This is a genomic window from Carboxylicivirga sp. M1479, assembly GCF_007097485.1.
Classification (GTDB): Bacteria; Bacteroidota; Bacteroidia; order Bacteroidales; family Marinilabiliaceae; genus Carboxylicivirga.
The window spans coordinates 1-57671 of record NZ_VKDE01000029.1; the positions used below are offsets into that span (position 1 = coordinate 1).

Below are 57671 nucleotides of genomic sequence, written 5' to 3' on the forward strand. Positions count from 1 at the left end.
TATGAAACTTAGATTTTATCTATCTGTTTATTAAAGTTAATGCAGCAGATGGAGCTTTTTGCCTAAGTTAAAAATCACGTTTGACTCCTAATTGGTTTTCTCATATTTAGGTATTCCACAAACTAACGATCTGTTTAAATATATTTTCTTTTATCAAATGGAACTCACAAATAAATTTAATCATCCTCTTGTGTGTCAATTTGGATAAATTGACATGGTCGTTTCATGTGGATTGGATTAGGATTCGTTTGTACCAATTAACAAAGCTAATCTTCTCAAAAGTTGCCTATTTTCGGTATAATTCCATTTTATCCATTAACAGATTAACCATGTCAGTTATATCTTGCTGCAAGGCAGTCACATTAATCGCAACTGGCGAACCATATATTAGCCATTTTATTACAAAACACAGATGTAAAAATGGATTAGAATTTTGCCTGATGAATGCCTTTGGCTTATCCATTTTAAGCACAATCATATTGCTTTCATCATTCGCCTTAATCTTTTTTATTGCTGACCACTTTATCTTACCTGCAGCCATAATACCTGAATTATCAATGATTCCTTCTTCATTTATTATTAGGCCAGGTTTACCTTTATACAACATTAGAAACAATCTTACTATAATTGGTAAGCACATTAATATTAAGGCAGCTCCACAAATATAAAGGCCTATTGGATTAGGCATGGTTCCTTTTGCCTTAAACGCTTGCGCTGCTTCAATAAAATCAATGCCGCTCCATAAAAAGTACGAGAAGCCTAATAATGCTATTATTACATTCTTTCGCATTAATGCAATCTCTGTTGTTTCTGACTTCACCTTGTATTAATTACTTAAAGTTATATTCATCAACCTTTTATCCTTCAGACTATCTTCAATCGCTTCAAAATTCTTTAACGCAGTGGCACTCCACAATTTGAACAAGAATAAGGATTCTTAACATTTCCCGGTCTCTTTTTACAATTTGGACATTGCCAACTCCACGCCATAGCCAAAACCAATATAGGTATTATCATAAAAAGCACTTTTTCAATTTGTTGCGCTGTAAAACCAAAAAGCAATGTGTTTGGTTGAAAAGTCAAATAGGCAAAAACGCAAACCAGAGGCATAAGTAATATATTAATGACTTTCAACCTCATTTTTCTATTTCTAAATTCTCTTTTAATCTCTGTATCCATCCTAACGCTTCTGTCTTTATTTATTAACTCATCACAAGCATTGGACCATTCAAAAATGCAAGGTTAATCCAATTCCATTGTCGGTCATCGATAAATTAAGCTCTTTATTATCCCAAAATGAACCCGCTGACCTGTCGGCATTAAAGGTATCGACAGCCTGCCTCACTTGTTTGTTAAATTTTTGGCTCAATGGTATAGACACAACTATTAACCCGGCGCCAATGCCAGCCATGGCCCAGTTAGGGTCACCATTTCCAATGGCCGCTCCAATGGGCCAGCCAACCATAAAACCACCAGCAAATCCAAGTATTGAAGTCAAGGTATTGGTCGATTGTGCGGCTTTTATTTGCTCGTATGCCAATTCATTTGTTTCCATTGACTTTACCAGCTGACTCATGTTTAATCGATTGGCACCTTGATAAAATTGATATCCTCCAAACACTTTTTTAATGGTTATGGAATCGTTGGATGCTTGCCCCAATGCGCACGTTAACGCTAACGTTAGCATGGTAATGATAATGCTTGCTTTTTTCATATGATTATAATTTACTTTCATTTGCCATATGGAACTCTCAAGTAAATTTTATCATCCCACTGTGTGAAAATTTGGATAATCAAATTTACATGGTCGTTTCATGTGTTTAAAATTTGTATTTATTCGCCATATAGAACTCGCCAAAATAAGTCATACTCCTGTGTAATAAGCTATTCTCATAGCTCGTTTCATCAGTTATTAAATAAATAATCGCCTGCCATTACTAACAAAATCTTTATACATAAAATACCCCACATATACTATCCAAACCAAAGGCATTAATACAGTATATAAAGGTCGATATGGGCTAAATTTAAGGTATGGATTATCTGATAATACTAATTCTGGTGGTGATGTAATCCAATCCACCAATCCACTATATAGCTTAATAACTAAGAACATTAAAATAAATGCTCTTGAGTAATAAACAAACTTGCTAAAATGAACACCATTATTCATAAACATTTGCACTATAAATATCAATACAAATGGTATTCCTCCATAAAGAGAGTCAGGAGACCAACCTGTATACGGCAACAGGTTCTCATAAATAACATCTCTGTAATAGTTCCATGCTACTGCAGTAAAAACCATTATTACAGATGATAAAAGTATCGAAATTATTATATCCTTTGGAACTTCCTTAAACATGTCAATATCAATTTTCATTAATTTTTTATTTTTACAATTTGCTTGCTTAAATACTCTTCACAGCAGGCGCAGAGATGAAGCCAAAGTGAAATACCAAGTAGCAAAAATTGAATTAATATTATCTTTTCAACTTTAAGCCACTTATAAATCATAAACACATTCTAAAACAAATAGAATGTTCATATATCAATTTGGTCTTGGTATGCTTTATGAAATCTTTCAGTGCTGCACTACCTCAGGCTTCTTTATGGGTCATTCCTTGCTATTAGTAAATTATTGAGACTTATTTTCTTTCAATTTCTCTGTCAATAATCCATGTAAGTTATTATGGCTGCTTTTTAACGAGTTGGTTGAAATTCCTATTGGTGAACCATATTTTTTATAATTAGCTTTTAAACTCTTTCTTTTAAAGGAATTTTCGGCGCGATCAATATAGTCTTGAGGATTTTTAACCATGAGCATAAGGAAGCTCTGATTCATTACTTTTTTGACTTTGATTTCTTCAATATCTGACCATAACACAAGACCTAATGAAACTCCACTTGAATTATCAATTATTCCTTCGTTATTTATAACTAGCCCTGCCTTTCTATCTAAGAATTTTTGCAATATGGTAATCAATGCGAATCCAAAAACTATAATCGAAATAGAACCAAGGGAATAAAGCAATATTGGATTACCTAAAATTGGGATATCGATAGTTTGAGCCTTTACTATATATCCGATACCCAAGGCTACAAAAACGATACAACCAAGCAGCAGTATACCCAGCTTCATCTTACTCAATGCTATTTCAATTTGTTCGTTATTATTCATAGTTATTTTGTTTTATTTTTTTTCATTTTAAAAGCCAAATGCAAATCTTACACTCCTTATAAAATAAATAGAATGTCAAAAAACAAAGGTTTGGCGGTTGCTGCAGAAGCTACAATCTTTCCAAATAATCACGAACACTCAATACTCTATACTAGTGTAAAGGAATTAACCTATCTAACTTTCCAAATTGAGCAGAACCAAATGCTTTAAACTAGCATGTGAGACATGGCTTTTAAAGCTCATCAATAAGCATTACAACCCGAAAGCCTACTCTTGGGTCTGGCAATTGGAAATCCTGAGATTTATTAACAACACATTCGTCAATGGTGTTATCCCAGCTACCACCTTTAATAATGCCCGACTCTGTTAGTTCTGCCACATTTCCAATGATATCGTATACACCCATTTTATTTGCCTTGTATGAGCCTACTACACACGTTGTCATCCCGCCATCTGAACTATAATCATATTTATTATCTCCAGATACTTTGTTCTCAAATTTGATGTTTGTATTTGAACAACTTGAACCTGGCTCATAGGCAAAGTTCCCATACCACGGTAAATTGTGGCCAGGCAATACAGCGGCCATTTTATTCCATTCCTGTTCTGTAGCCAGACGAAACGTTACCTTCTTATATTTTCTTTTTTCTTTTGAATTGTAGCTATCGCTCAACCATGCACAATACGCTTTAGCAGCTTCAAGACTAACATTAACAACAGGGTAATTATTAAATCCAGGATGCCAAAAATATTTCTCAACGAATGGCCCATTAAAACTATGAGGAAACTTTTTCATCCATTGAGTTGTGTCAGGGTAGCTACTGTTATATTCGGCCAATCTATCCGTGGCTTTTAAGTATTCCAGATATTCTCTGAATTCCTTATTTGTTACCTCATAAGTGCCAGCATAAAATCGATGAGACACCTCTTTGAATCTGTCTTCTTTTTTATTCTTCTTAGGTTTAGATGCACTAAATACCAATAAAGCCATAAGACTAAAAACGATTAAATTCATTTTTTTCATTTCCATCATGAGTTTTTTTTGAGGTATATAGTTGATGTTTTGGTAGTGTTGGCTAGCTGATATACAAATATGGGCGATTTCGGCTTTATACTTATCAATTAGAGACAAACATAAACCGAGTACAACAATTGATTTTACATCAATCTAGCCCATTTTGCATATACAGCCTTACAAGCTGCCATTCTTCATTAATACTTGTCCATCAAATTTTAACATTAAAGCATCCCAATCAAAAGGTGTTTGCAAATAGAATTCAGCATTACCACCAATGGGGTCAAAATGCTTTAAAACCAATTCTTTTTCAGTAGGATAGTTATATTCTTCGTAATACTTATTCTCTATAAATAAATTTTCTAAATATTCTATCAAATCATTATCAAGTCTGCCAATATCATCTGCATATCGGATGCCATGGATGCAGTACTTTCCATTTGCTTTAAGCACTTTCCCATTCAATGGTGTTTCTACAATCATATAAACTTCAATTCCATTTAAGAAATCATCAGTTATTTTAAATTTTGTTTCGTCTCCCAATTCAATATCGTTATCAGAGTTCATAAAATATTGCAAATCATTTCGAGCCTGACAATCATTTGTATATTTTTTACGCAACCCCTCGTAGAGGACTTCAACAATACTTTGATAATGATTAAAAGCGGCTTTACGAGCTTTGATTGGAGATGAATCATGAAACTCTTTACTTGTGTTCACATAAGCATCTGATAAATCAACACCATTTATCAAATTATTAAGTTTATTACCAATTTTTCTTCTCCAAAATTTTGATTCTACGATATAATATAATTTAGAGCTCATTAATTATCAATTTTACACACTAACTTAACAATACCCATTTCTTTCCATTTTCCTTTTCTAGCTTCTGGCCGACTACGAAGGTTCGCTTTCAAATTAGCTTTTTCGGAAAAAGCTCTTTTATTCCATATTTTTTCCTTTACAGTACCGTCAGTATAATGGTAACATAATTTTGCATAACCTAACTCAATAAACTGTCTCTTAAACTCTTCAACATCGTTAGGGATTATTTCAATTGGTAATTTTTCACTTGTTGTATAGATTACTTTTTCTTGAACAATATCAGCAGCCACAATCTGTTTTTGTAACGATTCGTTACCGTTTTTTGAATCAACTTTTATTGACAGGTTTTCCAATACACTTTTCACAATATTTTCATTATAATCATTAGAAAGGTCTTCAATTAAATAAGAAAGGATTTTTGAAACTCCATCATCTGACTTAAGTTCATCTAATAATGTCAAGGCAATTTTTTTATCTGTTATTTGCTCTAGTCTATCATTACAGAATTCTTTAAGTACATCTTTACTAAAATTATCTTTAGTAATTAGTTCTAAAAATACATTCCCATTTTCATTGTTTTCATGAAAATCTATTTCAAATACTTTTATTGGTTCATCTGTACCTGTAGGTTCATCATAATAGATCTCTAGATTATCTCCAATAAAAATTCCATAATCAAGTTTAAGCAACCTCATATAGCTAGTCAATTGCTCAATATATTTTGGCAATGAAATTTGGCTTGATTTTTTTAATTCAACAACAATAACATTTTCTTCATTATTATTTATTACGATGTCAGGAATAACTGTATTTACAGCTCCTACCCTAATAGGATGTTTTGATATTATTTCCTTACGATATCGAGACCAACCTAATTTCTCAAAGATATTTTCAATCTCATTTTGAAAAAATTCTTCTGAAGTGTTCTTTTCTTTATGCTTATTTATTAGAAAACTTATTTCATTCCATTTATCCATATATCATATCTTTTTGTTGTCGTTGTACGATTTTGCATTTGGTTCCTTGTTTCTAAATTACATAACGCACCGCCCTTTACATTTCACAAATGGTCATAACGTTTCAACTACCATTTTATACAATCCACCTTAAATACTTTACACTTTAAAAGTATCGATTATTACTATAAGTTGGCGTGAGTAAAGTAGCTAGCAGTAAATTTATTTACATAGTTTTTTTGCCAATTAAATTCAATAGCCTATATTCGCATTCCGTTACTCATGCGTTTACAAGCGTAAGTTGGGTACAAAACAGGGGTAAATAAAAAACAGCATAGGACAGATATCTTTACTACTTGCCAGTAATTAAGCAAGTGTGCGTTCTTTGACATGCTGATCCTACAATCCGAACTCATAAGGTAGTTTTATAGAAGTAAAACCTGTTACTATTTGTTTCTACCTTCATGCATAACAATATCATCACAAAACACTGTATCATAGCTGTAGTCACACTTAAGCTGAACTAAGCGGAGAATTCCTGTTACTCAGCGGAGAGTTTCCTGCATACAGAAGATGCTGCGCAACCCTAAGCGGAAGATTTCTATTGCCAAGCGGAGAATTTCCAGCGTTAAGCGGAGGATTTCCAGCTTGGGAAAATGTCCGCTGACAGCAGGAAAACCACCGCTGATTAATGGAAACCATCCGCTGACAGACAATTATCATCCACTATCAAATGAAATCATTCACTTCGTATAATAACTACTATGTGCCATTTGTACATAGATATATTTAAACAAAACAAACAATTACATTAACTAAATCAATCATTATGAGCAAAAACGACAGATTATTTAACGTTCCTGATGCCACCTTACAACAACATGGCACTAGCGTTGCCACTGTTTTACCAAATGACCTTGAAAAATTTAAATTCTTCGATTCGACATTTCTAGATAGCTATCCCGACACCATCAAAGCGGCTATAGAGGAAGTAAAAGCCATTAAAACCGACATGGTAATAATTGATGAAATGACGGAAAAAACCCAGGCTGTTTATGACAGTGCTGCTGCCTGTAACAGAGCCTACCGCACCATCACCTTTTTTGTTTTAAAAGCGTTTAGCGACAACAAAGCAGTACAAAATCAATTTGGTGCTAACGACATTGGTAAACTGCGCAAGGACAATACCCGCCTGGTTGTTTTTATGGGCGACCTGATTAAGGTGGTAAATAAATATCGGGTCGAACTGATTACTGCTGGCTGTAGCGAGGTTGTTATTGATAGCTTACAGCAGTTGCACACCAAGCTAAGTGAAGCAAAAACGGCACAGGAGCTGTTTAAAAAAGAGCGCGGACTCATCACACAAGATCGTGTTAAAAAGCTTAATGATTTGTATGAGTTATTGGTTCCCATCAGTGAAATGGCACAAATCATATTCGCTGATGATGAGGCACGCATGGCACGTTACCTGTTGCCTCGCCCCAAATCATCGACCAATAGCGCAGATGATTTAATTGTATCGTAAATTCTTGGTTTTGGTAAATACGAATCCCTGCTGGCTTTATGCTGGTGGGGATTTTTTGTTTTTTGTACTTCGCATTACGGGAATACCACAATTGAAATTTGGTTGGAATAGGTCTAGATTAATCCATGAATCATGAACTTTAAAGATGGTTCGGCAGTATCACAAAGATTAAATTGATGTAAAATTTTACCGCTGAGTTAAAGGAGGGCAGAGAGTTTATGCTCAAACAAACCAAAGCCACCACTCGAAAAAGCGTTTCGAACTATTGAAAGTAAGTAATAAGAGTGGATATTGCGAATTGAAAATCGTGAATTCATTAATGATAAAAACACATATGAACAAATGGCGGCCTTGACGAAGGAAAAAGGAAGCCTGTAGCAATAAATCCATCTCTGCTGCGCAGCAATCACCTCTTTCAATAAAGTTTTTGAAATCCTTTTTTGAAAAAGGATGGAAATCGCCTGATAAGGCAAGTATTTTTATTCTGCTCTAGCCGCAGGGGCTTATCCGTTTTCTCCTTGATGAGAAAAGGATACAAAAGAATATTGATATGATTTTTGTTCCACTCGTAAGAATTCAAACAAGTTTGGTTCTTAACTCGCTAATCACAAAAATTCAAGGCTGCTTTTAATCTTGTCTTCTTTTTTTTCTAAAGCCTAAGTGCAACCGAGCGATCTTCGAACAAGTGCAGCTTCTCGGTTTTACTAAGGCTTTTTTCAAAACGAAACAAATATTAAAAGAGGCCACTATGCATAGCGCATAACTCTCCATCCACCACTCGAAACAGCGTTTCGAACTATTGAAAGCTAGTGATAAGAGTGGATATTGCAGAAGGGCGGCCTTGACGAAGGAAAGGGGAAGCCTGACGCAATAAATCCATCTCTGATGCGTAGCAATCACCTCTTTCAATAAAGTTTATTGCTCCTCGTTTTTTCTAAAAAAAAATGAGAAATCCGCCTGATAATCAAGGTACAATTAACCAATAGAGAACTCACAAGCATTAAAATAAAATCCCCAACTATCATAGTAGGGGATTATATTCCATCAGTCAATTAACGCTAAACTCATTCCAATCATTTGTTTTCAAACACCAACTCATCTCCCTTCACATCAATTATTATATTGGTTTGAGCATTTACATCTCCTGCCAGTATTTTTTTCGACAACTCGTTTAACACCTTTCGCTGAATAATGCGCTTTATAGGCCGTGCTCCATATTGCGGTTCAAAACCTGCATTTGCTAAATACGACACAGCTGCATCCGACACACTAAGTAGCATGTCTTTTTTAGCCAATAGTTTCACCAAAGCATCAAGTTGTATTTTAACAATATCTTTCACCTCGTCCCTGTTTAATGGGGTAAACATCACCAACTCATCAATGCGGTTTAGAAACTCAGGACGAATTGTGCTCTTCAACAAAGCTAGCACTTCATCCTTGGTTTCCTCAACCACCATCATGCGCCTACCCATATCAATACCTTCAAGCTTATCCTGAATAATATGTGCTCCCATGTTCGATGTCATGATGATGATGGTGTTTCTGAAATCAGCCACACGGCCTTTGTTATCAGTCAAACGCCCTTCGTCCAGTACTTGCAATAATATATTAAAGGTATCAGGGTGTGCTTTCTCAATCTCATCTAACAAAATTACTGAATAGGGCTTGCGACGCACCGCCTCGGTTAACTGCCCCCCTTCGTCGTATCCCACGTATCCCGGAGGTGCTCCCACCAAACGGCTTACCGCATGTCGTTCCTGATACTCACTCATATCAATGCGCGTTAAGGCATTTTCATCGTTAAACAAGTAATCGGCCAATGTCTTTGCCAGTTCTGTTTTACCCACACCTGTAGTTCCTAAAAATAAAAATGATCCAATAGGCTTTCTGCTGTCTTGCAAGTCTGCTCGTGAGCGTCGCACCGCGTCCGACACCACCTCAATGGCTTCATTTTGTCCAACCACGCGCTTGTGTAACTCATCTTCAAGCTTCAGTAATTTTTCACGATCACTTTGCATCATTTTCGAAACAGGTATGCCCGTCCACCTTGCCACCACATCGGCTATATCTTCTGCATTCACCTCTTCTTTAATCAAGGCATTATGCTCATTTCTTTCTAAATCGCCTTGCAACTGAAGCAACAAACCTTCCTGCTCCTTAATTTTACCGTAGCGCAATTCGGCTACTGTTCCAAAGTCACCCTCACGCTCGGCCTTATCAGCTCTCTGCTTATCTTCCTCAATAGAGGCCTTTACCGACTGGATATTATCAACCAGATCTTTTTCAAGTTTCCACTTGGCAAAAATACTCTCACGCTTCTCTTTTAAATCGGCTAACTCTTTTTTAAGCGTGGATATTTTATTCTTATCCCTTTCGCGTTTGATGGCTTCCAACTCTATTTCACCTTGCATAATCTTGCGGTCGAACACATCAAGTTCTTCTGGTTTTGAATTTATCTCCATGCGCAACTTAGCCGACGCTTCATCCATTAAATCGATGGCTTTATCAGGTAAAAACCGATCACTTATATAACGCTGCGATAACTCTACTGCGGCCAGTATAGCACTATCTTTAATACGTACCTTATGATGGCTTTCATACTTTTCTTTGATACCACGCAAAATAGAAATAGCACTCTCACGATCAGGCTCATCCACCATAACCTTTTGAAACCGACGTTCCAAAGCTTTATCCTTCTCAAAATACTTTTGATATTCATCAAGGGTAGTAGCACCAATGGCCCGTAGTTCACCACGCGCCAAGGCTGGCTTAAGAATATTGGCAGCATCCATGGCCCCCTCTCCTCCACCAGCTCCAACAAGCGTATGAATCTCATCGATAAACAACACCACCTTACCGTCTTCCGACACCACCTCTTTAACAACTGATTTTAATCGCTCTTCAAACTCTCCCTTGTATTTCGCGCCCGCTATAAGAGCACTAATATCCAAAGAATAAATAATTTTATCCTTCAAGTTTTCGGGCACATCACCTTTCACTAAACGATGCGCTAAGCCCTCGGCAATAGCTGTTTTTCCTGTTCCCGGCTCGCCTATCAGCATGGGATTATTTTTTGTTCGGCGTGATAATATTTGAAGTATACGACGAATCTCCCCATCGCGACCTATAACCGGATCAAGTCGTCCATCATTAGCTAGTTTATTTAGATTTCTGGCATATTTATCCAAGGAATTATAAGTATCCTCCTGCGATTGCGAACTAACATTTTTGCCTTTTCTCAACTCATTAACTGCAGCCGAAAGTTCGTTTTGACTTATTCCATTATCTTTCATTAAACGAGCAACATCATCGCTAGCCTTAAGCATAGCAATAAGTAAATGTTCGATTGAAACATACTCATCCTTCATTTTTTTAGCGATGGACATTGCATTATTTAATGTTTTCCCAGCTTCTTTCGAAAGCATTTGTTCTCCACCCTGTACTTTAGCAAAACTTTGAATAATACTGTCTAATGTTTTTTGGAACAACTCAGTATTCACACCCAGTTTGCTCAAAATAAAGGGCAACACATTTTCATCCACTTCAAAAATACCCTTTAGTATATGGGCATTTTCTATTTGCTGATGCTCATAAGCATGCGCAATTTGCTGGGCTTGCTGAATGGCATCTTGCGATTTAATTGTATAGTTATTAAAGTTCATTTTTGTTTCGTTGAATGTTTGTAATGTATTTATCCAAAACCTCGTTCTACAAGGCTCGTTTTTCAGAACTCTTGAACGCCTCATTCCAAAAAAATCAATTCGTGTACCACATTTGCAATCAAGCCAATTTGACACTAAAAAACTCTAAATCAATGTCTTTTTGTCGCACCCCTATTGAAATATCATGTAATTATGTCAATTATTTCATTTCTCGTTTAAATTTTTGATATCCTTTTTTTAAGATGAAAACCGCCAGTTAGGCAATTAACTAACGTTCTTTAATCATCCATTAGTGGCTTTTACCACAAACCTAACAACAGAATGATGTAAAACACTACCACAGAGTTAAAAAAGAACACAGAGTTTATTCTCATACGAACCACTTCTCCACTCGAAAGGATAGTTTAGAATTATTGAAAGAGAGTAATAAAAGCTGATGTTGTTATCTTCTGCTCAAGCCGAAGTGACTTATCCTTTTTCTCCTTGATGAGAAAAGGATACAAAAGAATCAAGGCTACTTTTGATCTTGTCTTCTTTTTTTTCTAAAGCCTAAGTGCAACCGAGCGATCTTCGAACAAGTTCTCAACTTCTCGGTTTTACTATGGCTTTTTTCAAAACGAAACCAATATTAAAAGAGGCCACTATACATGACGCATAAAAAAAACAATCATAATTAGTCAAACCAAGATCCTTAATACAATACTCATCACCCACCACTCGAAACAAGGTTTCGAACTATTGAAAGCCAGTGATAAGAGTGGATATTGCAGAATGGCGGCCTTGACGAAGGAAAGGGGAAGCCTGTAGCAATAAATCCATCTCTGGTGCGTAGCAATCACCTCTTTCAATAAAGTTTTTTGCTCCTCGTTTTTTCTAAAAAAATGAGGAATCCGCCTGATAAGGTTAGTATCTTTTTTGTGCTCAAGCCGCACAGGCTTCTACTTTTGATTCATGAGTGTTGTTTTATAATGTATTCACGATTTACGCTACGCTCCAATTGCCTTCAGTCGCAAAAGTAGACAAAAGGTCCGCTGACGGCAGCACTCGATGACCTTTCTAATTTTATTCACTGAATTAAAAGAACTCACCCTAATAAAAAAATCGGGCTCAAACAGCTTTTAATTCTACGCTCATTTCAATTGAAAGGTGCCCATCTGCGTTGCTGAGGTCAGGAAGCTAAGAACTCAAAGCAAACGGACTTTTCCCCACTCGAAACAAGTTTTCGAACATTGAAAGTAAGTGATAAGAGTGGATATTGCGGAATGGCGGCCTTGACGAAGGAAAGGGGAAGCCTGTAGCAATAAATCCATCTCTGGTGCGTAGCAATCACCTCTTTCAATAAAGTTTTTTGCTCCTCGTTTTTTCTAAAAAAATGAGGAATCCGCCTGATAAGGTTAGTATCTTTTTTGTGCTCAAGCCGCACAGGCTTCTACTTTTGCCTACAGTCGCAAAAGTAGACAAAAGGTCCGCTGACGGCAGCACTCGATGACCTTTCTAATTTTATTCACTGAATTAAAAGAACTCACCCGAATAAAAAAATCGGGCTCAAACAGCTTTTAATTCTACGCTCATTTCAATTGAAAGGTGCCCATCTGCGTTGCTGAGGTCAGGAAGCTAGGAACTCAAAGCAAACGGACTTTTCCCCACTCGAAACGATAGTTTCGAACTATTGAAAGTAAGTGATAAGAGTGGATATTGCAGAAGGGCGGCCTTGACGAAGGAAAGGGGAAGTCTGTAGCAATAAATCCATCTCTGGTGCGTAGCAATCACCTCTTTCAATAAAGTTTTTTGCTCCTCGTTTTTTCTGAAAAAATGAGGAATCCGCCTGATAAGGCAATTAATTATCTTTCTTTAATCAACCTTTAGTGACTTTTACCACAAACCTAACAACAGAGTGATGTAAAACACTACCGCAGAGTTAAAGAAGAACACAGAGTTTATTCTCATACGAACAACTTCCCCACTCGAAACAAGGTTTCGAACTATTGAAAGTAAGTGATAGATACGGCTATTATTGAAAAGCGGCAAATACCCTAGAAAATAACAAAATGCCTCTACACTTGTTATATTCATGATTCACCCAAAACCATTGTTATGCAAAAGATCTTCTATTTAGTTCTTATCTTGATATCAGCATTCACCTGTTCGTGCTTTAATAAAAAATCAAAACCCCAGGTTATCAGCGAGGGTCAAGTACTTTTTGACAATTACTGTGTAGGTTGCCACAACGCCACTAAATCGCCTTTCACCAATCGAAAGTGGCTATTCGGCGATGATAAAAAAGAAATTATCAAAAGCATTCAACACGGTCGTGTATCCTATGGTATGCCTGCTTTTAGCGATGGTTTAAGCATTCAACAAATTGACTTACTGGCCGATTATATTCTCTCCCTCAAAGAAGAAGAAAAAGACAATAGCACATCACTTATTAGCGAGGTGCAAATTATTGAAAGCGAAGTACAAACCTTTAGAATAGATACCGTTGTGACTGGCTTAGATGTACCGTGGGGAATGGCATTCCTACCCTCTGGCGACATACTCATTTCGGAGCGCAGTGGTGAGCTTTTGATCCATTCAAAAAACGGACAGCTTAGTAAGATCATCAACCCACCCAAGGTATTGGCCAAAGGTCAGGGAGGATTACTTGATTTAAAACTACACCCCCAATACAATACTAACGGATGGCTATACATCGCGTACTCATCGCCCAACAAGCACAAAAGTAATCTGGCCAATACCGCTATTATGCGGGCTCGCTTAAAAGGCAATCAACTAGTGGATGAAGAAGTTATTTTTAAAGCTTCACCCGAAACTGATAAGCGTCACCATTACGGTTGTAAGCTGGAGTTTGATAAGGATGGTTATCTCTATTTTTCGGTGGGCGACCGTGGTAATCGCGATGAGCACCCACAGGCACTGGATAACGACTGCGGCAAGATTCACCGCATTCACGACGACGGAAGCATCCCCAACGACAATCCATTTGTATCAAGCAAGGGCGCCAAGGCATCAATCTATTCCTATGGGCATCGTAACCCTCAAGGGGTATGCATGCATCCGGTAACAGGTCGTATATGGACTGATGAGCACGGTCCAAAAGGAGGAGATGAAATTAACCTGATTGAAGCAGGCAAAAACTATGGATGGCCACTTATTTCCTTTGGCATTAATTACAATGGCACCACCTTTACCAGCGACACGGCCATGGTGGGCATGGAACAACCAATTACCTATTGGGTACCAAGCATTGCGCCCTGTGGTATGACATTCGTAAAAGGCGATCGTTATCCTGCCTGGAAACACAATATCTTAACAGGTTCATTACGTTTTAAATACCTCCATCGTGTGGTATTAGATGGCGAAAAAGTAATTCATCAGGAAAAACTACTGGAAGACATCGGTCGCCTCAGAAATGTTGAAATGGGACCCGATGGCTACATTTATATCGCCATTGAAAAACCAGGTAAGATACTCCGACTAATGCCATTATAAGCATTTGCACCTATGCGCATAGTACTAACAGTTGTGGCTCTGCTATTGAGCACCATTGGCTTTTCGCAAGGCCAATCTTATGAGAAGCCTGACACACTGAATTCGACACAGATAATGTTGGATGAAGTAAGTATTAATGCGCCCATTCGTTTAGGAGCCTTGCAACAATGGAGCGGTAGCTTCTCCCTTATCGACTCCCTAAAGATGGAGCTGGGCAATAGTTACCAAATAAGCAATCAGCTGAATTCACTACCTGGTGTATTAATGCAACAAGGCACCTTCAACACAAGCCGCATAACCATTAGGGGTATTGGTTCGCGCACACCTTATAATAGTAATCGCATTAAGGTATACTGGGGCGATATCCCTCTAACAGATGGCGATGGAGTTAGCTCAATCGAAGATATAGGCTTCAACGATATTCACTCCATCATGGTACTTAAGGGTCCTTCTTCAGCTTTGTACGGAGCAGGATTGGGCGGTGTCATTCTCATCAATCCATGGACCATTCAAAACAATGGCTATAAGCACAGCCTGCAGAGTGAGGTAGGCAGCTATGGCACTTTTTCAAATCTAATAAGTACAAGCCTAAAAGGTAAAAAGGGACACACTTGGTTAAATGTCAATCACCTGCAAACAGATGGCTACAGAGACAACAGTGAATACAAGCGCTACAACATTACCTTAAAAGGCAAATATCAGCTTGGCAAAAGCTACCTCCATTATTTGTATAACTACCGCCACCTCTATGGTCAAATTCCCAGTTCGCTCGACAGCACTGATTTTTACAAGCAGCCAACAAAAGCAGCTGACTCATGGGCTGCCATTGAAGGTTACGAAAAATCCAATCGTCATATTCTTAATGTCGGTCTCAGTTCAATGTTGAGTCCATCCGTATCCCACACCATCAATATTTTCGGCATCACCACCTCATTGGATGAGCTTCGTCCGTTTAACCGGCTCGACGAATCAAAAAGATCGCTGGGACTGAGGGACAAGTTAACTTATCAATCCAAATTGTTTAACATCGATGGTGGTATCGAAGCCATGCTCGAAAACAATGCTCTCTCTCTGTTTGGCGTAAAAGAGCACAGCAAGGGAGAACGACTGAGTGAAAATAAGATACAACGCAATTATTTTAATGTTTTTGGATTAATCAACTACCTTCCAAACTCCCGGCTAAGCCTTCAAACTGGCTTTAACCTAAACCTTACCAATTATAGTAATACCAACTATTTTACCACTCAAAAAACAACGCACCATTACCCACTTGTCTTCTCCCCACGAGCAGGTGCCAGCTATCAGATCTTTAATCACTCAAATATTTATGCCGCACTGGGCCATGGCTTTTCACCACCATCAGTCGAGGAAGCTCAAATGCCAGATGGCTCTTTTAATCCGGACATCAAGCCTGAAGAGGGCTATCATATTGATGTGGGATACCGCTTTGTATCGAAGAATAATAACACATCAGCAGAAATAACCACCTATTGGATGAAAATGAACAACCTATTGGTGACAAAGCGTGAAAGTGAAGAGGTATTCTATGGTGTTAATGCCGGAGCAACAAGCCATCAAGGCATTGAGGCCCGTCTCAATCATCGTGTATTCATCAATGCTAATACACTTACATTTAATGCCTCTTATACACAATCGCTTAATACTTTTGATGATTTTACTGATGATGGGGTCAACTATCAGAACAATCACTTGCCCGGCATTCCCGAATACTCACTTTTTATTCAAACGATATTCACCACAAGGTCTAACACACTGCAAGTAAACTATCGACACAACGGAATGCAGTACCTTAACGATAGTAATAGTAAACGATACAAAGCATTTGGTGTACTCAATGCCAAATTAAACCACACCGTTAAATGGAACGCATTGAAAGCAAACATTTATTTGGGAGCCAACAATCTATTAAATCAGCACTATGCCTCCATGCTTTTGATTAACGCACCGTCCTTTGGTAATAAACCGGCTCGCTATTACTACCCTGGTTTGCCGTTTAATATGTATGGAGGATTGAGTATCTGCATTTGAGAGTTACAGCTCGCAACATCTTTGTATAGACATAAAACAATCAAGTATAAAGATTAACAACACACCGCCCACCCAAACACCCACACAATTCACGACAAATTTCTTTAATCAATTACTGATTTTTTTCTTTATAATTCTTTTACAACCAACATTTTACACTACCAATTAGTCAATTCACCTTACAGATAGCATATTAACTGTAAGTAATTGGCTCTATTTTTATTCATTCTAAATACAAATACCTTTTAACATATATGACAATTCCATTACTTCGCTACATTTGTGATCCTACGTATATGGCAGACATTGATTACATAGAGCACGAGGGCGTTGTAACAGAGGTAACAACGCAACTGGTAAAGGTCAGAATCGTTAACGAATCTGCATGCGCATCGTGCCATGCAAGTGGTTCGTGTACAGCGGCTGATTTGCAAGATAAACTCATTGATGTGTATCAATCTGAAAGCGATTTTAAACCAGGACAAAAAGTAATGTTACTGGGCAAAAAATCATTGGCTCCCAAAGCCGTTCTGCTGGCCTACGTATATCCCATCCTTTTGATTTTAGCAGTGTTAATTGCTACTTTTTACATTCTCGATAATGAATTATTAGCAGGCGGGCTTGCATTAGCGGCTTTGGTTCCTTATTACGCTATTATCTATTCTCTAAAGGATAAATTAAAACGAACTTTTTCATTTTCAATAAAACATCAAATCAACTAATATGAGTGTTGTTCTGATAACTATAATCTCGTTAGGTGTGTTAGGGGCTTTAGCTGCTATCATACTTTATTTTGTAGCACAGAAGTTTAAAGTATTTGAAGATCCACGAATTGACCAGGTTGAGGAAGCTTTACCTGCTGCCAATTGTGGTGGTTGTGGTTTTCCTGGTTGTCGTGCTTTTGCCGAAGCTATGGTTAAGTCCGATGATATTTCAGACTTAAACTGTCCGGTTGGAGGTGCCGAAACAATGAGTGCTGCTGCTGCCATTTTAGGCAAAGAAGTAAGTGCTGCCGCTCCAATGGTTGCAGTTGTTCGTTGTAACGGAACTTGTGAAAACCGTCCGCGAGTAACGGAATATGATGGCGCTACATCGTGTACCATTGCCTCATCGTTATATGGAGGCGATACGGGTTGTTCCAATGGCTGTTTAGGTCTTGGCGAATGTGTTGATGCTTGTGATTTCAATGCCATGTACATGGATGAAGAAACTGGCTTACCTGTTATTAAAGAAGATAACTGTGTTTCGTGTGGGGCTTGTGTTGATGCCTGTCCGAAAAACATTATTGAGCTTCGTAAGAAAGGTCCTAAGAGCCGTCGCATTTTTGTATCGTGTGTTAATACCGACAAAGGAGCGCCAGCTAAAAAGGCTTGTTCTGCAGCTTGTATCGCGTGTAAAAAGTGTCAAAAGATTTGTCCTTTTGATGCCATTACAGTGGAAAACAACTTGGCCTACATCGATTACGACAAGTGTAAATTATGCCGTAAATGTGTCGCTGAGTGTCCAACCAATGCTATTCACATGGTAAACTTCCCACCTCCTAAGCCAAAGGTTGAAAAACCAGTAGAGGAAAAAGCGGAATAGCAAATGTACGCCGCAGCTCAACAACCGAAATTTAAAACTCGGTTTTTAGAAATTAGAATATTATTAAAAACATTATAAAAGGAGGACCAATCGTGTTAAAAACATTCTCATTAGGAGGGGTTCATCCGGCAGAAAACAAATTCTCAGCCGGCCAAAAGATTGAGATCTTGCCAGTTCCCGAACAAGTTTCGGTTCCTATTGCTCAGCATATCGGAGCACCTTCTGAGCCAATTGTTAAAAAAGGCGACGAAGTTAAGGTAGGTCAATTAATTGCTAAGTCAACTGGTTTTGTATCAGCCAATATCCATTCGCCTGTATCGGGCAAAGTTTTCAAAATTGATAACGTACTCGATGCAAGCGGTTATAAAAAACAAGCCATCATCATCAAAACCGAAGGTGATGAATGGGATGAAAGCATTGATCGTTCAGAAGAATTAGTAAAAGAAATAACAGCATCGCCAGAGGAAATAGTTAAAAAAGTGGGTGAAGCAGGTATTGTAGGACTAGGTGGTGCTACTTTCCCGGCTCATGTGAAACTATCGGTTCCTCCGGGTAAAACATGTGATGTACTAATTCTGAATGGTGTTGAGTGTGAGCCATATCTTACTGCCGATCATCAACTAATGATGGAAAAAGGCGACGAGATAATGGTAGGCACGCAAATACTTATGAAGGCGCTCAAAGTAGAGAAAGCCATCATCGGTATCGAAAATAATAAGCCCGATGCCATTAAGCACATGACTGATTTAGCATCGAATTATGCAGGCATTACCATACAGGCTTTAAAAGTACAATACCCTCAAGGAGGAGAAAAGCAGTTAATTGATGCTTGTATTGGTCGTCAGATTCCATCTGGTAAATTACCAATTGAAGTAGGTGCTGTTGTCCAGAATGTGGGTACTACCCTTGCCGTTTATGAAGCCATTCAAAAGAACAAACCGTTGTTTGAACGTGTGGTTACTGTAACGGGTAAGTCGGTTTCTAAACCTTCGAACTTTATGGCTCGTGTGGGTACACCTCTTAATCAGCTTATTGATGCTGCAGGTGGTTTGCCCGAAGATACCGGTAAGGTAATTGGTGGTGGTCCGATGATGGGTAAAGCTCTTTCTTCAACCGATGTACCAATCACAAAAGGCAGTTCTGGTATTTTAATTATGCCAAACGAAATTGCTAAACGCGCTAAGGTGGAGCCTTGCATTCGCTGTTCTAAATGTGTGACGGTATGTCCAATGGGATTATCTCCTTATTTATTAAGCACAGTTTCTGACAAAGGCATTTGGGACCGGGCAGAAGAAGAAAAGATCATGGACTGTATTGAATGTGGCTCTTGTAGCTTCACATGCCCTGCCAGTCGTCCTTTATTGGACTATATTCGATTGGGTAAAGGTAATGTGGGTCGCATTATGCGCAGCCGCACCAAGTAGCTATTTGCTAACAGCCATTAGCTTTTTGCATTAACAAAAGTGAAATACGAAAAATAATAAAAATGAATAGGTTAACCGTATCACCATCCCCGCATGTGCACAGTGGCGACTCTGTGAAGAAAAACATGTATGGGGTGATCATAGCCCTTCTTCCGGCACTGGCAGCCTCACTGTACTATTTCGGCCTTGGTGCTGTTATTGTTACATTAACGGCAGTTGTTTCGTGTGTTGTTTTCGAATGGGCCATTCAAAAATATCTGCTAAAAAACGAATCGACCATATTGGATGGTTCAGCAGCATTAACAGGACTGCTACTGGCGTTTAACATGCCAAGTAATTTACCCATCTGGATAATTATTATCGGTAGCTTAGTGGCTATTGGTATTGGTAAAATGTCTTTTGGTGGCTTGGGTAACAATCCATTTAACCCAGCCTTGGTTGGTCGAGTATTTTTGCTCATTTCATTCCCGGTACAAATGACTTTGTGGCCAAAACCTATTGAGTCGCAAATGCATTACCTGGATGCCGAAACAGGTGCCACTCCCCTTTCTGTAATGAAAGAAGGTTTAGCCAATGGAGAGACTGTAAGCACACTTATGAGCAAGATTCCATCGTACACCGAACTCTTTATGGGTAACATGGGTGGTTCAGCAGGAGAAATCGCTGCAATCGCTTTATTAGTGGGACTTATCTTCATGTTGATTCGTAAAATTATTACGTGGCACATACCAGTTGCAGTAATTGGTTCAATCGCTATTTTCACTGGCATACTTAATCTGGTTAGTCCAGAACAATACGCAGGGCCATTATTTCATTTATTAACAGGTGGTGTTATGTTGGGAGCCATATTTATGGCGACCGACTATGTTAGCTCCCCAATGGCAAATAAAGGCATGCTTATTTATGGTGTTGGCATTGGCATAATAACGGTGGTAATTCGCGTTTTTGGAGCTTATCCAGAAGGTGTTTCTTTCGCCATCTTAATTATGAACGGCTTCGTTCCATTAATTGACAAATATGTGAAACCAAAGCGCTTTGGCGAAGTTGTAAAACCAGCTAAGGCCTAATGCAGGAAAATTAAAAATCATGGCAAAAACAGAATCGACGCTTAAAAATATGGTTTTAACCCTGCTCGTTATCACATGTGTGGCAGGGGCTTCGTTAGGCTTTATGTTTGAGCTTACCAAAGGACCAATTGCAGCGGCTAAAGCAGCCAAGCAACAGGCAGCAATTAAAGAAGTTGTTCCGGGTTTTGACAACAACCCAGGTGAAGAAATGTACCTACTTACATCTAAAGAGGGGTTAGAGTTAAAACTTTTCCCGGCTAAAAAAGGTGGAAACCTAATTGGTGTGGCCATTGAATCACAAACAAACAAGGGATTTAGCGGCAACATTAAAATTATGATTGGCCTAAAGCCAGATGGCAGCATCATTAACTACCAGGTACTGGAGCACAAAGAAACTCCTGGACTAGGTACTAAAATGGCCGACTGGTTTAAAACAAACAAAGGCAATCAGAGTATTATAGGGAAACACCCGAAAAGCAACAATTTAACAGTTAGCAAAGATGGCGGAGAAGTAGATGCCATTACTGCAGCCACTATTAGCTCTCGTGCTTTTCTGGATGCTGTTCGTGTTGCTTACGAAACATATACTGAAAACCAAAGCAACCAAGACGTTGCGTCTAATACCTCAGTTGAGGAAGGAGGTAAAAAATGAGTCAGTGGAATAATTTTTCAAAAGGATTTTTTAAAGAGAATGCTGTATTCACATTACTCTTAGGAATGTGCCCCACACTGGGTGTAACGTCATCGGCCATTGATGGATTAGGAATGGGCTTAGCCACCACATTTGTATTGGTTATGTCTAACCTGGTTGTGGCTCTTATCAAGGATTTTATTCCGGATAAAGTACGTATTCCCTCATTTATTGTGGTGATCGCTACGTTTGTAACCATTGTGGAGATGACCATGCAAGCCTACGTGCCTGCCCTATTTGATTCATTGGGTCTGTTTATTCCTTTAATTGTGGTGAACTGCCTTGTATTGGGTAGAGCCGAAGCCTTTGCTTCAAAAAACAATTTAGGTTCATCCATTGTAGATGGATTAGGTATGGGACTGGGGTTTTCAATGGCATTAACCATGTTAGGTTCTATTCGTGAATTATTGGGTAGTGGTAAACTGTTTGGAGCCATTATTTACCCTGAAGATTATGGTATGTTAGTATTCGTGCTTGCACCAGGCGCCTTTATTGCCTTGGGGTATCTTATCGCATTTATTAACCAGGTTAAAAAAGAAGCATAAGTTATGGAATATGTATTAATTGTCATCTCGGCTATCTTTGTCAATAACATTGTACTGAGCCAGTTTTTAGGTATTTGTCCGTTCCTTGGTGTTTCTAAGAAAATATCGACCGGTATAGGAATGACAGGTGCCGTTACCTTTGTAATGGTAATTGCCACTATCGTTACCTTTTTCTTGCAGAAAGCCGTATTAGATCCATTTGGAGTAGGTTATCTGCAAACGATTTCATTTATTTTGGTAATCGCTTCTTTAGTTCAGTTGGTTGAAATCATTTTAAAGAAGGTGAGTCCTCCCCTTTATCAGGCATTGGGGGTATTCTTACCACTAATTACCACTAACTGTGCAATTTTGGGTGTTGCCATTATGACTATCCAGAAAGATTTTAACATTGTTGAATCGGTGGTATTTGCCATTGCTAATGCCATTGGTTTTGGCTTGGCTTTAATAACCTTTGCTGGTATTCGTGAGCAATTAGACTTGATGGATATACCAAAGGGTATGAAAGGAACACCAATTGCATTGGTTGTAGCTGGTTTATTAGCCTTGGCTTTTATGGGTTTTGCCGGTATCGTTTAAAAAACAATACTTACTATATAAGGAAGAGAAGTTCATTGCGAGCTTCTCTTTTTTTTATTTCAATACTTTAGGTATTCGGAAACTGAAACGTGTGCCTTTATCCCTTTTCGATTCTACATGAATAAAACCACCTAAGAGTTCAACATATGCTTTGGTAATGGCTAGGCCCAGACCTGTTCCTCCTTTTTTAACATCGGAATCTTTCGCTTGCCAAAAACGGTCAAAAATCAGATCCAAATCATCGGCATCAATACCAATGCCTGAATCTTGCACATAAAACTCCAATAACTTCTTATCTATTTCAGCATATCCGAAAACCACCTTGCCTGCCGAGGTAAACTTGACCGCATTAGAGATGAGATTCGTTAGTACCTGGCGTAATTTCACTTCATCGCTATAAATCTCGTATTCACTTTCTTCCCCATTTTCAAAAATCAGTTCAATTCCCTTAGAATGCGCTGTATCTATAAAAAAGCTTTTTAGATCAGTTCCCGTTTTTACCAAATCGAAATAACCTGATCGTACATCAATTTGTCCCGATTCAATTTTAGAAATATCAATAATATCGTTGATAATATTCAAAAGTTGACTAGAGCTTTGATGTATAAGCTTTACGTATTCCCGTCTGTCATCAGGTGTTAAACCATCGAATTGGAGGAGCTCAGAAAAACCCACAATACCATTCATGGGTGTTCTTATTTCATGCGATAAATTCGCCAGAAAGGCCGATTTTAAACGATCGCTTTCTTCTGCATTTTGCTTGGCCTGCCTCAGCTCCCGCTCCATGGAAATATGCTCACTCACACTTTTGGCAAGTTTTAAATTTTTATATCCCATTGCTGACAATTCGATTGTCAGCACATTTAATAAGTTTAATATTTTCTCAAAGTGTTCAGGCGCAATTTTTATTAAATCTTTAAAGTCCCCAATTATGTCTTTATCATTTAGCCCCAAACTGCGTGTGTAATTTAATAAATGATCCACATCCAAGTCATCAGGACGAACTTGACCAATTAACCAATTACCGATGTGATGACCATCAACTATAATAGGTGATGCCGCATCAATAAAGCCACACGACAAGCAAGGGCTTGATACAGGTTTTAATATTCTTTTTGCTTCGTTACCTAGTACCTTACTACTTTCCATACACATGCGTTGCCCCTCAAGGGTTGAGCGAACCATTGTGCAAACATTATTCGAAAACGAAACTCGTGTGATTGGTTTCCCCTCAGTATCGGTTATCATGGATGATATGCCGGTAGCAAATGAAAAAGCATCCTGCATTTTTTGTAATTGTCCCAACTCAAAAACCGATAGCAAGGTTAATTCACTTGCATCATTAATTGGATTAACAATAGCATCTATTTCTTCTTTCAGGTGCTTTTGGTTATCGAGTAACAAACTAATTGTTTGTTTACGCTCACTCACATCACGCAACACAGCAATCACAAAAGTATCATCGTCTTTTTTAAAACGATTTAAACTTATTTCAGCATCAAATTCACTACCATCAAAACGGCGAATTCGCCAATCGAAACTTTGTGGAAATCCTTTCTCCGCCTCACTAAAATACACCTTTGAATAGATTGGCGATTTACCATCGGGCTGCACGGTTGCGGATAATTCAACAGTACTTTTTCCTGCTAAGTCCTCAATTGAACAATGCATCTCATCCAAAGCTTTAACATTAGCTTCAATGCAAATACCATTTTGAAAAACACAAATTCCATCATTAGCGGCATCAAATAAAATTCGATACTTGTTACGGCTATCAATAATCTGTCGTTCGTTACGAACTCGCACCAGGTAATTGGCAAAGGTTCGTGCTAATAATTTAAGGTTTAATATCTCACTTTCTGTCCAATGCTTTTGCATGTGCACATGATCAAGACCGATAAAACCTAATGGCTTTTCTCCCTCACTAAATGGAATCATTAAGATGGACTGAATACCTTCTTTTGCAAACTCATCTCGTTCTTCGTAAGCATTCTCTGGCAGTTCATTAATGTCATTCAAACAAACATGCTCCATATTCAACAACTTCTCCTTTAAATAAGGGAATGAGCTGGTAGGTAAATTTTGCAACTCATCAATGTAAGGTATAACATCATTAGCGCACCATTCATTGATATTGCTTTTATATTTTAAATCGCTTGAATATTGAAAAACATAACTACGATCACAAGAAAAATACTCTCCAACCTTTGCTAATGCTTCATTAATGATTTGCGGTATTTCTTCGACATTAACATTGGTATTGTAGGCCAATAGTTGATCTAGCATTTCGCGGTAAGCAATCATTTTATCGAGCTTAAGTAAGCTCTCCTTCGCTTCACTATTATCACGAAAAACAACAAGAACAAGGTCTCTTTTGCCATCATTTACCAATTGAACATAGGCAGATAACCAAGAATACTTCCTCAACCTTACCGGCCAATCTTTAACCACTTCTTGCTCCTGCTTTAAGGTATTGAAAAAATCAATTGCAGCACTTTCATTGAAAACATCGGCACGTGAGCAAAAATTACGTAAAGTGTATGTCTGTGATTTATTTAGATTAAAAAATGTATGGGCTTTATCATTTACGAAAGCAACCTCATAATCAGGCTTTTCAAAAGCCACCATCGGCTCTATTGCCGTATTAACTAATAAATTTATATCGTATTGATGGCTTGCCATAACTATTTCAAAAGAACTGTCAAAGTATTAAATATATCAACCATTAACAAACCATACAGCACTTTGCCTTGGGATTAGTTGATTAAAATACACTTACAAAACTTTAAAAACACTATTTAATTGCAATCCTCGAAGCTTTAAACGATAACTTCCTACACTTTAATTGGCCGTTTTATACAACTGTATGGTATCATTTAATTCATTCATATGTTCCGAAAATGAATTGAATGTCTCATTGATCTTTTCTACCGTCACATTTAAACTTGAAACAGCTGTCATTAATTGAGTGCCTTCTGCCAAATTAGCCTGAGAAGCATATTCGATAGTAGCAAAGGCCTCTTGAAACGATTTGTTCTGACCCAGGTTTTCAGAGAATTGCGTTGCAATCAATCGATTGAGTTCTTCGGTGTGTTTAAGCTCATCATTAAGCGAGTTAAAAATAGTTTCAACCTCCCCAACCGACGAAGCAATATTAACTGATAACTTACGTACTTCGGTTGCCACCACCGAAAAGCTCTGCCCATGAACACCCGCTTTAGCAGCCTCAATACCAGCATTAAGTGCCAGTAAATTAGTTTGAATAGCAATTTCTTTGATTAGCAAAACGATTCGATTAATCTCTTCGGCATGGTTTCCAAGCTTACTTACTGTTCCTGAAAAACCATCGATACTTTTAGATGTATTCTCTAAATTAGACGTAGTGGCTCGCAATGAACTTTTGCTACTAACTACCTTTTCTTGAATAGTTTTAGAGTGATCATTAGCATTATAAACTGATGATGTAACCTGATCGAGTGTTGCATTTAAGGTTTCGATAGAGCCATCAACCGCATTATTCTCACCTGAGATATTACTAGCCGTATCTGTAATTACATTTATCTCGTTAACAAACTCATTTAAACGCATAATGGCCAAATTAAACCCTTGGGCTATTTCACCTACAGCATCGTTGCTTTCTATATCCAATTTATTTGAAATATCGCGATTAGATATTTTCGTTGCTACAACGGACATCTTGAGCAATTGCTTTATTAATATCACCTTAACAAACCAAAAGCTTACAACTCCCACGGTAATACCTGCCAAAATACATCCTATTAAAAAATAAGGAAATAAGCCTTCTTTCCAGTCAACAAATATGTTGGCATATACTGGAAAAATAAAACCCATTGCGATACCAAAGCTCATCATGTAGACGAAGAGTTTGCGTAAAATACTTTTGTTACTTTTCATAGATTTGAAATTGCTTTTTAAACTTAAGCATTTCAATACAATTCTTTTCTATCTGTTTGATAAAATTCTATTCTTGTATAGTAAATTGTTAGTTCTGATTCGTACATCTCAGAACTGAGATGAATTATCTTATGGCGGAAAACGCTAAATTTCATTACACTTGCTTATCGCTTATCTACTTGTCTCTATCTTGCCATTTCTTTACTCCATATATGAATTTTATGGGAATGGAAAATTCCCCCTCAATATCGTGAACCATTCGCCCACCGCAACACTCCTCCCATCTTGTTTTAAAAGTACCGTTTAAGTGCTCCTCTCCGATATAATTAATTTCAAAACTACTGTCCTCGGTATTTGAGCCCAAATACCTATAAAAACTATCAGGGTTATCAGGATTATTTGTAGACACATAATACTCAACATTAATGCCGGCCTTACCTTTCCATGGATCTGAAAAATAATAGTTCGCATATTCTAGGTAAAAACAAGTATCAACAGGTGAATAAAACTTAATTTCAAGCGTTTCTCTTGTTTCTGGATTATGCAATCCAATACCATAAGCTGTTAAACCCCGTCCATTATCACTTGTCATTAATTGATGAAGTCTATGATCACTTAATTCAAATCTCATGCTCTCTATTGCACCGGCATAAGAGTTTTCGGTATTCACCTCAATAAAATATTCACCTTTATATGGACTAATTGTGTCAGGTTCAATCAGGTTTTTCATATATAAACTCTTCTGCCCTTTGTTTTTGAACTGATCCTTGTCTTTTGTACATGCAGCTACAATTATTAGAAAGCTAATAAGACTTATAAAAGCAATATTTTTCATGTGTTTGTATTTTGATTTCTATTGCCACATGTTACTCGCCAAAAAACATTCATGATCCTGTGTGAAAAGCTATTCTCATGGCTCGTTTCATACAACAGTAATTGATTGATTACAAGATAATAACTAATATTAAAGAATAACTATTTATAAGAGCATATTCTACAAACACCTAATCATCACTATTGTGCAATTTACATTACTATTACTTGTAGAGTTTATTGATCTACTCAAAAACCCTTAATAAAACTTAAAACTGTTCATTATCGCACAAGCTTCTGTTCATTTAAGCACGCCTATACCTAAATGAAAGTCATGCCAAACACGCCTGATAGCTATCCAACTGACAATTAAACTATTTGGAATACTACTTGATAACTGCTACTCGTTAAGAATTTAAAGATTTAGCCATGAAAAAGGTCAGTTATGTAGTAATGTTATTAATGCTTACAGTAGGCATTATGGCGCAGGAAGAAGAAATGAAGCAGAAATTCATTGAAGAAACACGTGTTGAAGCCCCAGTATTTATTGGCGAAACAAACTTGAATGATGCAGACCGTCAAAACTTTTCAAGTCATTTACAAGAAGAATTAACTTACCTCTCTGAACTGGATTATCTTGGCAAAGAAGGCATTGTTGCTATTGATTTTGTGATAGAAACTGATGGGTCGGTTACTAACGTAATGGTGAGTAATTCGGTATCGAAAACAATTGACGAAGCAGTTCTAAAAGCAGTCACAAACAGCAGTAATATGTGGAAAGCTGGCAAAATAAACGGACAAGAAAATGCAATGGATAAAACCATTTACGTAAAATTTGATATACCGGGTAATGCGAGCCACAATGAACAAGCCAGGGAGAACCTGAATCTTGCTATTAAACAAGTTTCAGACATCGATAAACTTGAAAACAAGGATATTGATGCTGCAGCCAAAACAAAAAAGACTGCACGTAAAGCAAAAAGTGCGCAAACATATCTTGAATATGCAGAACAATACAAGCCCAATGACTTATCAATTACCTATTGGCAAGCTCGCGTATACGAACTTCAAGGTAATAATGATCAGAAAGAACAAAAGCTTGATCAATACCTTGAACTCGCTAGACATCATGACCTAGAAAAGTCACTCGAACAAGATATTCTAATGGCTGTGATTAGTTTTAAATAATACGATTTGTTTTTAAGCAACAGAATGGCTGTTTGACACATAGTTGAACAGCCTTTTTTTTACCAGTCTAATAAAATTATGCTCATATTAACTTCTAAACCTAGCGATTGCTTAGCATCATTCACTTATATGAAAGAATTTATTGATTCATCCATTCTTTAAAAGCCGATGCTTTAGCACGGCTAATCATTATTTTATCATTCAGTTTATTCGTCAATTTCACCACAAGTTTACCGCTGAAATAACTTTCAAAGGTATCTATGGCATCTACATTAACAATGGTTTGACGATTACTTCGGAAGAACATCTCGGGATTTAGCTCCTCTTCTAACTTATCCAGCGATTGTGTTAACACGTGTTGGCGGCCATCGTATGCCACAGCAAATGTAACACGGGCATCAAAATAGAAATAGGCGATATCTTCCACTCGAAGCTTAAAAAATGATTCGCGCTTAGATATTAAAAATCGTTTTCGATAGCCCCCTTGCGTTTTGGCAATTGAACGAGCTAAGGCTTGATAATCTATTGCTGTTTCAATTTTGGGCTCGTCAGCCTCATTATTACGCCCAATTACTTCAATGGCTTTCTCAAACTTTCCAATGGCTCTTTCTAATTCCTCAGTTTTAATGGGCTTTAGCAAATAATCAATACTATTAAGATTAAAGGCTTTGAGGGCAAATTCGTTATAAGCTGTGGTAAAAATAATGCCACTCTCATCAACCCTCACTTGATCAAATATGGAAAAGCAATTACCATCTGCCAATTCTATATCCAGGAATATTATTTGTGGGTGCTTATTACTATTCAGGTATTCAACGGTTTCAGACACACTTTGCAGCATGGCTTTAAGCTGCCATTTTGGCCTCAACTCTTGAATCATATCTCGCAACATTTCACCGCTATGAATCTCGTCCTCAACAATAATAAAATCTATATCCATGGCTTATATTTCTGAATTCTTGTTTAAAATTTGGCTTGTTCAATTAAAGGTAACTCTACCTTAAACTCATCTTTGGTATGACTGATTTTTATTTTCTTATCAGTTAATATTTGATAGCGTTCTTTGAGATTACTTAAACCAGTATTGGTTGAATAAGTAGTATCCTTAGGGTTAATCGAATTCCAAACAACCAAAAAATCGTTTTCGGTATACACCTTTATTTTTAATGGCGATGCTTTTGTCGCCACGTTATGTTTCACGGCATTCTCAACCAACAACTGCAAACTCAAAGGAGGCAGATGCCACCCATAGTACTTTTCTGCAATGTCAGCCTCAGAAACCAAGCCATCCCTTAAGCGCTCTTTGTGTAAGGAACCAAAAGCTTTCATAAAGTTAATCTCTTCCGATAGTTTAATAGAGGTGTGCTTATTACTTTGTAAGACATAACGGTATACGTCAGAAAAATTATTAGCAAAACGAATGGCAGCCTCCTTATCTTGTCGAATAATGGCGATTAAGGTACTTAAGTTATTGAACAGAAAATGCGGATTAATCTGATCTTGCAAGGCCCTGTAGTCCTGCTTCAATTTATCTTGCTGCAAGCGTTCATTTTCAATCATTATCACACTTAGACTTTGATGGTAATTGTATGAAAATAGTAAGACCACATAAATGGTAACAAACAGAATAGCAATGACAATACTGACATTATAAGCCGCTTCAGTTATTGACTTCCCCGCTTCACTCTCAATCCAAGGCTTAAAATAATGGGATAACCAAACAGCCAAAATGAACCAAATGATAGAAAAACACACTAAAAATAATACCCGAGGACGCGTATGAGAATGCCATGGATGTTTGCATGCTATCATCTTGTTAAAGGCAAAAATACCCTCACTAATAAAAAACATGAGCCAAACGGTAAAGGCAAAACCTCTCCAATTGGCTGGTTCTTCCACAAACAGTGTAAACGTGATGATCATGTAAAAGACAACTCCCATCATGAACTCAAAAAGAAACCGTGTTTTGTAATTAACAAACAGAATTGGCTTTCCTTTTAAGAATCTATCATTATAACAAGTGTCAAATTTCTTCATCATACCGCTTTCATTTATCCCCAATAACAATTTATAAAGATAGTGACTCGCCCCAACTTATTAAAACGAGCCACCATCTGCCGGAAACACTAAAGTTGGTTAAGGTCGGTTGTATCCATTACTTTCAGTGCCCCTATTCCTTTTAGATAAGCTATTTTTGCTACTTCATAACCAGCCAAGGCATTCAGTAAATCAGCATTGGCACTTAACCACGATGCTTGAGCATTTAAAACATCGGTTGTTGTATTAAGTCCTGCATCAAAGCTTGCTGTTACCTCATCGAGTGATTCGATTGCTTCATCTTTATTTTTATTGGCTAAAAGAATTGCTTCGTAGGCTTCATTCACCCGTATCATATATTGCTGCACTTCTAGCTGCACAAAGTCCTTGGTTTCATCCAACTGTAATTGAGCTTGTTGCACTCGCAATTGCGCGGCTTCCTTTTTGTGCTTCTTTTCGCGCCAATGCACTATTGGGATCGAAAGCTGCGCCGAAGCTTGCGTAAGGGTTTGCCCATCAACCAGATTGGGTATTTCCATGTATCCGTAACTAAGCTGTGCCCCTAATTGCGGTTTATACATACTCAAAGAACTCTTTTTCTGCAGCTCTGAAATACTTACCTGTCCATCCAACATTTTTAACTCATTACGATTCACTAATGCCTGCTGAACACCGTTTTCCATAATCATTAATTTTGGTTCGAGCAGTAAGGTATCAACAAGCTCCACATCGCTATTGAGATCTATTCCAATAATCTGACATAAATTCATTTTCATAATGCGATAGGCATTTTCCGCTTTCATTAAATTTAGCTGAGCTTCATTTTTTTGTACCGTCACAATTAATTGCTCACTCTTAGGTGTTAGGCCCAAATCATACATATCTTTCATTTGCAGCTCCAAGGAATCCAACATCTCGTAGTATTTATACGCGACCTTTAATTGCTCCTTAAAGGCAACCAGATGCCAATAGGCGTTGTCGGTATTGTATACCACGTCATCGGTTTGAAGCTGGTAGGCCTGTCCAGCCATTTCTACACCTTTGTCAGCCATTTGATTGGCATAACGAATTTGTCCTCCCATATAAATGGGTACTTGCATTGCTACCTGACCGTTGTAATACTGCAATTTTTCAGTACCAATATCCATACCTGGAAATCCCACAGTGTGATCAGTAGGGTTACCTCCCGCATCCATAACTGGCAATTGAAAACCTGGAATAGAAATTTCGTCCATACTTGGCAAGTAGGTTAACGATGCAGTACCATCAATATTAGGTAAGTAAGCTGTTCGTGCTTCTTTGCGTTGTGCCTCGGCCTCGTAATGCTTTAGTTTAGCTGATTTTAATGACTTGTTATAATCCAAAGCCATCTGACGGCTTTGATTAAGCGTTATCTTCTGCTGAGCGAAACTACCCATGCTTATCAATAAGCCAATGAATAATATAAAATTTTTCATCTGTTTAAGTTTATTTTCATCTGTCAGATGGAACTCTCAAGTAAATTTCATCATCCGCCTGTGTATCAATTTGGATAATTAAATTTACATGGTTATTTCATCTGTTTATATTTTGCTTTCATTTGCCATGTGAAACTTACCAACATGTTTATCCTTCTCTGTGAGAGTGTTTCACTCATGGCTCGTTTCAGAATGTCTTAATTATCACCAATGCTGTTTGTTATTTTTCAAGGGGAGCCGACAACTCTGTTGTTAAAAGTCAATCGGCTCCACTCTACTAACTAATTATGAATAAACATTATTCTTCAATACTTTTTTGATCGTCATCAACATGCAACACCTTTGTATTTACCTTGTACATAACTGCATACAATACTGGAATAACGATAAGTGTAATTACGGAACCAACTAAAAGCCCGAACATAATTGCGATAGCCATGGTATTAAACATTGGGTCGAAAGCCAATGGTAGCATACCCAGTATGGTTGTTAACGACGCCATCATAACAGGTCGTACCCTCGACAAGGTAGCATCAATAATGGCCTGCAAAGCTTCCTTGCCTCCGGCTATCTGAAGGTTAATTTCATCGAGCAAAACCACGGCATTTTTAATCATCATTCCCATTAATCCTAATGTTCCTATGATAGAGAAAAATGTGAAATAGGTGCCTGTTAATAAAAAGCCTAGAATAACGCCAATAAAGGCCAAAGGCATGATTGCAAATATGATGATCGGTTGACGGAAATTATTAAATAAACCGATGACAATAATAATCATTAACAAGGCCGCCAAAGGTAGTTTCTCTCCCAGTCCGGCATTGGCTTCATTACTACTTTTGTATTCGCCCAACCACTCTAAAGTATAACCTTCAGGTAAAGGAATGGCTTCAATATCTGCCTGCAAAGCTGCAAACAACTCTGGTGGTGCCACACCCATTATTGGGTCACATTGTGCTGTAATGGCGCGTTGATTATCATAGTGACGAATCATACTACTTTCCCACCTCACATCAATTGAATCAACCAGCTGGCTTAAAGCTACACTCTGCGGCAACCCAGACCATACAGGAATGGAAGCCAATTGATTAATATCCTGCTCTATGGTTTTATCAAGCTTTAGCATTACTGGCAACTGGTAATCGCCATCGTAAAATAAACCAACAGGCATACCACTGGAGGCAATGGCCAAAGCATTTGCTACATTAGCACGGCTAACCATTAACTCGCGTGCCCTGTCCTGTGAGTATACGGGTGCTAATACCTTTATTTTGTTTTTCCAGTTATGCGTTACAAATGCAGCTGTAGGCTCATTACGCATTACTTCGTTAGCTTGCTCGGCCAACTGACGTAGCACCTTTTCATCCTTACCGGTAAATTTGGCTTCTATTTTAAAATCACCACCAATGGCAATGTACGTTCTGGCTCTGGCAAAGGCTTCGGGGTAATTATTGTTCACATACTCCTGAAGTTGAGAAATGGTTTCATCCAGTCGTTCCTTATCCTCAACTGTAATAATTAGCTCCCCATAACTTAGGCTTAATCCATTCATCGGACGCATTAGTGTATAACGTGCCGGCGTACTACCCAAACCAGTTACCACTGAAGCCATGTTATCCCAAGTCGATATGGTTTGCTGAATTTCATCCAAATCCTTTTCAACCTGACTGATGTCTTTACCCTCGGGCAATCGATACTCTAGAATAAATTGATCGTACTCAGCGCCTGGAAAGAAGTTTTGCTTAACAAAACCAAAGGACCAAAACGAAAGAACCAACACAATGACCGTAGCAATAACAAATAATGATTTATGCCACAGTGCAAACTTCACAAGCTTACCAAAAAACCGGTAAAAACGGCCACCATATGGATCGTGCTCTCCATCACCACTTTTGCCATCGCGCTTTTTATAAAAATACTGCGCGTGAAACGGCGTTTGAATCATGGCTAGCACCCAACTGATAAACAATGAAATAGCTAAGACATAAAACAGTGGACGAAGAAACTCACCTGCTCCAGTACTATTAAAAGCTAAAGGCATAAAAGCCAGAATTGCAACCAAGGTGGCTCCCAATAAGGGCATTGCCGATTTCTTAGCCGTATTTACAAAGGCCTTTCGTCGATCCATCCCTTTATCCAAATCAATTAAAATACCATCGGCAATTACAATGGCATTATCAACCAACATACCCATGGCGATGATGATAGCAGCTAAAGACACACGGTGCAGCTCTATATCGAAACCAGCCATGATAATAAAAGTAGCTAATATAGTAAAAACCAAACCACTAGCTATTAATAAACCAGCACGTATACCCATGGCCAATAAAAGCACTACAATCACAATTACAATCGACTCCACCAGGTTAATCATAAAGTTATCGATGGACTCATTCACATTCTCGTGCTGATAAAACACTTTGTGACATTCAATACCAATTGGTAATTGATTCTGCAATTCGCCTAAACGCTTTTCAACAGCTTCACCAAGCACAACAACATTGCCCCCTTTTTCCATTGATAAGGCCAGACTTATGGCTTCCTTACCATTGTATTTTAATTTCTGTAAAGCAGGTTGATAGAATTCTCGTTCTACTTTGGCAATTTGTCCAAGACGATATCGTCCGCCATTGGGCAGTTTCACCTCAAAGTTTCGAATCTCATCCAAACTTTGAAACTTATTACCTATGCTGATGCGAATACGCTCACTCCCCGACACAAAACTGCCCGGATTAACGATGTTTCCCTGGTCGTTAAACGACTGAAATATTAGCATTGGATTAATACCAAGAGAAGCAAAATACTCATTGTCAAAACTAATATTGACTACCTCAGTACGTTTTCCAAACACTTCAATGCGCTTCACTCCATCCACCAACATCAACTCCTGTTTCAGGTAATCAACATAGCTCTGAAATTCGTGGTAACTATAACCATCATTCGAAACAGCAATAAAAATACCCGATACATCGCCGAAGTCATCATTTATAATTGGATCGCCGGCATTTGCAGGTAAACTGCCTTTTACATCGCTAATTTTACGACGCAAATGATCCCACAACTGTGGCATCTCATCTGTTTTAACACCTGATTTAATATTGATGGTAATTTCCGATAAACCTGCTGTTGAACGCGACTCCAGGAAATCAATATTCTCCAAACGTTGGATCGCTTTTTCCAACACATCAGTTACTTCCTCTTCCACTTCTTGTGCCGATGCACCCGGATATTGTGTAATAACAACGGCTGCCTTAACTGGTATTTCAGGATCTTCAAGCTTTCCCATTGAGTTAAAGGAGTAAAATCCTCCTAACAAAAGGGCAATAAAAATGAAGCTCAAAAATGCTTTTTGAGATAAAATCTTGTCTAACATGTTATTTGAACTTATAAAAGGTTAGTATCCTTTAATAAACGAACTGACTGTGATTCTGTAAGGCTATAAACACCTGCTGTTACAACCAACTCAGTGCCTTCCAAGCCCGAAGAAAGTGATACCAAACCATTGTTTTCTATCTTACTTACGACCACTTTTTTTCTGGCAACAGTGGATGTTACCGGGCTATAAACCCATACATATGGTGTTTGATCTTTGTAAAAAACCGACTCAACCGGCACCATTACAACTTGCTGATTATCACTCGCCAACTGTATTCGCACTTTGGATGACATACCTAGTTTCAATTCATTCTTTGCCGAATTATTAACCACTAGGCGTACATCATACATATCATTGCCGTTTGCTTTTTCATTAACCGATAACACTTCAGCTGGCACTTGGTAGGCATTGGCATTGGGCACATCGATAGAAATTGCCGCAAAATTTTTAGCTTTGTTTACTTTACTTTCGGGCAAACTAAATACTACCTCTAAATGACTAACATCCAGTAGCGAAAAAATTGGCTGACCAGGTGCTACATTTTCAAAATTACTAATCTTCTTTCGGTAAATATAACCTTCAAACGGCGCTTTCAACTCGGTATCTGCCAAGGCATTTTGAGCTGCTTCGTAAGCACTTTGTGCCGATAAAAAGCCAGCTTCCAATTTTTCCAATGTGTTAATTGGAAGTTTGTTCTTTTTATACAACTCCTGATAACGCGTATACTCCCCATTAATCTGCTGGTATTGAGCCTTAGCAGATTGTAAACGTATTTTATAATCGCGAGGGTCGATGCGTGCTATAACCTGCCCTTTTGAAACATAATCTCCCTCATCGACCAAGACATTAAACACCTGACCGCCCACTTTAAAGGCAACACTTACTTCTTTCTTTTCTTTAATTTGTCCATGAAAAACCAATTCCTCGGCTTTCTGTGTTTTACTTAAACGCTCAACCTTAACAAAGCGTTTTGTTTTGGCTGTGGCCTCATTGTCATTTGAATTGCAACTAATCAAACTAACACTTAGTATTAGTAGGGCTAGTAACATTTTAATCGAGTGCTTTTTCATGATTGAATCCTCTTTGTAATCTTTTTCCTTTGATGAATAGTTATTTCTACTGACAAAAGTATAGGATTAAAAAGCCGAGGACTTTGGGAACTGCATGAAGCTGCAATATTATTGCTCAAAACGGAAAGAAAATTGTTTAAACGACATGCCATCATCAAACAAAAATGGCCTTAACTCGCATGAATTAAGGCCATCTCAATGATTCGTATATTGTTATTTTGCAAAACGCATTCGGTAACGAGCTGACACTTTTCCCTCTGCTATTTTATTTAATTTGCCCTTAATTAATCTTTTGGAAATACCAGACAGATGATCAACATATAAAATTCCTTCTGTGTGATCATACTCGTGCTGAATAACTCGTGCATTATAACCTGTAAAAGTGCGTTTATGCTTTTTAAAGTTTCTATCGACGTATTCTATTTCAATGGCCCAGGGGCGTTCAACTTCTCCATTTATATCTGGTAGACTTAAACAGCCTTCATTTTCGGCCCATACCTCTTCCGATTCTCCTATTATTTGAGCATTGATAAATGTCTCTTTGATGGGTTCTTCGTCTTCAAATAAATCTTCTTTATCTTCATCATTCATCCCCTCAAAAACCTGAACAGTATCAACCGTAAACAAACGTATAGCCTTATTAACCTGTGGAGCAGCTAAACCAACACCACCCGCTTCATACATTGTTTCCCACATATTATCGATCAGTGCTTCTAAGCCATCATAATCCTTCGTTATTTCGTCACACACCTTTCGCAACACCTTGGTGCCATATGCCGTAATCGCTAATGCCATTGCTCTTTTTTTTATTTTTCGATTGCAAAAATAGTCTTTTTAGGGTAAACCAAAATTGTAGCGAAAAGTTTATTATTTATTAACACTAGTAAACGACTAATCTATTCTTACTCTGACTAACATGACAGTTAACTGAAGCCAGCGCAATTAACCGAGTTTTTCTATGCAATAAATAAAACTAAGATGAGTTGATTGGTAATGGTTTGTTAAGTACTTATGGATAAAGGCGATGTTCTTTTTCGCCAACAAGCTTTCAAATCAATCTCATAACAAGAAAACAACAAGCAACTTACAACTACACAAACTATGAGAAGATGGTGTATATATGGAATTAACCATACGGAAAGACTTTAATTATTCTGAGCAATCGTAAACCAGAATTCAGCACCTTTACCTGATTCACTAATAACCCCAATTTGACCGCCATTTTTATCGGCAAACTCTTTACAAATAATTAGGCCTAGTCCCGTTCCTTTTTCCCCCTCGGTGCCATCCGTTTTTAATTTTTTATCAATATTAAATAAATGATCCTGATCAGCCTTTGCAATACCCACTCCATTATCAATTACGCTCAATTTCCATATTCCTTGCACACTAAGTAATTCGTACCTTACAGTACCTTTCGCGGGCGTAAATTTTAAGGCATTTCCTGTGAGGTTTCTAATAATGGTACTTACCATATTCCTATCGCCATAAGCGATTGCTCCGTCAGGTGTGTTATTAATCAAATTGATTGATTTTTTTTCAGCTGCCTCACGGTATAAATTACAGTTCTCTATTATTAAAGTTGATAAATCGAATTTCTTTGGTTCAAAATTAATTTTACCTCTTTGGGAACGTGACCATGTCAAGAGGTTTTCTAACAACAAATAAATATGTTTGACCGAGTTATTAATTCGTTGGACACCTTGCCGTTTATCTTCTTCATCGGCTTGTTCATAATTTTGATCAAGCATATTACTAATGGCCAATAAGCTGGAAAATGGATTTTTTAAATCGTGCGAGATAATTGAAAAGAACTTGTCTTTGGTAACATTCATCTGACGTAAATTCTCTTCAGAAACATGCAACTGCCTGTTGGTTTCTAAAATCTGTTCATTCCTGTTTTTTAATAACTTATTCATTTTAACCTTAAGCAAAAATCGATACACAAATACTATTAGTAACAATACAACTGTGATTTCGAGCAAGACAAACCATGTTGTTTGCCAAAAAGGTGTACGAATAGTAATGTGCAATTGCGCTTCGTTTTTTGACCAAACTCCATCGCCATTAGTACTGACAACTCTAAAAGTATAATTGCCAGGTTTAACATTTGCAAAGGACACATAATTGCGTTGACCAGCCTTATTCCAACGCTTATCCATTGGAGATAACTGAAAGGCATAGTTTGTTTTATCGGGATATAAATAATTTAGCCCCGAATATTCGATGGCAAAAAAACGCTGCGAATAATTTAACTCTATATGATTTGTATAACTAATGTTGGATGAAGAAACAAACTGACTATCAACTTCACTTATTCGTGACCCTATGCCCAGATCGATTGTAGATGCTTGCACTTCATCGCCAAGTACTTCGAGACGTGTAATTACAGGCTTGCCCATAAAAGAGTTCTCTTGAATTTTGGTTGGCATAAGAATATTAAAGCCATAAACACCACCAAAATACAGTCGCCCAGAATATCCTTTATGAAAGGCACCGCCATTAAATTCGTTGCTCTGTAAGCCATCACTCACATCATAATTACGCGTTTTCATTGTTTGCGGATCCAGACAGCATACTCCATGGTTAGTGCTCATCCACAAAAATCCAGCATCATCAGGCATTATACTATAAATTACCTCATTGGGCAATCCATCTTGCATCCCTAGCACTTGTATTTTTCCCGTAGTTGGATTTAAGATGTTGAGTCCCTCGTTAGTGCCAACCCAAATAAATCCTTGTTCATCTTCATACAAACTAAAAACAATATCATCGCTCAAGCAACTACCTGGCTGTCCATGTGTCGTATAATGCTTAAATGTGTTAGTTGTAGGATTAAAGCAATTTAATCCTCCCCCATAAGTTCCAATCCATAAATTCCCCTTTTCATCTTCTATAATACTGGCATATACAAAGTTATTCGATAAGGAGTTAGTATTATTAGGCTGATGAGTATAACGCATAAAGGTATTCTGCCGACGATTAAACAAATTTAATCCCTGACTCGTACCAACCCATAGCTGATCTTGACTATCTTCAAATACCACACGAACAGAATTACCCGTAATGGAGTGGGCATCATTTTCATCATGCAAATACTTTGTAAAACTGCCATTTGATGAGTTATATCGATTTAACCCTCCACCATCAGTACCAATCCAAATATTTCCATCGCTATCTTCAAACAATTCGCGAACACAATTATGTCCAAGCGAATTGGTATTCTTTGGCTGCGAACTAAAGTTGGTAAAGCGATTAGCTTTGGGGCAATAACGGCTTAAACCCTTATCATTTGTTCCTATCCATAAACAACTATCACGAGCTTCCAGTATCGACCAAATAAAGTTACTGGGCAAGCTATTGTCACTTAAAGGGTTATTTTTTATGAGGGTAAACTTATTTGCTGATGGGTGGTAAATATTAATTCCGGCTCCATAAGTTCCGAGCCAAATGTTACCACTTTCTAAATCTGAATAGATGCAGTTGAAAGCATTTTGACTAACACTCTCTTTATCTGTTGGATTATGAATACACTTTAAAACTTGCAGATCTTCATCAAAAATAAACAAACCATCGCCATGTGTCGCATACCAAACATTGCCATCCTTGTCTATTTGAAGAGCTTTACTCTTATTGATTGATAGACTATTGGTGGTGTTAAACGTTTCGATCAATTGTTTCGTATATTGTTTATTCAAATGATGCACCCATAAGCCATTTTTGGTATTGATGAATAAACGCTGCTGTTTGTCGATGGCCAATGATTCAATCTGCTTGATTTGTTTATCAATGGGAATTTCAAACACCTGATTGCGCTCTGTATCATACACCTTTATACTATTATCAGATGAAACATACACATTACTTTTAGCAATGACTGCGAACTGTACTTTTTCGACTAGTAGAGTTTTCCAATTAAGGTTCTCATCGACACAAAACAAACCATTTTCTGCGCTAACAAACAACTTAACACCATCACTTTGCAAAGAATACACCTCCCCTGTTTTAGTATATGATTTGGCTTGTAGAGTGTGTGCATTAAAAATTGTTAGTCCTCCTTTTGTGCCAACACACATCGCTGTATTAAAGGCATGCAAAGCAGTAATGGTATCATTGATAATTGAAGTCGACTGAGCAAGAGAATAATTGGTAAAAACCTCATTAACAGGATTAAAATGAGACAATCCGTTTCGTGAACCAAACCACAAACACCCCTCTTGGTCTTCAGCAATGTGTTCAATCCATTTATAACATATACTATTGGGATTCTTAACGTCGGTGCGATAAATTTTGAATTGATACCCATCATAACGATTTAAGCCATCTTCGGTACCAAACCACATAAATCCTTTGCTATCTTTTGAAATGCAGTAAACCGAGCTTAACGATAGGCCATCATTAATGGTTATACTCTGAAAACGCATGGGTATCTCTTGGCTCAAGCACATTTGCACCATCACCAACTGTAGCAATATCAGGCGTATTATATTCATCAATTATCGGGTTAGATGTATGAAAATCACAATCATACTCATTAAACCTAGTCGATAAATAGGGACTAAAATCTAAAGTAAGGGATGCTAAGCAAGATTCCAAACAAAGCACCGATAATTTCGGCATAGTTTTCTCTTAATTAATAAGTTCAGGTCATTCTGTGCGATCGTATCCTCATGTAAGGATCTTTTGTATCCTTTATAATTATTAGTCAACCCAGATACTTCCCACCATGTAAGTTCTAGCTTTACCGCTTATATGAACCCGTTTCTCATTATTTCTGCAGTACAACAAACCTTGCCTTTCTGACACCTGCAAAGCTGTTAACTCACTCTTTTTCAGTTCACGGCTCCAATATGGAATTAATGTGCAATGTGCTGAACCAGTGACTGGATCTTCTAATATAGTTGCCTGTGGAGTAAAAAACCTCGATACAAAATCATGTTTCTCTCCTGGTGCGGTAACAATTACACCTCCTGTACCCAGGTTAATTCTATCAAATAGTTCTCTATTGATTTCCAAATCACTTACCATCTCTTCAGATGGGTAAACCAATAGGTAATCACGTGCTTTAAAAACATCTGTAGGCTGATGATTTATTGCCTCTTGTATTTCGACAGGCAATTCGCTTCGCACCGCTCCCCTTGATGGCAAATCAAGCGTTAGAATATCAGCTTGACACTCCACATTTAGTTCTCCACTCAAAGTATTAAAAGTAATTATGTCAGGTTCGTAAGCCAAATGAACCTTTAAAACATATGCCGCAGCCAGTGTTGCATGTCCGCATAAATCCATTTCTAAATCAGGTGTAAACCACCGTAAATGAATTTGATCCTTTTCTCGTACGAAAAAAGCTGTTTCAGCCACCGCATTTTCCATTGCTATCTTTAATAGCAACTCATCGGGCAACCAATCTTCAAGGGGAATAACACATGCCGGATTACCACTAAAAACTTTATCGGTAAAGGCATCTATTTGGTATATGGTTAGTTTCATAGTTAAAAGGTTAGCTTTAAAAACATCAATCTTAATGAGGGTAATACCTTGTAATAGTCACAACTAATGTTGAGTAAAATAAAGCATACTTATGCACTTAAGCAATTAATTAGCTTCTTATAAAAAATCAATAAAACAAGGATACGAAAGAAATATCATATCTAAGTACTAAAAGAATTCCTACATTCGTGGTTCACACGTTAATTTATTATTATGAAGCATTTACTCCTCACCCTCGTCTGTATTGGAACATTAAGTTCCTTTTCTGCAACTGGACAACAAGCTAATTTTGAGCAAGCCAATAAATTCACAAAAAGTAATGTTGAAAAATACATTGGCTCCAGTCGTGTTAATCCAAACTGGATTGAGAACAGCCATCTATTCTGGTATAATTACAAAACATCTGATGGTAATTTTTATTGGTTGGTTGATCCTGAAAAACGAACTAAGAAGCCTTTATTTGATAACAATGACTTGGCTAGCAAAGTAACGGCAATTACACACAAACCATACAATGTCAATGATCTACCACTTAAGAAAATTGAGTTTGAGAAAAATAGCAAATCCACTTTTACCTTTGAAATGGATGACCTTAAGTTTAAATACGACATTGCCAGTCAATGGGTATCTAAAATTGACACAGTAAAAAAAGAAACCAAGGATAGTTGGAAAAGCTATTCTCCTGATAGTACTTATATCGTATTTGCCCGTCAACATAATTTGTACATGATGCGCTCCAACGATACCGATAGCACAGAAACACAATTGACTACCGATGGGGAACGTTGGTTTAGTTACCAAAGCAAAGGTGGCGATACCACTTCTGACAAACGTTTAAAAGCCTGGGTCTCTTGGTTTAAAGATGAAAAAAAGTTCTATACCGTTCGCTACGACTCGCGCAAAGTAAAAGAGATGGCCGTCATCAATTCGGTTGCCAATCCACGACCAACCGTTGAAACCTACAAATATGCCATGCCCGGAGATGAAAACATCAGCATTCCACATCTTCAGATTTATGACTTAGCCTCAACTACCTGGACAAAACCTGATTTGGATAAATGGAAAGATCAAAGCATTCGTACATACCGACCGTCTAAAACTTCAGACAATCTTTTCGTTATTCGAAAAAAGCGTACCTGCGACGAGTTGGAACTAGTAAAAGTCAACACCAACACGGGTGATGTTACTCCACTTTTTAGTGAGAAGTCAAAACCTTACTTTAACGATCAGATGAATCAATTGCACGTTATTAACGAAGGCGAAGAGTTCATTTGGTGGTCGGAGCGCACAGGCTGGGGTCAACTGTACCGATATGATGCAAACGGGAAGCTTAAAAATCAAATTACCAAAGGGAATTATGTAGTGGGTAAAGTTGCTCGAATTGATACTCTATCAAATACCTTGTACTACCCAGCCTATGGAAAAGAAAAGGGTTTTGATCCTTACTACGATATTTATTACAGCACTAAATTTGATGGTTCTGATACAAAAATTATTACCCCCGAAGAAGCCAACCATCGCTTTAGCATGCCAAAAACGGATAAACATGCTAATTACTTTGTGAATAATTTCTCAAGAGTAGATCAGGCCCCAAAAGCAGTGGTACGCGATAAAAATGGTTCTGTTGTGATGGAACTGGAAACAATGGATCTTTCACGCGTTAAAGAGCTTGGATGGACATTTCCAGAGAAGTTTGTGGTTAAAGCAGACGATGGAATTACAAACCTGCACGGTGTTATCTGGAAACCTTTTGATTTTGATTCAACGAAGAAGTATCCTGTTATTTCCTATGTATACCCTGGCCCACAAACCGAAGCTGTAGTACGCGACTTTACAGTAACAGCCCGTTATAATACAGCCTTGGCTCAACTAGGCTTTGTAGTGGTATCGGTTGGACACCGCGGAGGCAGCCCTAAAAGACACAAATACTACCATACCTATGGATACGATAATTTACGCGATTACGCCCTTAAAGATGATATGTTTGCTCTAAAGCAATTGGCTAATCGATACGATTACATCGACATTAAAAAGGTTGGTATTTTTGGTCATAGTGGTGGTGGATTTATGTCTACAGCAGCCATGTTTGCTTATCCTGATTTTTACAGAGCTGCAGTTTCTTCAGCAGGTAACCACGATAACAACATCTATAATAAATGGTGGGGAGAAACGCACCACGGTGTTAAAGAGGTAAAAAAGAAGATTAAAAAGAAAGAGGAAGAGCAAAAGGACTCAACTCAGGTATCAACGCCAGAGGATGAATACGAAATTAGCTTCAAAAGTAAAATACCAACCAATCCATCAATTGCTAAAAATTTAAAAGGGCACCTGATGTTGGTTCATGGAGAAATAGATAATAACGTACATCCTGCCAATACCATGCGGGTTGTAAAAGCATTAATGGATGCTCGTAAACGTTTCGATTTTATGATAATCCCTAATGTACGTCACGGTTTTTCGCAATACTCACCATATTTCGAAAAAATGATTTGGTACCATTTCTCTGAACACCTTTTGGGAGATTACAGAAATAATGTGGATTTAGATATTCCATAAACCAATAGTTGTTTAAGACTTATTTGCGCCCCTCTTCAATTTTGAAAGTGGGGCGTTTTTTTGCTTATAAAACACAAGTCACAAAGCACTAGCATTAATACGTTATCAGAAAACACCCCCACTTAACAACTAACTTACAGATATTTATCCTATATTGAACCTACATTATCACCAAACATCAACACATTAACTATGAAAAGAAGCAGAACTAAAGGACTCATCCTTTCTTCAATGCTGCTAATTCTGTGTTTACCACTGGCAGCCCAATCCCTATTAAACGACACCACTTTTACTGGACTAAAATTTCGAAACATCGGCCCTGCCCTCATGTCTGGTCGCATTGCCGATGTAGCCATTCACCCCACAAACGATAATACATGGTATGTGGCAGTTGGATCCGGAGGTGTTTGGAAAACTACCAATGCCGGAACTACCTGGCAGCCAATTTTTGACCAACAAAACGTTTACTCAACTGGTTGTCTTACCATCGATCCATCGAATCACCACACCATTTGGCTTGGTACTGGCGAAAATGTTGGAGGCAGGCATGTTAGCTTTGGCGATGGCATTTATAAGAGTGATGACGATGGTGCCACATGGACCAATATGGGTTTAGCATCGTCGCAGCACATTTCAAAAATTATTGTACACCCCACTAACTCAGATGTTATTTGGGTAGCCGCTCAAGGGCCACTTTGGAATGAAGGAGGAGAAAGAGGTATTTACAAATCGGACGATGGAGGCAAAACTTGGAAACAAACATTGGGCGACAATGTATGGGTTGGCGCCACTGATTTAGTAATTGATCCGCGTAACTCAAAAGTATTGTATGCTGCAACATGGCAAAGACACCGTAACGTAGCGGCTTATATGGGTGGAGGCCCGGGAACTGCCATTTATCGTTCTGATGATGGTGGCGAAACCTGGCAAAAATTAAGCAAAGGACTTCCAACAGGGAATTTGGCTAAAGTAGGTTTGGCCATTTCACCACAACAGCCCGATATAGTGTATGCTGCCATTGAGCAAAACCATCGAAAAGGAGGAGTCTATCGCTCTTCCAACAAAGGTGCATCATGGGTAAAAATGTCAGATGCCGTTTCTGGAGCTACAGGCCCTCATTATTATCAGGAGCTATACGCCTGTCCATACCAATTTGACAAACTCTATCTCGTTGATGTTCGTATGCAAATATCAGAAAACGGTGGTAAAACCTTTAAGCGTATGTCGGAAAAACACAAGCACTCGGACAATCATGCCATAGCTTTTAAGGCCGATGACCCAAACTACCTTTTGGTAGGAACAGATGGCGGATTATATGAAACGTTTGATGCGACAAGAAATTGGCGATATGTATCCAACCTCCCTGTTACACAGTTTTACAAATTGGCTGTTGACGATGCTGAGCCTTTTTACCACATTTATGGAGGTACGCAAGATAATAACACCCAAGGTGGCCCATCAAGAACAGACAAAGCAAATGGCATTACCAATGCCGATTGGTATCTTACCTTATTTGCTGATGGTCATCAGCCCGCAACTGAACCAGGCAATCCGAATATTGTCTATTGCGAATGGCAGGAGGGTAACTTGGTTCGTGTGGATAAAACAACTGGCGAAATCGTTCATATTCAACCGCAAGCTCTAAAAGGCGAACCCTTTGAACGCTACAACTGGGATGCACCAATTCTTGTGAGCCCTCATCAGCCAAGTCGAATCTATTTTGCTTCACAACGTGTTTGGTGCTCAAATGATAGAGGAGATAGCTGGACACCAATATCGAAGGATTTAACAAAGAACCAGGAACGACTAGCCTTACCAATTATGGGCTCTACCCAAAGTTGGGATAATGCCTGGGATTTCTTTGCTATGTCAACCTATAATACGATCACTTCGTTGGCTGAGTCGCCAATTCAAGAAGGACTACTTTATGCAGGAACCGACGATGGACAAATCAGTATCAGCGAAAATGCTGGTGCCAACTGGAAAACAATATCTGTGAGCAAACTACCAGATGTACCTGAAACGGCTTTTGTAAACGATATTAAAGCCGATTTATATGACATCAACACTGTTTATGTGCTATTGGACAACCATAAGTATGGCGATTTCAAACCCTATATTTTAAAAAGTACTGATAAAGGAAAATCGTGGAAATCAATCGCTGGAAATCTTCCTGATAAAACACTTGTTTGGCGATTTGTACAAGATCATGTAAATCCAAACTTATGCTTTTTAGGAACAGAGTTTGGCTTATACTTCACTATTGATGGAGGCGAACAATGGCTCCAATTGAAAGGCAATATCCCAACAATATCATTTAGAGACATAGCCATACAACGAAGAGAAAATGACTTGGTTGGCGCTTCTTTTGGTCGTGGTTTTTTTGTGTTAGATGACTACTCAGCCTTAAGGCATATCTCTGAAGAACAATTAAACGAAGAAGCAACCCTCTTCCCTACCCGAAAAGCACTTCGCTACATACCACGACCAGGCATGACAATGCGTGATAAAGGATCGCAAGGAGCAGCCTTTTTTAACGCTCCAAATCCTGAATTTGGTGCCGTTTTTACTTATTATTTAAAAGACGACTACCAGATGCTTAACAAGCAAAGGCAGCTAAAAGAGCAAGAAATAACTAAAAAGGGCGATGCCGTAGCTTTCCTAGGGTGGGATCGTTTATCAGCTGAGCATAGGCAAGATACACTCAAACTTTGGCTAACAATTAAAAACGAAGAGGAGCAGGTAATTAGAAGACTCAGGGCTCCATCAGGCAAAGGGTTTCATCGCCTAGCCTGGGATTTACGTTATGCTCCGCTTCAAACAATCAACATTGACAAACAAGAAACCAGGCGCTCTGTAGGCTATTTAGCGCCATCTGGAAACTATACCGCCACCCTTTCAAAAGACGAGGATGGTAATATTACAGATTTATCTACTTCAATAAGTTTTGAAGTTGTTCCACTTTACAAGGGCCATCTTCAAAAACAAAGCGAAAGCAGTATTGATAGCTATATTCAGGATCTTCAAAAGGCACAGATCGAACTATCAGCCATCAACACAACTGTAAGAAAAGCGTTTAAGCAAATTGAAGCTTTAAAAGTATCGGCACAAAATTCTAAACTTGACATTGGCGAACTTGACACCAGGCTATTTGAGCTTAAACAGGAGCTATACGACATTGAAGAGCAACTGTTTGGTGACGCCAACAAAAATTTGGTTGGAGAAAAGAATAAACCGACCATCAACAGTAGGTTAAGTGCCGCATCAACCAATGTTTATAATAACACTTATGGACCTACAGCCACCCAGCGCCAAAACTTAGTCTATGTTCAAGAAGATTTGGCCGAGTTAATGAACAAGGTTTCACACATTACTGAAGTCGATTTCAGTGAAATTATGAAACTATTACTAACTAATGGAGGCCCATGGGTAGATGGCATGAGTTTACCATAAAAAAATGTGCCAAAGCTATTTTATTCATTACAAAATCCCTTAAAGACGATATAAAACTCTCTTTAGGGGATTTTGCTATTGTAATTGGTTTAAACAAGAAATAATATTACAGCATCAACATGAACACTAAGCCCTAGGAGTTGGTTTAAGTAAGAGTAATTAACCTCATATTACCCACCTACTATGATTATAGCACTATTAATTAAATTATTATTAGGCGGAGGTCAAGACGATTTTTTGATTCCTCCCATTGAGAAATATTGCAAAAAGCACTTGGATGAATCTTCAAAAAACATCGTTATCGAAACGCTTGATAAACACGAAGATGATTCTAAAGAGTTTTTTAAGAATTTTGAAACAGAAATAAAAGAGTTTCAAAAAAAACGAATGGCTGGTAATGTGAGCGAAAGTGAATTTGATGTTTTTTATTCTATCAACTTAAAAGGCCATAAAACATTAGATAGTCTTTCACTCACTAGGCACTTTATTATTGTTGATCAATTCACCGAAAAACAATGGCAAGATGCGTTAACTGATATTGATAAAACTTTAAAAAGGCAGCAAAAGAGCTTTGAAAAAAAAAGGTCAAAACTTAACAAACGTATTAACAAACTCCACAACAAGGTAGAAAAGCACATAAACAAACATGGCATGAATCCTTCGGCCAGGTTAATTGTCGCAAGTTTTGAAGAACATCTCAACAGAACATTAGATGAATTTAGCGAAAAACAAAAGGAGCGAAATGCGTTGTTAATCAACTACAACACCAAACAATCCGAAGTTATTCAACTTAATGATGACAGATATGCTATTCGAATGGCCTTTAATATGCATTTCAAAAAAACCTACTTCGACTTAAAAAATATCTTAACAAAAAATGAATGGCAGATGATTAGTAAACAATTTAATTCCGTTTTGTAGACTTTTGTTTATTTCTGTGTTATTTTAAGTTGCCAAACAAAAACCGTTAACAATGAATCGTTCCAAATTTATTTTATTGCTGTTCGTCGCCACGTGTAGTCATCTTTTAATGGCACAGGAAGAAATTATTCAGCCGACTGACACAATCGTAGAACACAGTGTTGACCTTATAGAAATACCAAGTAAAAGTGCTTCAACCGTATCTAATATCAAAAAGCTAAACAAATCCTTACTTACTAATAAGCAAGTTGATAAAGTCAAAAGTACCAACATGTTAAACCTGGCTTTAATCGACAGCCTTTTTATGCTGGAAAGCAAAGTAGATTTAAGCATCTTTAATAAACGTCACCTACTCAATAAAGAAACCTATTGGAAGCAACGACTTGATCAGGTGAAGGGGATAGAGTCGGAAATGATTGATCGCTTAGAAAAAATTGAAACAATCAATAGTGAGGCCGAAGCAATTGATAAAGTGTGGCTTGGCATTGATAAGCAATTAAGCGAAGAGGAACGTGACAGCGTAGTGAACGTGAATATTCAACGCGTGATGATACAAAAAGATAGCTTAATAGAGAAGCTAATACATCAGCGTGGTGAGTTTTTAGTAGTTCAGGACAAAGCCATATCTAGTGCCACAAATATTACATCTCAATTAGAAAGATTTGAGCAGAAAATAAACGATGAAGAGACAAATATTTTTGCCAAAAGTGATATTCAATTTAGAGAAATATTTAAACTACATAATTACAAATCAGCCACTCAAGTACTTAAAAAAAATCTCTCTATAGAAAGTAAATTATTGGCTGATTATATGGCTAGTAACCGCCAAAATATATTTATTTTTTGTCTTATTTTATTTGGTGGCATATTCATTTTCAGACAAACACGTAAGTCAATCCTCACAAATGATATTCAAGAGGAAGGCTATTACAAAGTTCAGTTTAAGAAACTTTTATCGGCTTACAAAAGCACTGCATTTGTGCTAATTATATGGTTATCTGTACCCATATTCCCCAATCAACCTTTATTATTTAGCGATATTATTCAAATATTAATTAGTATTCCTTTGGCTATTCTGCTTTATCGACTTGTTGATAAATGGTTGTTTTTAAGTGTTGTTATTCTATTCTCACTCATTTTTGTACAGGTTTTTGTGAACTTGTTTCCACCTAACCACATGGTCTATCGCTTTTTTCTCTTCATCGCTGCCGTGTTGGAAATATTTGTTTTGGTAAAACTGTTCTTCCTCTATAAAAAGAATCCTTTTAAAAACAGATTAGCCAATAACCTAACCAGCAATCTTCTACTAATATCAATTTTTGGAGCCATTGTGGCGCTTTTATTAGGCCTATTGGGCTATATCGTACTGGTGGAACAGTTTGTCAATATTATTTTATCCAACACATTTAGTATCGCCTTGCTATTTGTTTCGATGCTTATTGTTATTGGTATTATTGAACTACTGTTTGATAAGATGAATAAACAGAAATATAAGGTTCTGGAAGTATATGGCGATAGCACTAAAAAACGATTAATTTGGTTTGTTGCTACACTAACCAAAATCATAGCTATTTTAACCATTTTGGGTAGTGTTAACTTAAAGGATATCGTATATGATAGTGTTGTTGAGATGATATCCTACCAGTTTGTAATAACAGAAACCTTTAGCTTCTCAATCGGAAGAATAATTGCTTTAATCCTTATTATTTCATTTTCAATTTTTGTGGCTAATGTTATAAAAATAACATTGGAAGAAGATGTCCTGAGCAAGACTAAACTAGGTAAAGGTCTTCCCCACACCATTGCCCTTTTGGCTAAGTATTGTTTAATATTAATTGGTGTTACTTTTGCTATATCAACAGCCGGCTTACCAATGTCAAATTTTGCAGTTTTAATTGGTGCCTTTGGTGTTGGTATTGGTTTTGGTCTTCAGAATATTTTCAATAATTTGGTCTCTGGCCTTATTCTACTATTCGAGCGCCCAATAAAAATTGATGACACCATAGAAGTAGGACAGTTATTGGGTAAAGTTAAGTCTATTGGAATTCGTTCAAGCATTGTCAGAACCTTTGATGGTGCAGAAGTGATTGTACCTAATGGACAATTAATTTCTAACGAAGTAATCAACTGGACTCACTCCGATCAAATTCGTCGTCATGAAATATTTGTGGGTGTAGCTTATGGTTCCGATGCTAAACAGGTTAAAGCTTTGCTTGAAGAACAAATTAAACTGCACGAAGATATACTTCAATACCCTGAACCTATGGTATTATTTATCAACATGGGTGAAAGCTCACTGGATTTCCGTTTACTTTTCTGGATTTCTAAAATGAGTGAAGGGCTTAGAATAAAGAGTGAAATGACAAAAATGATCTATGAAGCTTTAAATAAAGAAGGCATTGAGATACCATTTCCACAGCGCGACATACACATTATTAAAGATTAGACATTCAACTCATTTAACAAGCTTTATGTATACTAATACAAACTCTCATTACTTAAATTAAAGCACAACTGGGTGGAAGTGATTAAGAATAAGCAGTACTACAAATTTTGTTTCTACGGCTTTTTTAAAAACATCAGGTTATTTGATCCCTTTCTATTGATGTTTTTTATAGATAGAGGTGTCAGCTTTACCGAAATTGGTGTTTTATATGCTTTTAGAGAAGTTACAATTAACTTTTTTGAGATTATATCTGGCCTTATCGCTGATGTATTTGGCCGACGAAACGCACTCATAGGTGCATTTATTGCTTATATAATTAGTTTTATCCTATTTTATTTAATGGGTAATTTTGCTGGTTACCTCTTGGCATTTTTCTTTTACGGATTGGCCGACTCTTTTCGAACAGGCACTCATAAAGCAATGATATTAACCTACTTAAAAAACGAGCATCTTCAAACACTAAAAACTCAATATTACGGTCGCACCAGATCATGGTCGCAACGCGGTGCTGCCCTTTCCTCATTGATAGCGGCCATTATGGTATTCTTCACGGGTGATTACGCCCTCATGTTTGTACTTACCATTATCCCTTACCTGTTCGATCTCATATTACTAAGCACCTACCCTGCCTATTTAAATGGCGAAAGTATTAAACTCAGCAATTCATTTTGGATAGATATAAAAGAGCGGTTTGGCGATTTATTTAAGGCCTTTAAAAATAAAACTGCCCTCAAAACCATTCTATTAACAAGTAATTTTACAGGCTATTACAAGGCCACCAAAGATTACATTCAAATAATTGTCACAAGCATGGCAATGGGCTTGGTAATTCACCAGAACATCACAGATGAGCAAAACATAGCCATATACATGGGCCTAACTTATTTTATCCTATTCACTCTTTCGTCAATAGCTGCTCGTAATGCATATCGCATAGAAAAAGCATTCAACTCATTGGGGAAAGGCATTTTTGGGCTTCAAACAATCGCCTATTTATTGGGTGTACTTTCAGGCCTGTTTTTCATTATGGAATTCTTTATGTTAGCCCTTATTTGTTTCGCTTCCATCTACTTAATTCAAAATTTCAGAAGACCAATGGCGGTTAGTTATGTGAGTAATCAGTTTAATGACAATGTTATGGCCAGTGCCTTATCGGTTGAATCCCAAAGCGAAACCATGTTTGCCGGTATTATCGCCTTTGTGCTAGGCCTTTTTGTCGATGCCTTAGGTTTAGGACTTGGTTTTGCTATTGTATCCCTCCTATTAATTGTTTTGTCAATTGGTTTAAAAGCTCTGCAGACAAAGGAGCCGCGCGCTTTCAATTAACATTCCTCTGGATTTAATTTACCACACTCGCTCATCTAACAAATAATGTCATATCATCAATGTTGTCATAATAAATTCTATCATTTGGTCTATCTGCCCAAACCGGACTTACTTTTTGTTCTTGATCACAAAAACTAAGGAAAAAAGATCAAGGCTACTTTTTAAATATCTTTCTTATTTATCTCAAACTTAAGTGCGGCCGGGTGATCTTTGAACAAGTTCTCAGCTTCCCGGTCTCTCTAAAGCTTTTGATAAAACGTAAGCTATTTAAAAGAGAGTCCATAGTTTACAGCGTTCAAAATACCAAGTTTAGAAAAAACACATATAAACAACTTAATTTGAAATAATTGCGTTCATATCAAAAAAACCTTTAGCACGCGATTGACTTACCATCTACTTTTTAAACAGAATTTGCCTAACGTTCCTTGCAGCAAATGAAAATAATTTCAAATCATGAAATTTATCATTTCCCATTAATCAAGAAGAAGCCAATTTTGCGCGATTTTTTGCATGAACACAAAAATTTAACAGCGTTATGTCTTTTATTACAAAGGAGAAGTTTTTATCCAAAGATTGGTTTGTTACTTATGCATACATATTGCTTGGTAGCTTTTTATTCGCGGTGGGCGATGTATTATTTGTTAACCCCTACAAATTAGCCCCGGGTGGAGTTTATGGTATTGGTAACTTTTTATACCATACGTTTGGTTTTAAAATTAGTTTATCGGTACTTTTTATGGAAATACCATTACTCATAGTTGGAACCATAATTTTAGGCCCCCGATTCGGTATCAAAACATTGATAAGCACATTTTTAATAATGGGCTTTGCATACATGTTTGAAACACATTGGTGGGGTTACGAGGCCTTTTTACCTAATGATCCAATGCTAAATGCCTTAGTTGCCGGTATCATTTATGGTGTAGCCATTGGTTTAATTTTCAAATCTCGCGCAACATCAGGTGGTTCAGATATTATTTCAATGATTCTGAATAAGTACACGCGCATGTCCTTGGGTAAGTTGGTAATTATTGTTGACGGATCAATTACCTTGTTAACATTGTTTATGCCAAGTGAAAGTGGTATCGACTGGACTTTACCAATCTATTCATGGTTAATTATCTTCATCGAAGGTAAAATTATTGATATGGTTATTGATGGATTAAAGGTCAACAAAACCCTATTCATCATTTCAGATAAAAGCGAAGAGATACAAAGTAAGATTTTGAACAACCTAAAAAGAGGTGGTACTGTATTTGCCGCCAAAGGGATGTATGAAGGTGTTGAACGAACAGTTATTTATACAACTATTACACGTCGTGAGTCAACCATATTACTTAATCACATTGCCAAAATTGACCCTACGGCCTTTGTTAATGTAATTGACAGTAGCCAAATCCATGGTGAAGGTTTTAAAGCCATTGACTCAGAAAGTGAAGGTCATTAAAAAATACTTTATTTCGATTCAAGCGCTCCATAAACGGAGCGCTTTTTTTGTATCATTATTTTCGACTATCTTCGCACTCTAACCGGTTTAGTAAAACCATAATGAAAGCATCGTTAAAAACCATAGCAGAACAGTCGGGAGTTTCTAAAACCACCGTATCATTTGTATTAAATGGGCGAGGCGATGAAAAAAACATCAGTTCAGAAACACAAAAACGTGTGCTTGACACGGCCCGTCAACAAAACTACCAGCCCAATCAACTGGCTCGTAGTTTAAGTCTCGGACGTTCTTTCACTATTGGTTTTGTGGTGCCCGATATCGCCAATCCTTTTTTTAGCAAGATGGCTAGGCTAGTAGAGCAATATGCCGAAGAAAAAGGATATTCAGTGATGATGGCAAGTACTGGTGAAAAACCTGAAAAGGAACAACTCATTCTCGAATCATTCAGGAATCGTCAGGTGGACGGCATTATACTTGCTCCCACCTGCCAAGCAAGTCTTCAATTCAGTAAGCACTTGCCTTTAGTTTCTTTTGATAGAGTTTTTAAGTCAGATGATCAAAATTTTGTTGATATCAATAATCAGGAAACAGCTCAAAAGTTAACTGAAAGTCTTATTTCCAGAGGGCATAAACATATTGCATTATTCACCATTAGTTCTCATCTACCCAATATTCAAGAGCGCATTAAGGGCTATAAAACAGCTCTGCAAAGCAATAACATCGAATTTGATGAAGACTCGATTTTTGAAATAAGAAAAGAACACATCAAAGCAGATGTTAACGCAGCTATACACCAGCTACTTGAAGCTAAGACTGTAAGCAGTATATTATTTTTAAGCAATGTACTTACAAGCGAAGGCATCTGGAGTGTCAACAAAAATTATCCAAATAAAAAAGAAAACCTGCAGTTTGCAAGCTTTGATAATTTAGAACTATTTGATTTTGTAGAGCCTAGCGTTATTTCTGCCTTACAACCAAGTGATGAAATGGCAAAAAGAAGCGTTGACATGCTGCATTCACAAATTGAAAACAACAAAACAGTCACAAATCATTGTCTTTCAACAACAATTATAGAACGATAATTTTTTACCTCTTTACTAAAACGGTTAACTAAAAAATGAAGACTTTACTTGCTAACAAAACAACAATATAAATTGTAAATACCATTGATAATAGCAAAGGCATGCATGCTTTTGCGATAAATACGTTAAACTAATAAAACCATAATACAATGTTATATCCATTAAAGTTTACGCCCATATTGAAAGAAATGATTTGGGGAGGCAAAAAAATTCCAAGCACTTTAAATATTGACACACCTGATGATGTTAAGATTGGTGAGAGCTTTGCTGTATCAGGACTAAAGAATGATTTATCGGTGGTGAGTAATGGTAGCCTTGCCGGCAATAATATGCTTGATTTGATCGAAAAGTATAAAGGGCAATTATTGGGCGAAGAGGTATATCAACAGTTTGGCACCAATTTTCCTTTGCTTATTAAGTACATTGATGCTAACGATGATCTATCGATTCAAGTGCACCCTAACGACGAGTTGGCTAAAGAAAAACATGATTCATTTGGCAAAACAGAAATGTGGTACGTTATGGCTACAGAAAAAGATGCTTCATTAATTTCGGGATTCTCACGAAAAACCGACACCTCGGAATTTGATAAGCTTCATTCAAGTGGCCGCCTAATGGAATTAATGCAAAAACACACTACCGCAGAGGGAGATGCCTTTTTTATTCCGGCTGGAAAAGTTCATTCGATAGGAAGTGGTAATTTAGTGGCAGAAATACAACAAACATCGGATATCACCTACCGCATCTACGATTTCGATCGTAAGGATAAGATGGGTAATTCGCGTGAGTTACATCATGAATTGGCCATGGATGCGATGAATTTTACTGATGATGAGTCAGGCAAAGTAAATTACCAGAATAAAGAAAACACATCCAATCAAATTGCTTCGTGTCAGTATTTCACGACGAATATGCTGTGTGTTAAAGGAAACGTATCAACAGACTACAGTGAATTGGATTCATTTGTGATATTAATGAATGTGGGTGGAAGCTGCCAAATTAGTGCTGCCGAAGTGAGCATTGAGTTAAATGAAATGGAAGCGGTTTTGATTCCTGCCTCACTCAATCAAGTAGTACTACAGTCAGATGAAGCTAAAATTCTAGAAGTATATATCTAAGGACATTTCTTTTGTTCTGAACAACTTAATCCCGTATAAAAATGGATCGCATCTTTAGAGGCAAAAAGCCTTAAGATGCGATCCTTTGTTTTGCTACAAAAGCAGTGAGCTGCTTAGCTCACCAGCTATAATCTATTTTTTATTCTTTACATATTTTTCCATCCACTGATCTTGTTCCCACAACATGTGTAAAACAGATTCACGGGCTCTATAACCATGACTTTCTGATGGAAGCATTACCAAACGTACCGTAGCTCCTAAACCTTTTAAAGCATTAAAATAGCGCTCACTCTGCATTGGGTAGGTTCCTGAATTATTATCGGCCACACCATGAATTAACAACAAGGGGTGCTTCATTTTACTGGAGTTCATAAAAGGCGACATGGTATTATAAATATCTGGTGCTTCCCAGTAATTGCGTTCCTCACTCTGAAATCCAAATGGAGTAAGCGTTCTGTTATAGGCACCACTACGAGCAATTCCAGCTGCAAATAAATCGGAATGTGTCAATAAGTTAGCAGTCATAAATGCACCGTATGAATGCCCACCAACGGCAACACGTTTACGGTCAACATAACCTTGCTCATCTAAATAATCGATGGCCGCTTTGGCATTAGCCACTAATTGAGGTACAAATGTGTCGTTAGGCTCCTCATCTCCCTCCCCAACAATTGGAAAAGAAGCATCATCTAATACTGCATAACCTTTCATAACCCAAAATACAGGAGAACCATACCAAGGGTAGGTAAATTCATTAGATGAAGCAGTAACCTGCCCAGCACTTTGCTTGTCTTTATATTCTGTTGGATAAGCCCACATTACAAGCGGTAAACGCTCTTTGTTATTCATATCGTAACCTGCTGGCAAATATAAAGTACCCGATAGAGGTAATCCATCTTCACGTGTATATTTTACCACTTCTTTGTGCACGCCAGCCATACTTTTAAACGGATTTTCGAACTGTGTTACCGGACGAGGCGCCTTGCGTGATTTGATATTTCGTAGGTAATAATTTGGGTAATCGGTTTGGGACTGAACACGTGTAATAATTTGTCCTTTTTTAACATCAATTATTTTAGAAATCGTCTCCAGGTTGGTCTTATTTTCTGCTTGATATAAACGAACCGTTTTCTTAGTGCTTAAATTCATTTTATCAATAAATGGCTTCTGTCCTTCTTTTGAGTGACCATCGCCTTCGAGGTAGGCATAACCCTTATCTAGCACAAGTACATTACGATGATATTGATTACGCTCTGTAACAAAATTACCTGGGTCGCTATAACGATCCTGATAATTACGATCATTCAAAACTTCGGGTTCCTGCGAAGGGTTGGATGGATTAAATAAGTAGGTTTTGGTATTACGAGTATTCCACCAATAATCGTAG

The 57671-nt window shown here is 37.6% G+C and carries 40 protein-coding genes (1 of these 40 running past the window's edge); 19 read left to right on the forward strand and 21 right to left on the reverse strand.

The window, feature by feature from the left end:
• Positions 1-286 precede the first annotated feature (286 nt).
• The 8 genes from FNN09_RS16050 to FNN09_RS16085 form a co-directional block, all read right to left on the reverse strand.
• Positions 287-820, reverse strand: coding sequence for an STM3941 family protein (locus tag FNN09_RS16050; protein WP_143303418.1), 534 nt, complete (start codon positions 818-820; stop codon positions 287-289).
• Between the two features lie 74 nt (positions 821-894).
• Positions 895-1179 (reverse strand): hypothetical protein, encoded by a 285-nt coding sequence (locus FNN09_RS16055; protein ID WP_143303420.1) that lies wholly within the window; start codon positions 1177-1179, stop codon positions 895-897.
• 49 nt (positions 1180-1228) lie between these two features.
• A complete protein-coding gene (locus FNN09_RS16060; protein ID WP_143303422.1) occupies positions 1229-1714 on the reverse strand; it encodes a hypothetical protein in 486 nt (161 codons plus the stop codon).
• A gap of 198 nt (positions 1715-1912) precedes the next feature.
• Positions 1913-2383: a hypothetical protein gene (locus tag FNN09_RS16065; RefSeq protein ID WP_143303424.1), complete on the reverse strand. Its 471-nt coding sequence runs from the start codon at positions 2381-2383 to the stop codon at positions 1913-1915.
• A 255-nt stretch (positions 2384-2638) separates the two neighbouring features.
• Positions 2639-3181, reverse strand: coding sequence for an STM3941 family protein (locus tag FNN09_RS16070; protein ID WP_143303425.1), 543 nt, complete (start codon positions 3179-3181; stop codon positions 2639-2641).
• Positions 3182-3413: 232 nt separating this feature from the next.
• Complete coding sequence (locus FNN09_RS16075) at positions 3414-4211, reverse strand: SUMF1/EgtB/PvdO family nonheme iron enzyme (protein ID WP_185969039.1); 798 nt, start codon at positions 4209-4211, stop codon at positions 3414-3416.
• Between the two features lie 162 nt (positions 4212-4373).
• Positions 4374-5021, reverse strand: coding sequence for a hypothetical protein (locus FNN09_RS16080; protein WP_143303428.1), 648 nt, complete (start codon positions 5019-5021; stop codon positions 4374-4376).
• Entirely contained in the window at positions 5021-5998 is a 978-nt protein-coding gene (locus FNN09_RS16085; protein WP_143303430.1) for a type I restriction enzyme HsdR N-terminal domain-containing protein, read from the reverse strand. The genes FNN09_RS16080 and FNN09_RS16085 overlap by 1 nt, the downstream gene beginning before the upstream one ends.
• 808 nt (positions 5999-6806) lie before the next feature.
• Between FNN09_RS16085 and FNN09_RS16090 the strand changes: the two genes are divergently transcribed.
• Positions 6807-7502, forward strand: coding sequence for a hypothetical protein (locus FNN09_RS16090; protein WP_143303432.1), 696 nt, complete (start codon positions 6807-6809; stop codon positions 7500-7502).
• Positions 7503-8575: 1073 nt separating this feature from the next.
• Here FNN09_RS16090 and clpB read toward each other — a convergent pair.
• The gene (clpB, locus tag FNN09_RS16095) at positions 8576-11164 is read right to left on the reverse strand and encodes an ATP-dependent chaperone ClpB (RefSeq protein WP_143303433.1); all 2589 of its coding nucleotides are present in this window, start codon (positions 11162-11164) and stop codon (positions 8576-8578) included.
• 2094 nt (positions 11165-13258) lie between these two features.
• On the opposite strand from clpB, the gene FNN09_RS16100 reads away from it, so the two are divergent.
• From FNN09_RS16100 to rsxA, 9 genes are all read left to right on the forward strand, one after another.
• Complete coding sequence (locus FNN09_RS16100) at positions 13259-14656, forward strand: PQQ-dependent sugar dehydrogenase (RefSeq protein ID WP_143303435.1); 1398 nt, start codon at positions 13259-13261, stop codon at positions 14654-14656.
• A gap of 12 nt (positions 14657-14668) precedes the next feature.
• A complete protein-coding gene (locus tag FNN09_RS16105; RefSeq protein WP_143303436.1) occupies positions 14669-16705 on the forward strand; it encodes a TonB-dependent receptor in 2037 nt (678 codons plus the stop codon).
• Between the two features lie 254 nt (positions 16706-16959).
• A complete protein-coding gene (locus tag FNN09_RS16110) occupies positions 16960-17427 on the forward strand; it encodes a SoxR reducing system RseC family protein (RefSeq protein WP_143303438.1) in 468 nt (155 codons plus the stop codon).
• 1 nt (position 17428) lies between these two features.
• The gene (locus FNN09_RS16115) at positions 17429-18289 is read left to right on the forward strand and encodes a Fe-S cluster domain-containing protein (protein WP_143303440.1); all 861 of its coding nucleotides are present in this window, start codon (positions 17429-17431) and stop codon (positions 18287-18289) included.
• Between the two features lie 92 nt (positions 18290-18381).
• Positions 18382-19713 (forward strand): electron transport complex subunit RsxC, encoded by a 1332-nt coding sequence (gene rsxC, locus FNN09_RS16120; RefSeq protein WP_143303442.1) that lies wholly within the window; start codon positions 18382-18384, stop codon positions 19711-19713.
• 62 nt (positions 19714-19775) lie between these two features.
• Positions 19776-20780: an RnfABCDGE type electron transport complex subunit D gene (locus FNN09_RS16125; RefSeq protein ID WP_143303443.1), complete on the forward strand. Its 1005-nt coding sequence runs from the start codon at positions 19776-19778 to the stop codon at positions 20778-20780.
• A 19-nt stretch (positions 20781-20799) separates the two neighbouring features.
• Positions 20800-21432, forward strand: coding sequence for an RnfABCDGE type electron transport complex subunit G (locus tag FNN09_RS16130; RefSeq protein ID WP_143303444.1), 633 nt, complete (start codon positions 20800-20802; stop codon positions 21430-21432).
• Positions 21429-22016 (forward strand): RnfABCDGE type electron transport complex subunit E, encoded by a 588-nt coding sequence (locus FNN09_RS16135; protein WP_143303446.1) that lies wholly within the window; start codon positions 21429-21431, stop codon positions 22014-22016. Before FNN09_RS16130 ends, FNN09_RS16135 begins: the two co-directional genes overlap by 4 nt.
• A 3-nt stretch (positions 22017-22019) precedes the next feature.
• Entirely contained in the window at positions 22020-22592 is a 573-nt protein-coding gene (gene rsxA / locus FNN09_RS16140; protein WP_143303448.1) for an electron transport complex subunit RsxA, read from the forward strand.
• 54 nt (positions 22593-22646) lie between these two features.
• On the opposite strand, the gene FNN09_RS16145 is transcribed toward rsxA, so the two are convergent.
• The 3 genes from FNN09_RS16145 to FNN09_RS16155 all read right to left on the reverse strand — a co-directional run bounded on the left by FNN09_RS16145 (position 22647) and on the right by FNN09_RS16155 (position 27342).
• On the reverse strand, positions 22647-25274 hold the full coding sequence (locus FNN09_RS16145) for a PocR ligand-binding domain-containing protein (RefSeq protein ID WP_143303450.1): 2628 nt from the start codon (positions 25272-25274) through the stop codon (positions 22647-22649).
• Positions 25275-25433: 159 nt separating this feature from the next.
• Positions 25434-26507: a methyl-accepting chemotaxis protein gene (locus FNN09_RS16150; RefSeq protein ID WP_143303452.1), complete on the reverse strand. Its 1074-nt coding sequence runs from the start codon at positions 26505-26507 to the stop codon at positions 25434-25436.
• A 175-nt stretch (positions 26508-26682) separates the two neighbouring features.
• A complete protein-coding gene (locus FNN09_RS16155; protein WP_143303454.1) occupies positions 26683-27342 on the reverse strand; it encodes a hypothetical protein in 660 nt (219 codons plus the stop codon).
• Between the two features lie 407 nt (positions 27343-27749).
• Between FNN09_RS16155 and FNN09_RS16160 the strand changes: the two genes are divergently transcribed.
• Positions 27750-28508 carry a TonB family protein gene (locus FNN09_RS16160; RefSeq protein WP_143303455.1) on the forward strand — a complete coding sequence of 253 codons (759 nt, stop codon included), beginning with the start codon at positions 27750-27752 and terminating at the stop codon, positions 28506-28508.
• 139 nt (positions 28509-28647) lie between these two features.
• Here the strand turns inward: FNN09_RS16160 and FNN09_RS16165 are convergent, their stop codons facing one another.
• The 8 genes from FNN09_RS16165 to FNN09_RS16200 form a co-directional block, all read right to left on the reverse strand.
• Positions 28648-29448: a LytTR family DNA-binding domain-containing protein gene (locus tag FNN09_RS16165; RefSeq protein ID WP_143303457.1), complete on the reverse strand. Its 801-nt coding sequence runs from the start codon at positions 29446-29448 to the stop codon at positions 28648-28650.
• A gap of 23 nt (positions 29449-29471) precedes the next feature.
• A complete protein-coding gene (locus FNN09_RS16170) occupies positions 29472-30548 on the reverse strand; it encodes a sensor histidine kinase (protein ID WP_143303458.1) in 1077 nt (358 codons plus the stop codon).
• Positions 30549-30634: 86 nt separating this feature from the next.
• Positions 30635-32002, reverse strand: a complete 1368-nt coding sequence (locus FNN09_RS16175) for a TolC family protein (RefSeq protein ID WP_143303460.1) — start codon at positions 32000-32002, stop codon at positions 30635-30637.
• 298 nt (positions 32003-32300) lie between these two features.
• The gene (locus FNN09_RS16180; RefSeq protein WP_143303462.1) at positions 32301-35372 is read right to left on the reverse strand and encodes an efflux RND transporter permease subunit; all 3072 of its coding nucleotides are present in this window, start codon (positions 35370-35372) and stop codon (positions 32301-32303) included.
• A gap of 11 nt (positions 35373-35383) precedes the next feature.
• A complete protein-coding gene (locus tag FNN09_RS16185) occupies positions 35384-36445 on the reverse strand; it encodes an efflux RND transporter periplasmic adaptor subunit (protein WP_143303464.1) in 1062 nt (353 codons plus the stop codon).
• A gap of 213 nt (positions 36446-36658) precedes the next feature.
• Complete coding sequence (gene def, locus FNN09_RS16190; RefSeq protein ID WP_143303465.1) at positions 36659-37240, reverse strand: peptide deformylase; 582 nt, start codon at positions 37238-37240, stop codon at positions 36659-36661.
• Positions 37241-37590: 350 nt separating this feature from the next.
• Positions 37591-40938, reverse strand: coding sequence for a two-component regulator propeller domain-containing protein (locus tag FNN09_RS16195; RefSeq protein ID WP_143303466.1), 3348 nt, complete (start codon positions 40936-40938; stop codon positions 37591-37593).
• A gap of 208 nt (positions 40939-41146) precedes the next feature.
• Positions 41147-41935 (reverse strand): PhzF family phenazine biosynthesis protein, encoded by a 789-nt coding sequence (locus FNN09_RS16200; protein ID WP_143303468.1) that lies wholly within the window; start codon positions 41933-41935, stop codon positions 41147-41149.
• Positions 41936-42148: 213 nt separating this feature from the next.
• Here FNN09_RS16200 and FNN09_RS16205 point away from each other — a divergent pair, with 213 nt between their 5' ends.
• From FNN09_RS16205 to FNN09_RS16240, 8 genes are all read left to right on the forward strand, one after another.
• A complete protein-coding gene (locus FNN09_RS16205) occupies positions 42149-44491 on the forward strand; it encodes a DPP IV N-terminal domain-containing protein (protein ID WP_143303470.1) in 2343 nt (780 codons plus the stop codon).
• A gap of 192 nt (positions 44492-44683) precedes the next feature.
• Positions 44684-47944, forward strand: coding sequence for a glycosyl hydrolase (locus tag FNN09_RS16210; RefSeq protein WP_143303472.1), 3261 nt, complete (start codon positions 44684-44686; stop codon positions 47942-47944).
• Positions 47945-48127: 183 nt separating this feature from the next.
• A complete protein-coding gene (locus FNN09_RS16215) occupies positions 48128-48865 on the forward strand; it encodes a hypothetical protein (RefSeq protein WP_143303474.1) in 738 nt (245 codons plus the stop codon).
• 52 nt (positions 48866-48917) lie between these two features.
• Positions 48918-51311, forward strand: coding sequence for a mechanosensitive ion channel family protein (locus FNN09_RS16220; RefSeq protein ID WP_143303475.1), 2394 nt, complete (start codon positions 48918-48920; stop codon positions 51309-51311).
• 72 nt (positions 51312-51383) lie between these two features.
• Positions 51384-52637, forward strand: coding sequence for an MFS transporter (locus FNN09_RS16225; protein ID WP_143303477.1), 1254 nt, complete (start codon positions 51384-51386; stop codon positions 52635-52637).
• Positions 52638-53172: 535 nt separating this feature from the next.
• The gene (locus FNN09_RS16230; RefSeq protein ID WP_143303479.1) at positions 53173-54084 is read left to right on the forward strand and encodes a YitT family protein; all 912 of its coding nucleotides are present in this window, start codon (positions 53173-53175) and stop codon (positions 54082-54084) included.
• A gap of 101 nt (positions 54085-54185) precedes the next feature.
• A complete protein-coding gene (locus tag FNN09_RS16235) occupies positions 54186-55166 on the forward strand; it encodes a LacI family DNA-binding transcriptional regulator (protein WP_143303481.1) in 981 nt (326 codons plus the stop codon).
• 149 nt (positions 55167-55315) lie between these two features.
• The gene (locus tag FNN09_RS16240) at positions 55316-56284 is read left to right on the forward strand and encodes a type I phosphomannose isomerase catalytic subunit (protein ID WP_143303483.1); all 969 of its coding nucleotides are present in this window, start codon (positions 55316-55318) and stop codon (positions 56282-56284) included.
• Positions 56285-56416: 132 nt separating this feature from the next.
• Here FNN09_RS16240 and FNN09_RS16245 read toward each other — a convergent pair whose 3' ends face one another.
• Positions 56417-57671: the 3' portion of a prolyl oligopeptidase family serine peptidase gene (locus FNN09_RS16245; protein WP_143303484.1), read on the reverse strand. 1160 nt of this gene lie beyond the right edge of the window; 1255 of the gene's 2415 nt are visible here — the last part of the coding sequence; its start codon lies off the right edge, out of view; it ends in the stop codon at positions 56417-56419.

Coding starts and splice junctions, on each gene's coding strand:
- FNN09_RS16135 (WP_143303446.1), top strand. CDS start 21,429: ATGAGTCAGTGGAATAATTTTTCAAAAGGATTTTTTAAAGAGAATGCT.
- FNN09_RS16170 (WP_143303458.1), bottom strand. CDS start 30,548: ATGATGAAGAAATTTGACACTTGTTATAATGATAGATTCTTAAAAGGA.
- FNN09_RS16080 (WP_143303428.1), bottom strand. CDS start 5,021: ATGAGCTCTAAATTATATTATATCGTAGAATCAAAATTTTGGAGAAGA.
- FNN09_RS16115 (WP_143303440.1), top strand. CDS start 17,429: ATGAGTGTTGTTCTGATAACTATAATCTCGTTAGGTGTGTTAGGGGCT.
- FNN09_RS16090 (WP_143303432.1), top strand. CDS start 6,807: ATGAGCAAAAACGACAGATTATTTAACGTTCCTGATGCCACCTTACAA.
- FNN09_RS16240 (WP_143303483.1), top strand. CDS start 55,316: ATGTTATATCCATTAAAGTTTACGCCCATATTGAAAGAAATGATTTGG.
- FNN09_RS16160 (WP_143303455.1), top strand. CDS start 27,750: ATGAAAAAGGTCAGTTATGTAGTAATGTTATTAATGCTTACAGTAGGC.
- FNN09_RS16210 (WP_143303472.1), top strand. CDS start 44,684: ATGAAAAGAAGCAGAACTAAAGGACTCATCCTTTCTTCAATGCTGCTA.
- FNN09_RS16220 (WP_143303475.1), top strand. CDS start 48,918: ATGAATCGTTCCAAATTTATTTTATTGCTGTTCGTCGCCACGTGTAGT.
- FNN09_RS16130 (WP_143303444.1), top strand. CDS start 20,800: ATGGCAAAAACAGAATCGACGCTTAAAAATATGGTTTTAACCCTGCTC.
- FNN09_RS16155 (WP_143303454.1), bottom strand. CDS start 27,342: ATGAAAAATATTGCTTTTATAAGTCTTATTAGCTTTCTAATAATTGTA.
- FNN09_RS16235 (WP_143303481.1), top strand. CDS start 54,186: ATGAAAGCATCGTTAAAAACCATAGCAGAACAGTCGGGAGTTTCTAAA.
- FNN09_RS16150 (WP_143303452.1), bottom strand. CDS start 26,507: ATGAAAAGTAACAAAAGTATTTTACGCAAACTCTTCGTCTACATGATG.
- FNN09_RS16175 (WP_143303460.1), bottom strand. CDS start 32,002: ATGAAAAATTTTATATTATTCATTGGCTTATTGATAAGCATGGGTAGT.
- FNN09_RS16105 (WP_143303436.1), top strand. CDS start 14,669: ATGCGCATAGTACTAACAGTTGTGGCTCTGCTATTGAGCACCATTGGC.
- FNN09_RS16205 (WP_143303470.1), top strand. CDS start 42,149: ATGAAGCATTTACTCCTCACCCTCGTCTGTATTGGAACATTAAGTTCC.
- FNN09_RS16085 (WP_143303430.1), bottom strand. CDS start 5,998: ATGGATAAATGGAATGAAATAAGTTTTCTAATAAATAAGCATAAAGAA.
- FNN09_RS16065 (WP_143303424.1), bottom strand. CDS start 2,383: ATGAAAATTGATATTGACATGTTTAAGGAAGTTCCAAAGGATATAATA.
- FNN09_RS16110 (WP_143303438.1), top strand. CDS start 16,960: ATGACAATTCCATTACTTCGCTACATTTGTGATCCTACGTATATGGCA.
- FNN09_RS16230 (WP_143303479.1), top strand. CDS start 53,173: ATGTCTTTTATTACAAAGGAGAAGTTTTTATCCAAAGATTGGTTTGTT.
- FNN09_RS16215 (WP_143303474.1), top strand. CDS start 48,128: ATGATTATAGCACTATTAATTAAATTATTATTAGGCGGAGGTCAAGAC.
- FNN09_RS16075 (WP_185969039.1), bottom strand. CDS start 4,211: ATGGAAATGAAAAAAATGAATTTAATCGTTTTTAGTCTTATGGCTTTA.
- FNN09_RS16185 (WP_143303464.1), bottom strand. CDS start 36,445: ATGAAAAAGCACTCGATTAAAATGTTACTAGCCCTACTAATACTAAGT.
- FNN09_RS16125 (WP_143303443.1), top strand. CDS start 19,776: ATGAATAGGTTAACCGTATCACCATCCCCGCATGTGCACAGTGGCGAC.
- def (WP_143303465.1), bottom strand. CDS start 37,240: ATGGCATTAGCGATTACGGCATATGGCACCAAGGTGTTGCGAAAGGTG.
- rsxA (WP_143303448.1), top strand. CDS start 22,020: ATGGAATATGTATTAATTGTCATCTCGGCTATCTTTGTCAATAACATT.
- FNN09_RS16060 (WP_143303422.1), bottom strand. CDS start 1,714: ATGAAAAAAGCAAGCATTATCATTACCATGCTAACGTTAGCGTTAACG.
- FNN09_RS16145 (WP_143303450.1), bottom strand. CDS start 25,274: ATGGCAAGCCATCAATACGATATAAATTTATTAGTTAATACGGCAATA.
- FNN09_RS16200 (WP_143303468.1), bottom strand. CDS start 41,935: ATGAAACTAACCATATACCAAATAGATGCCTTTACCGATAAAGTTTTT.
- FNN09_RS16100 (WP_143303435.1), top strand. CDS start 13,259: ATGCAAAAGATCTTCTATTTAGTTCTTATCTTGATATCAGCATTCACC.
- clpB (WP_143303433.1), bottom strand. CDS start 11,164: ATGAACTTTAATAACTATACAATTAAATCGCAAGATGCCATTCAGCAA.
- FNN09_RS16195 (WP_143303466.1), bottom strand. CDS start 40,938: ATGAATATAATACGCCTGATATTGCTACAGTTGGTGATGGTGCAAATG.
- FNN09_RS16165 (WP_143303457.1), bottom strand. CDS start 29,448: ATGGATATAGATTTTATTATTGTTGAGGACGAGATTCATAGCGGTGAA.
- FNN09_RS16180 (WP_143303462.1), bottom strand. CDS start 35,372: ATGTTAGACAAGATTTTATCTCAAAAAGCATTTTTGAGCTTCATTTTT.
- FNN09_RS16055 (WP_143303420.1), bottom strand. CDS start 1,179: ATGGATACAGAGATTAAAAGAGAATTTAGAAATAGAAAAATGAGGTTG.
- FNN09_RS16070 (WP_143303425.1), bottom strand. CDS start 3,181: ATGAATAATAACGAACAAATTGAAATAGCATTGAGTAAGATGAAGCTG.